The sequence below is a fragment of the Candidatus Latescibacterota bacterium genome (assembly GCA_019038625.1).
GTDB lineage: Bacteria > Krumholzibacteriota > Krumholzibacteriia > Krumholzibacteriales > Krumholzibacteriaceae > JAGLYV01.
Genome location: JAHOYU010000078.1, coordinates 1 through 57,671, shown reverse-complemented (window position 1 = coordinate 57,671; position 57,671 = coordinate 1). Strand labels below are relative to the sequence as shown.

The 57,671-nt window shown below is 51.4% G+C and carries 54 protein-coding genes (1 of these 54 running past the window's edge); 8 read left to right on the top strand and 46 right to left on the bottom strand.

Annotated features, from left to right (window positions below):
* From KOO63_06045 to pyk, 6 genes are all read right to left on the bottom strand, one after another.
* On the bottom strand, positions 1-2,063 hold the 5' portion of the coding sequence (locus KOO63_06045) for a sigma 54-interacting transcriptional regulator (protein ID MBU8921364.1). 352 nt of this gene lie to the left of the window's left edge; only the first 2,063 of its 2,415 coding nucleotides appear in the window; it begins with the start codon at positions 2,061-2,063; its stop codon lies beyond the left edge, outside the window.
* Between the two features lie 97 nt (positions 2,064-2,160).
* Complete coding sequence (locus tag KOO63_06040) at positions 2,161-2,520, bottom strand: hypothetical protein (protein ID MBU8921363.1); 360 nt, start codon at positions 2,518-2,520, stop codon at positions 2,161-2,163.
* A 124-nt stretch (positions 2,521-2,644) separates the two neighbouring features.
* The gene (locus KOO63_06035) at positions 2,645-4,624 is read right to left on the bottom strand and encodes a phosphoenolpyruvate carboxykinase (ATP) (GenBank protein MBU8921362.1); all 1,980 of its coding nucleotides are present in this window, start codon (positions 4,622-4,624) and stop codon (positions 2,645-2,647) included.
* A 68-nt stretch (positions 4,625-4,692) separates the two neighbouring features.
* Positions 4,693-6,237: a citrate lyase subunit alpha gene (gene citF, locus KOO63_06030; protein MBU8921361.1), complete on the bottom strand. Its 1,545-nt coding sequence runs from the start codon at positions 6,235-6,237 to the stop codon at positions 4,693-4,695.
* Positions 6,238-6,313: 76 nt separating this feature from the next.
* Positions 6,314-7,522: a citrate lyase acyl carrier protein gene (gene citD, locus KOO63_06025; GenBank protein ID MBU8921360.1), complete on the bottom strand. Its 1,209-nt coding sequence runs from the start codon at positions 7,520-7,522 to the stop codon at positions 6,314-6,316.
* Positions 7,523-8,087: 565 nt separating this feature from the next.
* Positions 8,088-9,491, bottom strand: a complete 1,404-nt coding sequence (gene pyk / locus KOO63_06020) for a pyruvate kinase (protein ID MBU8921359.1) — start codon at positions 9,489-9,491, stop codon at positions 8,088-8,090.
* 293 nt (positions 9,492-9,784) lie between these two features.
* Here pyk and KOO63_06015 point away from each other — a divergent pair, with 293 nt between their 5' ends.
* Positions 9,785-10,762, top strand: a complete 978-nt coding sequence (locus KOO63_06015) for an aldo/keto reductase (protein ID MBU8921358.1) — start codon at positions 9,785-9,787, stop codon at positions 10,760-10,762.
* A gap of 225 nt (positions 10,763-10,987) precedes the next feature.
* The gene (locus tag KOO63_06010) at positions 10,988-11,566 is read left to right on the top strand and encodes a hypothetical protein (GenBank protein MBU8921357.1); all 579 of its coding nucleotides are present in this window, start codon (positions 10,988-10,990) and stop codon (positions 11,564-11,566) included.
* 99 nt (positions 11,567-11,665) lie between these two features.
* On the opposite strand, the gene KOO63_06005 is transcribed toward KOO63_06010, so the two are convergent.
* Positions 11,666-12,577, bottom strand: coding sequence for a hypothetical protein (locus KOO63_06005; protein ID MBU8921356.1), 912 nt, complete (start codon positions 12,575-12,577; stop codon positions 11,666-11,668).
* Between the two features lie 163 nt (positions 12,578-12,740).
* On the opposite strand from KOO63_06005, the gene KOO63_06000 reads away from it, so the two are divergent.
* Genes KOO63_06000 through KOO63_05985 form a run of 4 tightly spaced genes read left to right on the top strand, consistent with a single transcriptional unit; the run spans position 12,741 to position 15,581 of the window.
* A complete protein-coding gene (locus tag KOO63_06000; protein MBU8921355.1) occupies positions 12,741-13,202 on the top strand; it encodes a thioredoxin in 462 nt (153 codons plus the stop codon).
* A gap of 32 nt (positions 13,203-13,234) precedes the next feature.
* Positions 13,235-13,906, top strand: a complete 672-nt coding sequence (locus KOO63_05995; protein ID MBU8921354.1) for a hypothetical protein — start codon at positions 13,235-13,237, stop codon at positions 13,904-13,906.
* Between the two features lie 32 nt (positions 13,907-13,938).
* Entirely contained in the window at positions 13,939-14,463 is a 525-nt protein-coding gene (locus tag KOO63_05990; GenBank protein ID MBU8921353.1) for a hypothetical protein, read from the top strand.
* 14 nt (positions 14,464-14,477) lie between these two features.
* Positions 14,478-15,581, top strand: coding sequence for a hypothetical protein (locus tag KOO63_05985; GenBank protein MBU8921352.1), 1,104 nt, complete (start codon positions 14,478-14,480; stop codon positions 15,579-15,581).
* A gap of 25 nt (positions 15,582-15,606) precedes the next feature.
* Here KOO63_05985 and KOO63_05980 read toward each other — a convergent pair whose 3' ends face one another.
* Entirely contained in the window at positions 15,607-16,794 is a 1,188-nt protein-coding gene (locus tag KOO63_05980) for a reductive dehalogenase (protein MBU8921351.1), read from the bottom strand.
* A gap of 196 nt (positions 16,795-16,990) precedes the next feature.
* On the opposite strand from KOO63_05980, the gene iorA reads away from it, so the two are divergent.
* Positions 16,991-18,763, top strand: coding sequence for an indolepyruvate ferredoxin oxidoreductase subunit alpha (gene iorA / locus KOO63_05975; GenBank protein MBU8921350.1), 1,773 nt, complete (start codon positions 16,991-16,993; stop codon positions 18,761-18,763).
* A 29-nt stretch (positions 18,764-18,792) separates the two neighbouring features.
* Positions 18,793-19,374 carry an indolepyruvate oxidoreductase subunit beta gene (locus tag KOO63_05970; protein MBU8921349.1) on the top strand — a complete coding sequence of 194 codons (582 nt, stop codon included), beginning with the start codon at positions 18,793-18,795 and terminating at the stop codon, positions 19,372-19,374.
* Positions 19,375-19,468: 94 nt separating this feature from the next.
* Here the strand turns inward: KOO63_05970 and KOO63_05965 are convergent, their stop codons facing one another.
* From KOO63_05965 to KOO63_05780, 38 genes are all read right to left on the bottom strand, one after another.
* Complete coding sequence (locus KOO63_05965; protein ID MBU8921348.1) at positions 19,469-19,957, bottom strand: hydrogenase maturation protease; 489 nt, start codon at positions 19,955-19,957, stop codon at positions 19,469-19,471.
* A gap of 151 nt (positions 19,958-20,108) precedes the next feature.
* Entirely contained in the window at positions 20,109-20,735 is a 627-nt protein-coding gene (locus KOO63_05960) for a 4Fe-4S dicluster domain-containing protein (GenBank protein ID MBU8921347.1), read from the bottom strand.
* A 39-nt stretch (positions 20,736-20,774) separates the two neighbouring features.
* Entirely contained in the window at positions 20,775-21,119 is a 345-nt protein-coding gene (mnhG, locus tag KOO63_05955) for a monovalent cation/H(+) antiporter subunit G (GenBank protein MBU8921346.1), read from the bottom strand.
* Complete coding sequence (locus KOO63_05950; GenBank protein MBU8921345.1) at positions 21,112-21,366, bottom strand: cation:proton antiporter; 255 nt, start codon at positions 21,364-21,366, stop codon at positions 21,112-21,114. The genes mnhG and KOO63_05950 overlap by 8 nt, the downstream gene beginning before the upstream one ends.
* Positions 21,363-21,848, bottom strand: coding sequence for a Na+/H+ antiporter subunit E (locus tag KOO63_05945; protein MBU8921344.1), 486 nt, complete (start codon positions 21,846-21,848; stop codon positions 21,363-21,365). The genes KOO63_05950 and KOO63_05945 overlap by 4 nt, the downstream gene beginning before the upstream one ends.
* A gap of 17 nt (positions 21,849-21,865) precedes the next feature.
* Positions 21,866-23,365 (bottom strand): monovalent cation/H+ antiporter subunit D family protein, encoded by a 1,500-nt coding sequence (locus tag KOO63_05940; protein ID MBU8921343.1) that lies wholly within the window; start codon positions 23,363-23,365, stop codon positions 21,866-21,868.
* Positions 23,366-23,384: 19 nt separating this feature from the next.
* Complete coding sequence (locus KOO63_05935; GenBank protein MBU8921342.1) at positions 23,385-23,735, bottom strand: sodium:proton antiporter; 351 nt, start codon at positions 23,733-23,735, stop codon at positions 23,385-23,387.
* A 6-nt stretch (positions 23,736-23,741) separates the two neighbouring features.
* On the bottom strand, positions 23,742-24,242 hold the full coding sequence (locus KOO63_05930; GenBank protein MBU8921341.1) for a hypothetical protein: 501 nt from the start codon (positions 24,240-24,242) through the stop codon (positions 23,742-23,744).
* A 10-nt stretch (positions 24,243-24,252) separates the two neighbouring features.
* Positions 24,253-24,849: a DUF4040 domain-containing protein gene (locus KOO63_05925; protein MBU8921340.1), complete on the bottom strand. Its 597-nt coding sequence runs from the start codon at positions 24,847-24,849 to the stop codon at positions 24,253-24,255.
* Positions 24,850-24,874: 25 nt separating this feature from the next.
* Complete coding sequence (locus tag KOO63_05920; GenBank protein MBU8921339.1) at positions 24,875-26,752, bottom strand: hypothetical protein; 1,878 nt, start codon at positions 26,750-26,752, stop codon at positions 24,875-24,877.
* Between the two features lie 34 nt (positions 26,753-26,786).
* Positions 26,787-27,992 carry a nickel-dependent hydrogenase large subunit gene (locus KOO63_05915; GenBank protein ID MBU8921338.1) on the bottom strand — a complete coding sequence of 402 codons (1,206 nt, stop codon included), beginning with the start codon at positions 27,990-27,992 and terminating at the stop codon, positions 26,787-26,789.
* 44 nt (positions 27,993-28,036) lie between these two features.
* A complete protein-coding gene (locus tag KOO63_05910) occupies positions 28,037-28,558 on the bottom strand; it encodes an NADH-quinone oxidoreductase subunit C (GenBank protein ID MBU8921337.1) in 522 nt (173 codons plus the stop codon).
* A gap of 40 nt (positions 28,559-28,598) precedes the next feature.
* Positions 28,599-29,012, bottom strand: coding sequence for an NADH-quinone oxidoreductase subunit B family protein (locus KOO63_05905; protein ID MBU8921336.1), 414 nt, complete (start codon positions 29,010-29,012; stop codon positions 28,599-28,601).
* Positions 29,013-29,027: 15 nt separating this feature from the next.
* Positions 29,028-29,960, bottom strand: a complete 933-nt coding sequence (locus KOO63_05900; GenBank protein MBU8921335.1) for an NADH-quinone oxidoreductase subunit H — start codon at positions 29,958-29,960, stop codon at positions 29,028-29,030.
* Between the two features lie 12 nt (positions 29,961-29,972).
* Positions 29,973-30,452, bottom strand: coding sequence for a 4Fe-4S dicluster domain-containing protein (locus tag KOO63_05895; GenBank protein MBU8921334.1), 480 nt, complete (start codon positions 30,450-30,452; stop codon positions 29,973-29,975).
* 2 nt (positions 30,453-30,454) lie between these two features.
* Positions 30,455-32,245 carry a molybdopterin-dependent oxidoreductase gene (locus KOO63_05890; protein MBU8921333.1) on the bottom strand — a complete coding sequence of 597 codons (1,791 nt, stop codon included), beginning with the start codon at positions 32,243-32,245 and terminating at the stop codon, positions 30,455-30,457.
* A gap of 54 nt (positions 32,246-32,299) precedes the next feature.
* Positions 32,300-33,118 carry an FAD/NAD(P)-binding protein gene (locus KOO63_05885; protein MBU8921332.1) on the bottom strand — a complete coding sequence of 273 codons (819 nt, stop codon included), beginning with the start codon at positions 33,116-33,118 and terminating at the stop codon, positions 32,300-32,302.
* A 13-nt stretch (positions 33,119-33,131) separates the two neighbouring features.
* On the bottom strand, positions 33,132-34,184 hold the full coding sequence (locus KOO63_05880) for a 4Fe-4S dicluster domain-containing protein (protein ID MBU8921331.1): 1,053 nt from the start codon (positions 34,182-34,184) through the stop codon (positions 33,132-33,134).
* Positions 34,185-34,495: 311 nt separating this feature from the next.
* Positions 34,496-37,768, bottom strand: coding sequence for an FAD-dependent oxidoreductase (locus tag KOO63_05875; protein MBU8921330.1), 3,273 nt, complete (start codon positions 37,766-37,768; stop codon positions 34,496-34,498).
* A 2-nt stretch (positions 37,769-37,770) separates the two neighbouring features.
* Positions 37,771-39,624, bottom strand: a complete 1,854-nt coding sequence (locus KOO63_05870) for a 4Fe-4S binding protein (GenBank protein MBU8921329.1) — start codon at positions 39,622-39,624, stop codon at positions 37,771-37,773.
* A gap of 49 nt (positions 39,625-39,673) precedes the next feature.
* Positions 39,674-40,552 carry an NAD(P)H-dependent oxidoreductase subunit E gene (locus tag KOO63_05865; protein MBU8921328.1) on the bottom strand — a complete coding sequence of 293 codons (879 nt, stop codon included), beginning with the start codon at positions 40,550-40,552 and terminating at the stop codon, positions 39,674-39,676.
* Positions 40,553-40,588: 36 nt separating this feature from the next.
* Entirely contained in the window at positions 40,589-41,713 is a 1,125-nt protein-coding gene (locus tag KOO63_05860; protein ID MBU8921327.1) for a Coenzyme F420 hydrogenase/dehydrogenase, beta subunit C-terminal domain, read from the bottom strand.
* A gap of 52 nt (positions 41,714-41,765) precedes the next feature.
* Positions 41,766-42,236, bottom strand: coding sequence for a 4Fe-4S dicluster domain-containing protein (locus KOO63_05855; protein ID MBU8921326.1), 471 nt, complete (start codon positions 42,234-42,236; stop codon positions 41,766-41,768).
* A 15-nt stretch (positions 42,237-42,251) separates the two neighbouring features.
* The gene (locus tag KOO63_05850; GenBank protein MBU8921325.1) at positions 42,252-43,085 is read right to left on the bottom strand and encodes an FAD/NAD(P)-binding protein; all 834 of its coding nucleotides are present in this window, start codon (positions 43,083-43,085) and stop codon (positions 42,252-42,254) included.
* A gap of 10 nt (positions 43,086-43,095) precedes the next feature.
* Positions 43,096-44,130 (bottom strand): 4Fe-4S dicluster domain-containing protein, encoded by a 1,035-nt coding sequence (locus tag KOO63_05845; protein ID MBU8921324.1) that lies wholly within the window; start codon positions 44,128-44,130, stop codon positions 43,096-43,098.
* Between the two features lie 5 nt (positions 44,131-44,135).
* Positions 44,136-45,098: a 4Fe-4S dicluster domain-containing protein gene (locus tag KOO63_05840; protein ID MBU8921323.1), complete on the bottom strand. Its 963-nt coding sequence runs from the start codon at positions 45,096-45,098 to the stop codon at positions 44,136-44,138.
* 2 nt (positions 45,099-45,100) lie between these two features.
* Positions 45,101-45,520, bottom strand: a complete 420-nt coding sequence (locus KOO63_05835; GenBank protein ID MBU8921322.1) for a hydrogenase iron-sulfur subunit — start codon at positions 45,518-45,520, stop codon at positions 45,101-45,103.
* Positions 45,521-48,580 carry an FAD-dependent oxidoreductase gene (locus KOO63_05830; GenBank protein MBU8921321.1) on the bottom strand — a complete coding sequence of 1,020 codons (3,060 nt, stop codon included), beginning with the start codon at positions 48,578-48,580 and terminating at the stop codon, positions 45,521-45,523.
* Between the two features lie 41 nt (positions 48,581-48,621).
* Positions 48,622-49,047 (bottom strand): hydrogenase iron-sulfur subunit, encoded by a 426-nt coding sequence (locus tag KOO63_05825; GenBank protein ID MBU8921320.1) that lies wholly within the window; start codon positions 49,045-49,047, stop codon positions 48,622-48,624.
* A 37-nt stretch (positions 49,048-49,084) separates the two neighbouring features.
* Positions 49,085-50,182: a Coenzyme F420 hydrogenase/dehydrogenase, beta subunit C-terminal domain gene (locus tag KOO63_05820; protein MBU8921319.1), complete on the bottom strand. Its 1,098-nt coding sequence runs from the start codon at positions 50,180-50,182 to the stop codon at positions 49,085-49,087.
* Positions 50,175-51,338, bottom strand: a complete 1,164-nt coding sequence (locus KOO63_05815; protein MBU8921318.1) for a hypothetical protein — start codon at positions 51,336-51,338, stop codon at positions 50,175-50,177. Before KOO63_05815 ends, KOO63_05820 begins: the two co-directional genes overlap by 8 nt.
* Complete coding sequence (locus KOO63_05810) at positions 51,335-53,020, bottom strand: FAD-dependent oxidoreductase (protein ID MBU8921317.1); 1,686 nt, start codon at positions 53,018-53,020, stop codon at positions 51,335-51,337. Before KOO63_05810 ends, KOO63_05815 begins: the two co-directional genes overlap by 4 nt.
* The gene (locus KOO63_05805; protein ID MBU8921316.1) at positions 53,017-54,315 is read right to left on the bottom strand and encodes an FAD-dependent oxidoreductase; all 1,299 of its coding nucleotides are present in this window, start codon (positions 54,313-54,315) and stop codon (positions 53,017-53,019) included. The genes KOO63_05810 and KOO63_05805 overlap by 4 nt, the downstream gene beginning before the upstream one ends.
* Before the next feature lie 16 nt (positions 54,316-54,331).
* On the bottom strand, positions 54,332-54,769 hold the full coding sequence (locus KOO63_05800) for a hydrogenase iron-sulfur subunit (protein ID MBU8921315.1): 438 nt from the start codon (positions 54,767-54,769) through the stop codon (positions 54,332-54,334).
* A gap of 102 nt (positions 54,770-54,871) precedes the next feature.
* Positions 54,872-55,096, bottom strand: a complete 225-nt coding sequence (locus KOO63_05795; protein ID MBU8921314.1) for a sulfurtransferase TusA family protein — start codon at positions 55,094-55,096, stop codon at positions 54,872-54,874.
* Positions 55,097-55,122: 26 nt separating this feature from the next.
* A complete protein-coding gene (locus KOO63_05790; protein ID MBU8921313.1) occupies positions 55,123-55,482 on the bottom strand; it encodes a DsrE/DsrF/DrsH-like family protein in 360 nt (119 codons plus the stop codon).
* 23 nt (positions 55,483-55,505) lie between these two features.
* Positions 55,506-56,369: a sulfurtransferase gene (locus tag KOO63_05785; protein ID MBU8921312.1), complete on the bottom strand. Its 864-nt coding sequence runs from the start codon at positions 56,367-56,369 to the stop codon at positions 55,506-55,508.
* 46 nt (positions 56,370-56,415) lie between these two features.
* The gene (locus tag KOO63_05780) at positions 56,416-57,465 is read right to left on the bottom strand and encodes an OprO/OprP family phosphate-selective porin (protein MBU8921311.1); all 1,050 of its coding nucleotides are present in this window, start codon (positions 57,463-57,465) and stop codon (positions 56,416-56,418) included.
* Positions 57,466-57,671 lie beyond the last annotated feature (206 nt).

The following is a 57,671-nucleotide window of genomic DNA, read 5'->3' as shown; positions in this document are numbered from 1 at the left end:
ACAAGCCCGTTCTCGACGAGGGGATCGCATCCCGACTGTCTCATGTACCAGGAGAACAACGCCTCTATATCTTCTTTCCTTCTTCTCAGCGGTTCAAGCTCTATCGACGCCGTAAGCACCCTGTAGTAAAAATCCTTCCTGAGCCCGCCGTTTTTCAACAGAGATTCGAGATTCTGGTTCGATGCCGAGACAAGCCTGATATTGACCTGTCGTTCTTTCGATTCACCTACTCTTCTTATCTTTTGCTCCTGGAAGAATCTCAGAAGCTTCGCCTGCTGTGAGACTGAAAGTTCAGAGATCTCGTCGAGAAAAAGAGTTCCTCCCGAGGCTCTCTCTATGATCCCCATCCTGTCCCTGTCGGCCCCGGTGAACGCGCCTTTTCGGTGACCGAACAGCTCGCTTTCAAATACACTCTCTGTTATAGAGGCGCAGTTGATAGCGATAAAGGGTCCGTCAGCCCTGTCGCTGCACCGGTGAAGGAGCCTGGCGATGACTTCCTTGCCAGTTCCCGTCTCTCCCGTGATCAGGACCGGGATCGTGCTGGACGCGAGCGAGACCGCCCTCGCCACGACGTGGCGCATCTGAGCCGACCTGGCGACCGCAGAGCCCTCACAAAGCCATTCGTCATCGAACTTCAACCTTGTAAAGCCCGAGAGATCCTCTTCCTGCCAGGATTCATTCAACAGCTTCCCGGTCAGCTTGTCGCATCTGGACACCTCGTCCTCCAGTCCTATCGACTGGTAGAGGTGAGCCGCCTCCATGGCATAAGTCCTCGCTTCAGAGAATAATCTTTTATTGTCAGATCCTTCGCCGTCGGCCTTCCTGGCCCATCCCGTGAGAGCCTCCGCGGCCGACACGCATGTGTTCGCCAGCTCGAACGATTCCTTGATCATGCGCAGAATCGATATACCTTCGTTAAAATACGACATTGAAAGCTCATAATGTCCCATCGCGGCTTCGAGACGACCGAATGCCCGCAGGACACAACCCAGCTCATAGTCATCATGGAGGCTTGTCGTCAGCCTCATACTCTTCTCCAGGACAGTCTTCGCTTCGTCGAAGTCTCCGCAGGCTACGTTGAGGTCTCCAAGTCTTCTGTACACTTCGGCCGCTATATCCCCGGAAGGAGCTATTTCCAGAGCAAGTCTTTCTGCTTTGACAAGAAATCTCCCTGCCCTCAGATGATCGCCTCTCTTAAGCGCCGTCTCTCCGAGGAATTCGGCGGCAAGCGCCTCACCTCTCCTGTATCCCGACTCTCTGGCCCTCCTGTATGCCCTGTCCAACAGCCGCTCGGCATCTTTGTACTTTCCGAGATACATGTTCACCCGGGCCCTGGCTATCCAGGATTCGGCTACTCCGATGGAATCTCCGAGAGTCTCGAATGACTTGCCCGACCTGATGAGAAGTTCTTCAGCCTCTCTGTATTTTCCGGTCCGGTACAAAAGGATACCCATCATATGACAGGTCGCCGCAAGCTGCTTCCCATCGCCGGTGATATTGAAACAGTCGGTCGCGTTATTATAGTATTCCTCGGCCTGTTCGAAGAAAGACCTCTGAAAGGACGTATAGCCCAGCATATACTGGACATTACCCAGCATGAACCTGTCATCGGAAGAGAGATAATACTGTCTGCAGGCCTCCAGGAGAAGATTCGCGCTGAGATAGTCCCCTTTCCAGAAACAGGCCTTGCCCAGGCAGAATCTCAGGAAAAATTCGTCTTCCCGGCTATGTTCATCATCCAGAGACGCGCGAAGCAGTCTCTCGGCTCCGGAAGGGTCTCCGGTCTTGATCAATATCTGAGACTTGAGGAAAATAAAGTCTTTTTCTGCCCGGATATCGGGATAGAGATCGAGCAGGGTGTCGAGGACCGAAGAGGCTCTGTCATGTTCATACGAGTTATAAAGTGTCCTGGCGAGAAGAAGCGACAGTTCCCTGTGCCCGGCCGAAGGGATCTCGGCAAGGTCCAGCCAGTCCGAACGGTCAAGAGTCGACAGGGCAGACCTGTAATCCTTGCTGTCCACATAAGATTCGATCCTGCGAATCAGTTTATCTACTTCAACCATATCTGGTCGGCTCTCCGGCATGGTCCTCCGCGTCAGATTCCTGGCGGATACCACCCGGTCTGGTTAATGGCACTATTTCTCACACACGGACAAGAGATCAGAACAGCTGATTGATTGTTCCGACCAGGCTCTTGCCCAGGGTCCGGATAATAGTCTCAATATCCCATTCCGAGAGAGGTGGGCCTCCCTGCCCTTCTCCGTTTTGTCCGGAGTCAGGGTCGGTAAGGGATCCCCCTTCGCGGTCTCCATTTGATCCCTGTCCCCCCGGCTGAAATCTGCTGAGGAACGGGTCGTGCCCCGGCTCCCCGAACTGCCCGGTATCATACATGGCCTGTACTTCGATCTTGATCAGGCTTTCGTCGCGGGCATGTGATCTCAGCGGAAGAAGGACGAATGAGATGGCAAGGAGTACCGGGAAGACTATGAACCGAATCGAATTTCCCCGTAAGAATCTCATTGATGCCTCCAATATCTGTAGTCCGTCGAGTATACACCAGATCTCTCATCTGTCAAGTGAGTGCTTTTGGAGAATAAAGATTCGATTCCGGCTTTGCGTCCGTAAGCTATTGGCTGGTTTCGGATTACCCGAAAATATCCCTGATCTCAGGATCGAGGTCATCGAACGAATGCAGCCACTCGATCCTTTCGGCCCTGATCCTGTCCTTCAACTCTTTGATCTCTGATTCTGTGTAGTATCTCTTTTCATCGAACCGCGAAAGATCCATACCAGGCATCGACGTGGGAACATCGTATCCCCAGTAATCTTCTTTCGCCCACTCCACCGTCCCCCTGGCGATCTCTCTGATAAAGGCTGATGAATCCTGTATCTTTACTTTCTGGCCAGCCAGTACTTCGACTCTGACCAGCTGGAAATCCTTCGCGTCGATTTCCCCGGCCTCAACCATGTCTACGACCGTCTGGATCTCCCCACGCGACCTGTACCGCCTGCCGTCCCCATCGAGTTCCAGGCGGACTCGCTCCACTTTGAATTCCTCCTCGGCCCCGTCCATCAGTTTCCGCCGGACGAGACATCCCTTTCCCTCCTGCCATTGCCCCGCAAGGTAACTTTTCAACACTTCCATCACACCTTCACCAGCGAGGTTTTCCGAGCCGGCATCCACGTTCCTTCCTCCAAACCCACCGGTATTGAAAAGATAACACCTGATATGAGGATTATTTTTAAGAATACTGTAGAAGATATTCCCTTCCTCTCCTCCCGAGCCTACGATGAACGGATTGGTCCCCACTTCGAGAACCGACTGGCCCGCCTTCGTCGGATCCGCCGCGGAGGTCAGGATAGACTCTCCGAGCATAAAGGCTGCGGCAGCCTGCTCCGTGCTGAGGCGCATGACAGGGGGAATGACCGTTTCCCTTCGCGTGATAAAAAAGATCATATCTACCCTGTCAAGATCGACCCTGTCATCTGTGAAATCGAGTTCTTTTCTTATGACTATTCCCCGGCCGTTATAGCACATTCCCCCGGGAGTCCAGGGGTGGTCGAACCTGAAGAAATCGGGTTCGAGCGTCTCTGGGTCGACATACACATTCTCCAGTATCGAGTGTGGACTCATCGCGCCCTCAAAAAGCAGCTGCTGGCTTTTCGGCTCCAGCCCTTCAGTCTTTATATAGGCATTGTCTTCGGTCCCGAAGGCCGCAGAGTCGGCGGCCAGCACAAAAAAATCGTCCTGCCTGATTATTACGGACTCGCCCTGCTCGGGATCGAGCCAGAAGTGATGGACAGAGAGCGTCGTCTTTCCAGTGCCGCTCAGTCCAAAAAAAAGTGCTCCCTTTTCCTCCAGCCTTCCGCTCGCTGAATCCTTCGCCCTGATCACTTTTCCACCGGCATGCACTCCCAGGCCACCACCGGAACCATCCCTGTATTTCAGTTTTTCACGGTACATCGCCATGCGGAGATGACCTTTCTTGATCTCGCCGAAATAATCGCTTCCGAGAGCAAAGGTCACATTATTCACTGCATCCACCAGGATAGCCACCTCCGGCAATCCGTTCAGCCTTGCGTATTCCGCCCATTCAGGGATCATGACCTGTACCTGGTCCGGCCCACCACCCAACCTCTCCTCTGGAACGTCGAATATCAGCCTGTCCCACATCACAAGCATCCTGGCAAATTCCGGGGTGATAATGGTCCTGCAATAATGTGAGTGGTCCGGATGAAGGCCCATCAGCTTGTCCAAGTAAAGAAGCTCCATACCCCCGTCGATGCGCCGCTCAATATATTCACAAGCTGCTTCCATGATCCCGGACTGTCTCTTGTCCGGGTCTCCGAAAAAGATCTCGGTCATAGCGGCGGAACGACTCGTCTTCCTGGTGATATATGAGAGGCTGCCATTTTTATTCAGGACATCCTTCGCCGATCTGGCTTCAAGTGTAACGCTGTCTTTCAGAGAAAGGGTAAGGATCCTGTAAGAGTCAGACACAAAATTGCCGGTATTTACGGCATAACCTGTCAATCGGTCTGCCAGGGTTTTTGAAATGGCCCCGCTGGAGTCAGGCACGACAACTCCCTTGTTATAGACAGAACCGCGCGTAGTTCCGCGCATTACGGATTATTTTGAAAATCGCTCGGGCTGGGGACCCGAAGCGCTGCACTGAAGTCAGATGGGCCCCTCTATGCCTTCAATTGCCGGACAGTATCAATAACCGTGCCATCCCGGTATTCTATGAGGGCGACTATCCGCTCCTCGAACTCCGGTTTTTTCGGTTCGCCGGCAAGATCCAGCGCCATCTTCCTCAGTTTTTCGATTGGTACGACAGGCAGGTCCGTATCTTTAAGACGTTCCAGGATATCGGTCCTGGCAGGATTTACGGCTATACCCCGCTCTGTGACGAGTACATCGACGGTCTCACCGGGCACTGTCACAGTCGTGACGCTGTCGACGATCGTAGCCAGCCTTCCCCTGTGCAGGGGCACCGTTATGATCGTACACCAGGCGTCGCAGACATCGGCGAACCCACCGATACCGTGAAGAAGCCATCCATCGGAATGCGTGTTTACATTCACATTGAAATCGACATCTATCTCGGTCGCGCCGAGTACGGCGGCCTTTACTCTCGTAGCGAAGTTTCCCTTCGTATGATAATTATATGAGGTGAAAGGGTCTGTTTCGATGTGGCGCGGATTCTCCCCGAGAGAGCGGACTCCGACCTGGTCGAAACACTGGCCGTCCAGGATATACTCTATCAGACCCTCCTCCAGAAGATCGACGAGGAACTTGTTCGACCCACCGCGGGCGAAAGAGGCTTTAAGCCCCTTTTCACGAAGCATGTCCCCCATATACTTCAGGAAGGCGAGCGATATGCCCCCCGCTCCTGCCTGGAAGGAAAACTCCGGTTCTTCCATCAGGCCAAGATCGCTGACCAGCCTCGCGGCATACTCCGCTATCAGCTGTCTTGTCGGGCTTTTGGTGATCCTCGTTGTCCCGGACACTATCTTTTCCGGATCACCGAGATTCTCCAGCTGGCAGATATAATCGACGTTTCCGCCGCGGATTATCCAGGGATAATTCGGAAAAGGTACCAGATTGTCGGTCAGGACTACGACCTTGTCCGCGTAGAGGGAGTCCGCAAGAGCGTAGCTCATCACTCCGCATGCGGAGGGGCCCCCGTATCCGTTGCAGTTTCCTAAAGAGTCTGCGACAGGTGCCGCGATGAAGGCGACGTCGACGTGGAGGTCACCATCCTGAATAGCCCTGTATCTGCCTCCATGCGATCGAAGGATACATGTCTTACTCATCTTTCCGAGAGAACAGGCGCGGCCGACCGGCCCGTTCATCGAGCCCTCGATATGTGATATCACGCCGTTCTCTACATGCTGCACCAGGGGCTCGTGTACTGGAAAGAGGGCGGAAGGTGCCAGAGTGAGGTTCTTCAACCCCTTTCTGGCGAGTTTGTCGACTACCATATTGACGACGTGATCGCCATTTCTAAGATGATGATGAAAAGAGACCGTCATGCCGTTCCTGATCTCGCATGCTTCGATCGCCTCGTCGAGAGAAGCCAGCATCTTGTTCTCGTAATCGACGACAGCGCGGATCGGAGGTGCTGCTTTTCTTCCGCCTCCGTGATCCTCGTGGGCACCCATGAAAGGCTTTATCTTTTTTCCATCGATCTCCTCAGGAATCATTCTCCCAACGGCATTGCGGACCATCTTCACGATCCTTACCCCCATTCTTTTTCAATAGTCGTATACTTTTCCACCTTCCGGACCGGGTACCGGCCGGAGGTGTCTATCATTTTTCGTCCTCGCCCAGAAGGCCAAGCGCTTCGGCCAGTTTCAGGATCTTCCTTGCCCGCAACTCTATGGGCGCGTCTACCATCTTGCTTCCGATCGTGGCCACCCCGCTGCCACTGGCTCTCGCTTTTTCGATCGCCGCCACGACTTTCTTCGCGTACTCTATTCTCTCGGGGGTAGGCGAAAACACCTCGTGTATCGGCTTTATCTGCGAAGGATGGATGACGCCCTTGCCCTCGAATCCGAGAGCCATCGCCTCGCGGGTCGATTCGATCAGCCCCTCGATATCATTGATGTCGGAGAAGACCGTGTCGATCGCCTGGACGCCGGAGGCTTTCGCTCCAAGCACCAGCATACATCTTGCCGTCAGGCTCTCCCCACCCTCTCTGGTCCGTGCGACTCCGATATCCGCGGTAAAGTCTTCCGCGCCGAAACAGAGCGCGACCACTCTACTGCTCGAAGATCCGATCTCCCGTGCGTTGAGAATACCATTCGCCGTCTCGATCAATGGCATCAGCAGCGTCGGGGTCTCTATGTTCTCACGTTTCTCAATCTCCTCGACTATCTTTTCCACTGCGGTCACATCGGCAGCGGTCTCGCATTTCGGGATGAGGATCGTATTTGGCCTGGCAGGGATTATCATCTTCAGATCGTCCGCTCCGAACTCTGTCGACATGGGGTTGATCCTTACGATCCTTTCGGCCTTTCCATAATCTATTGTTATCAGTGTGTTTCTTATCAGGACTCGCGCGGCGTCTTTCTCCCGGGGAGATACTGAATCTTCCAGGTCAAGGATAACGCAGTCAGCGCCGAACAACCCTCCGTTCCTCATAAGGTCGGGATTGTTCCCCGGCATGTAGAGCCTGGTCCGCCGGAGCCTGTCCCTGCGCGCCTCATCGTATTCTACTACGGTATCCGGTAGGACCCCGGGGCCCGATATCTCGAACACCCTCCTGGCGGCAGCTTCCACGCGTGCCTGGATGACGTAATCAAATGCTCCCATATCGGCTACTTTTATATCCGCATCTGCGACACCAAGCCGATCGAGGGTCTCTTCGACAGTCTTCCTGATCTGATCTCCGAACATATGTCCGACGCTGCTCTCGACCTCGATCGAGATTCCGCCTTTGTCTTTCTTTTTGAGGAGAACTGAAAGATCACCTTTTTTCTCCTCTCTGCCAACACGAGTCTCGTTCATATCACTCATGATCAACTCCGGTAAGATAAGGCCCCTATCTACGAATACTACCCGGCCAGACAGACGGCCGGACACTTTTCCTGGACAGCTCGATATATAAACGGACGAGCATGAAACAAGCTACATAATAATCCTTTAGATGTCAAAAAGGAATGGATAAAAAAACGGGACGGGTGGTCCTGCCCGTCCCTATGGTCCCGAAGGTAAAGAAGAAATCTTGCTGCTCATGGCCCCTTCGGTTTTCAGTACCCTACCTGAGCCATTCTCTTAACGTTGGGGGGGGAGGCCCCGTATTCAGAAAGAGCTTCCGCGGGCTCAATGGTACTGGTTATACGATACATCAAGTACCATGCCAGAAGGGGCCATTTACTATGAATAACGGGACAGCACAAGCCCCCCATCCCACCCTTCAGCCAGACGGTTTTTAACTCCTTTATATAAAACGGGTTGCGCCCTCGCCAGGCGGCTCTGCCCGGCAAATTCAGGGTCATAAAAGAAAAACAGGGGAATAATCCCCTGCTCCTTGATAATAAAAATATTTAACGGTCGCCCCTAGCGCGTAAAGTTTCTTTCCTTAAATGTCAATTACATGAATGGTATTGCTCGGCCTTCTCTCTTTAGTCGGGATTCCGGCAGTGACCACTACCTTTCCGCTGAACCCCACTTTCCTCACCATATCCTTGACAATAGCGAAGATAGCCTCGGTCTCTTCAATACATTCGACAGAGATGCCTCTCACTCCCCACACAAGAGCCATCTGCCTGACAACAGGCAGAAAATCTGTCAGTGCCAGTACAGGTACATTCGGCCTGCGTCTGGATATCAATCTGGCTGTATGTCCTCCATGGGTCAGGACGGCGATCGCGGTGGCATCGATATCTCTGGCCACAGCAGCCACACCCGAACATATAGCATCGGTGAATATCATATCCTTGTCTGAGGTTATCACTTCACCCTGGCTGATCTTTTCCCGCCGGCACAGACTGAACTCCTCTGCCTTTTCAATGATCCTGGACATCACTCTGACTGTCCTTACCGGAAACTTGCCCGTCGCCGTCTCGGCGGACAGCATGACGGCATCTGTACCATCTATGACAGCGTTGGCAACATCGCTCGCCTCTGCTCTCGTAGGCCTTTCAGACGAGACCATCGACTCGAGCATCTGAGTCGCGGTGATCACCGGTTTGCCTCTTTTCAAACAGGCATTGATAAGCTCCTTCTGGACGATCGGCACTTCCTCCGCCGGGATCTCCACCCCCAGGTCCCCCCTTGCGATCATTATCCCGTCGGCGACCTCTATGATCTTGTCGATACAGTCGAGTGCCTCCTGTTTCTCGATCTTCGCGATCACGCGAGCGGAAGAATCCGCGTGATTTATAATATCCTGTATTTCAAGGACTTCATCAGGGCTTCTCACAAATGACAGGGCGACATAATCCACCCCGATATCGAGGCCGAAATCCAGATCTTCCCTGTCTTTTTCTGTAAGCGCCGGGGAACTGATCTTGACGCCGGGCAGGTTGACTCCCTTTCTTGAAGTCAGCAGTCCTCCATGGACCACATCACAGGTGACTTTCCTGTCCTTGATACTTTTTACCGATAGATGGATCAATCCATCGTTCAAAAATATGCTGTTCCCTGGAACGACATCGTCTGGCAGGCTGGTATATGTCACCGGGATCATCCCGTCTTCGACAGGGTCGCCCCCCGTAGTCAGGACGATCTCGCTTCCCCTGACCAGGACTACACCCCCATCATCAAGCTCGCCCACCCTTATCTTCGGACCCTGCAGGTCCTGCATGACAGCGACCGTACCGCTGATTCCCCGTATCCTTTTTACTACTTCCAGATGGTCCGCATGACTCCCGTGAGAGAAATTGATCCTCGCCACGTTCATCCCCGCATCCACAAGCTTCTTCAGAGTGTCTTCGTCCCTCGAAGCTGGACCGATCGTACATATTATCTTTGCTCTTTTCAATATTCCTCCATCGACAGGATCATGGCCACGATGCCTCTTTCGCTGTCATTGTACAACTCTGTTCACTGTTGCTTTCCGTGTTTTCAGACCCGTTTCTCTGGGTCGATTCTATGTCGCGCCCCTGATTTAATCAAAGGTTATTCTTTATTCTTATCGGCGTTGTTGTGGAGTCATTTAAATAAATAATCCTTTTTACACCTGGCAGAAGGAAAGCTCCGTTTGTTGTGCTGGCAAATATTCGTCGATTGAGTTATTCTCCCCCCATGAAAAAACGAATTCTCGGTAAGACAGATATGAATGTATCAGTAGTCGGGTTCGGTGGGATCCCGATACAGGGCCTCTCTTTCGAAGAAGCAGAAAAAGTCCTGCTGCGGGCTTTCGATGGCGGGATCAATCTCTTTGATTCGGCCAGGGGATATACCGACAGCGAGGAAAAGATCGGCCGGGCCCTGGGGCAGCATCGCGACAAGATCTACCTGGCATCAAAAGCGATGTCCCGCGATGGCAGATCGATGATGGGCGAACTCGAGACAAGCCTGAAAAAACTCGACACGGAGATGATCGATCTCTACCAGTTGCATGCCGTCGGCTCGGAACAGCAACTGGAAAAAGTCATCGGCCCGGGAGGAGCGTATCCCGCGCTGGTCAAGGCCAGGGAAGAAGGCAAGGTCAGATTTATCGGGATCACTGGACACTCGAAGGATATTCTTCTGAAAGCCGTAGCAACAGGCCTTTTCGACACTGTCCAGTTCCCGTACAACCCTATAGAGACCGAGTGGGAAGATGCTTTGATCCCGGCGGCTGCCAAAGCCGGAATGGGAACGATAGGCATGAAACCCGTGGCAGGGGGAGCCATTCATAATGTGTCCCTTTCGATACGTTTCACACTGACCAGGGGGATGACCGTATCGATACCAGGCATGGATTCTGTCAAACAGGTCGATGAAAACGTCTCCGCTGGTGAGAATCTGGACAAACTCACTGAAAAAGAACTCTCTATTCTCGCCGAAGAAAAATCTTTCTGGGGCGAACTGTTCTGTCGGCGCTGCGGATACTGCCTGCCCTGTCCATCAGGGCTGAATATTCCATTCCTTCTTCTCCTCGAAGTCTACTTTACGCGCTACGGGCTGGAGGACTGGGCCAGAAGTCGGCTTGCCACTCTCGACACATCTTATGATGCCTGCACCGAGTGCGGCGAATGCCTGGCGAAGTGCCCCTATCACCTCCCCATCCCTGAATTACTTGAAAAAGCCGGGAAAATATTTGGATGACAGGGCACGGTACTTGTATCTGTTTGAAGTAAAATAGTCAAAAATGGGTTGACAGCCTGCTTTGCATGGAAGAGGATAGTTGGAGGAACGGGTGTTTTTTCAATCGGGGACTGGATTACTGCAAACATGCAGCCGCAGAAACACCCTGGTGGCCATGAGTGATAATCACCCGGCCAGTGAATGGAAAATTGACAGTAGCCTGTCGATTGAAAGGGAGGAACCAGAATGAAGAAATGCTTATTGATGACCCTGGCCCTGATGTTGATCTCCACAGCGGCGCTTGCGCAGTTACCTCCGCTCGGCTATATCGGCCTCTTCGTGGACTCCGAACACTCGGTCTGGTGTCCCCCGGGCACTCCCACCTATTCATTTACCATGTATATCTGGTGCCTTCCGGGGGAGAACGGGCAGATGTGCGCCGAATTCGCGATAGACTACTCAGACGACCCCGGTATCATCAAGACCGCGGTGATACTGGAAGATTACATCTCGGTCTCAATGGGTGGTCTCGACACCGGAATGAGCGTCTGCTTCCTGACCTGCCAGACAGAATGGCACGCTCCGCTCTCCCAGGTCCTCTGGGTCACTACGGTCGCGAAGAACACATTACGGATTATCGAACATCCGGGACTTTCTACGCCAGCATACCAGTTCTCTAACTGCCTGGAGGGCCAGCCGATTGAACCCTGCAAGGCATACACGAGCATCTATGTGAATTCTGTACAGGGAGTCGACGCTGAATGCTCGACGACCGGAGCCGAATCGTTCAGCTGGGGCGCGATCAAACAGCTTATGCCCAATTAAAAGACCCTCACGGACACTGGTCCGGGCAGGTAAATATTATAGAAAAAGGCCCCTCGTTGAGGGGCCTTTTCATTATTCTGTTCCAGACACCGGATCTTTTTATTTTCCGTTGATCCCGGTGACAAGCCTGCCTGCCAGACTGTCGGCAAGAGCCGGATCCTCTTCGAAACCTGTTACCACAGCCATCCACCTGCCGACCTGTACGGCGACTACCCGGCCTCTATAGGGAGCCTCACCATCCACCATCAGGCAACTGACTCCGGAAAGTTCAGCCTTTTCAACTCCGGTTCCTATCATCTCCGCGTACGAAGATATAAGCCCCGCAGCCTCATCCGCATCTGGAGATGTGAACAGATACACCTTCCCCTTCACGGAATCTCTTTCATACCGGGCAACGAATGCGGGGGGCAGCTTTGAACTGCTCATGACACCTGTTGTCATATAAGTGATGCTTTTCTTTACAAGATCTTCCTTCGGGAACAGCGCCACCTCGGAAGGTTCCCCTCCAAACCCTTTTATCGTTTTTGCGATCTCAGCGGCGAAAGTCTTCATCGCCTCTTTCATCCCCGGTCCTTCACTGTATGAATAGACCTTTACATAAAACCTGTCTTTCCAGAAATGGAGCGTATACTCGTCTCCGAACGCCTCACAACCGATCTCCAGATATTCCGCGTCAGGACTTCTCAGCATCGAATAGATACCGAATGTCATCAGGGGACTGCCATGATCATAGATCTCTACCTTGATCTCCCGTTCCGATGGATCGAGATAATGCATGGCCACGACCTGCCTGAAATCGTACATGAGAAAGCTTTCGGCAGAGCCGTTTATATACTCCCACAAGTTGTCGGGCAGGTACGATATGACATCCCCGTCCCTGGCCCATCCTTCGAGCTGCCCGGATGCGGGCAGAAGGCCCTCGGCCGCCTGTTCTTCTGCCGGACAGAGCCCACTCCACGTGACCACGAGTATCACCATGGCAGCGATCTTCAATAAAATTCGTTTCTTCATCGGTCTACCGCCTTTTTAGTCCCCAATGATTTTCTGCTTCTATATATTATAAAGCTGCGTCGGTCGATTTGCTCCATTTTTTTACGAGATTCTTTGAACATCTCTTTTTATGGAGAATACACCTCCGAAATGTTATATTGGACCGGTACAGAAAGGGGATCCGATGGGATTTATTAAAAGACTTCTCGGACTTGAGACCAAACCGGGAGAACCCGCCCCGTTGACCGATGAACGGTTCGACGAGGAAATAGCGGAAAGTGGACTGCCCTGTTTTGTCTATTGCTTCAGTCTTTGGTGTTCATCCTGCCAGGTAATGGGAGGTCTACTCAACGAAGTCGGCCCCGACTACGCTGATCAGGCAAGGTTCTTCAAGCTCGACGTCACAAAGAACCCGGCAACCGCTTCGAGACTCGGTATAAAGGGCGTCCCGGCGATCTTCTTCTTCCGTGATGGAAAACCGGTCGAGAGCCACACGGGCCTGATCCCTCTCGATCCCCTGAAGGAATGGATCGAAATGAATATATCAGGAAAAGAACGCCCAGCACTTCAGGAAAATCCGACATTACCGAACGATGAACCGGGTGCGGCGGACGATATCATCCCCGGCAGTGGCCCTCTGCTGTAAGTTCATCCGGCCTGAGCCCGCAGGAGGCACATGTGAAAGCGCTTAGTCTGTTTATCATCACGACTCTGATAGCGGTGATCCCGTCCATTTCGGCCGCGGGGGAAAATCGTTTTTACCTCAAGGCTTCGGGAGGCGGCAGCCACCCTATCCTTCCCTCGCTTTCCAGCGAGCTTTCGCTTCAGGGCAACGAAGACCTCTCCGTCGGCTACGGCCTTGCGGTATCCCTGGGAAAGACTTTTCAGAACGGAAGCTGGGCAGGCGAGGCCTGGGTCGCTGTATCGCGATATCCGGCGATACATTATCAGAACGATTTTGAGAACTTCGACGCGGACCTCACGAAATACAGTTATGCTTTCGTTTTCAAGAGATGTCTCCGCCCGGACAGCAAGTCGTTCGTTCCCTGGGTCGGCATCGGCCTCGGCTATGGTTCGGCCAACCTCATCAACGGCACCGGCAAACTTGACGGGTTCGAGGGCCTGGCGGTCCTTCAACTTGAGCACCGGGTCAAGGATAATATCAGCCTTCTTGTCGAGGGCATATATTTGATATCCTTTTCTGAAAAACGTTTCAGTTCGCCCTTTCTGGAAACCAGCCATCATGACGCGATCCGGGACAGTGCGGAGAAGCCGCTCAACGACAGGTTTTCATCTTTCGATCTTAGGATCGGCGTAAATATCTGGTTGAAACCCCCAAGGCCTTACTGAGCACGCGGGAGATCCTTTCAGGGAGAGAGACCATGATGAGAAGAATGACTATGCCGGCCTGCCTGTTTTCATTCGTTATGATCCTCGCCCTTACCTGCTGCAGCGGAGCTTCTTCACAGAAGAAGAAAGAAGCTGGAACAGAAAAAATGGTAGGAGGATGCTCTATCGATACGATCTGTATCGGGATCGCTATTCCGATTGTCCACGGATCGACCGGAACAGGCCGGATCGAACTGAGATCGATCGAGGACCGCGGAAAAAAACTCTTTCGGGATGTCGCGATCGAGCTTACAGCGCTGATCGATTCTGTCGGTATCGACGTCACGGGCAGGTCCGAACTGATTCAAATTGCCAGCGGCCCATGCTGGCCGGCATTCAGGGTCACGATAAGGGCTGACCTTGAATCCCCGGTCTTTTCCAAAAGATTAAAAGAACTTCTTCTCTCGACTCCGATGGCAGGATTTACACCATATCCTGAACGCGGCACGGATTATGGCCCATTCTTCATCACGGCAATAAGAGGATCCAGCGACCTGTGGACTGTATGGTACCGCTGACGAGACCCGGAACTATGGATAAAAGAATACCTTTATTGATCCTTGTCACTCTCGCCGCCATTTTCTTCTACGGCCGGATCGACTACGCTTCCAGTCCATTCGTCGATATGGACCTCAAATATTATCGGCTGATAGCTGACGCGTCTCCCTCGGTCGATATGGAAGTGCCCCGGCCTTTCTCATACAGACTCCTTGGCCCGTACCTTTCAGGTCTCGCGGGAGACGGCAGGATAGCAGGTTTCCAACTGCTCACCATATTTTCCTCTCTCGCTATGGTCATCTGCCTCTATTTTTTGTTTATCTCGATGGGGATCTCCCGCTCATCGGCCTTCCTCGCTCTCGTCATGCTCGTACTCAACAAGCATCTGTTCGGTTCAGGCAACTGGAACATATTTCAGGTAAAAGACACATTATCCATGGCCCTTGTGGCCGTAATGTTTCTTGCGCTGCGTAATGACAGAAGAATAGTATTCAGCGTGGCTCTTGCCGTGGGAGCCGCCTCAGGAGAACTGGCCCTTCTCATGATACCGGTTCTGTTCCTGTATGACTTTATTAAGGGACGACTCCCGGGGAACTGGAAAAACCCGATCCTCGTCGTTCTGCCGGCTTTGATAGTCTTCGTAGTCATCCGCCTCGTGATCCCGCCTGTCGGAGGAATGTCTCTATTCGAAGCTGCCGTCCACTACGGTGGTAAATTGAAATACCCCATGACATGGTTCGGGCTCCTTCTGAACCCGTTTATCCCCCTGACATTTCTTCCCCTTATATTTTTCAGGGAAACGGGGCGTTTTGTCAGGGAAAATACCGACATCTCCCTGTTTTTCATCCTGGTCCTGGTAAGCGCGTTCTTCGGTTCAAACAACGAAAGGCTGATGGCTCCAGCTGCGATCTCCTTCTTCGCCCTGATCGCGGGGATACTGGACAGGCCTGACATGGGTGGTAAGATGATCCGGGGGCTTATCCTTGCGGCAGGGCTTTTTTCGTCCCTTCACCATTCCATGGCGAGATTCCCGTTACCGGAGAGAAAATTCACCATCATACTTTCGGCTGGGTCACTTCTTTTCGTCTCGATCATTCTGGCCATTCGCGCAATCCACTTCCGCAGACGCGCTGTCTGACAGATCAGGCACAGTCGGGGAAAACTCAGGACTTCTGTTCATCCTCGAGCCATCGTGGTACAGGCAGAGGGCTGAATCCGGCCCCGTAGACAATATCGTCTCCCTTGACGAGAGCCCGCCTGATCCATGGAAGATTGACCGCCGCGCTCGCGATAGTACGGTGAAATATGTTCTTAGGCTTCGTCCATGGACACACCGCCTGGCATATCCCGCAGGTATATCCGGTGTGGCCCCAGTACTGGAGACATGCTTCGGGGTTGAGCTTCCATCTCCAGCTACCGTTCACCAGGGTCTTTTCGAGAGGAATCGCGCCCGAAGGACAGGTAACAGCGCATTTTTTGCATTTATCGCAGAAATCCTGCATCCCTATGTCGACCGGGTCGTCAAACTCAAGAGGCAGATCGGTGGTCACCGCAGCCAGCCGGAAATTCGCGCCGGACTGTCGGCTGACAAGATATCCACACCTCCCGAGTTCGCCGATACCTGAATCGACGGCAACAGGGACCAGCATGATCAAATAATTTCTAAGGTGGTGAGCCCTGGCAGGATAGCCCAATGCCCTGATGAATCTGGCAAGCTGAACCGAAACAAGCACGCTCTTCGCGTAGACCCTGCCGACCTCGAAATCCACAGCCCTCGTCGAACCGGTACCGACCAGTTCCTTTTTCTGATCAAAAGCCATCGATATGGCGCCGGAATGCTTCAGTTCTATCGGGCCACCATACTTTGCCCCCTGGTATCCTTCCGGTATACCACTGAAATACGGGGCGTTCGTATATCCGCCCTCAAAGAATGGCCTCGATCCCCTGTGGCTGTATACCCATTCCTGTTTCAACGGGCCGATCCTCACATCATCTGCTCCGATGGCCCGCGCAAAGGCCTTAACCTTTGCCGCCGCCTCGGCAGGTGACCAGTCTGCCTTCTCAAGCGCCGGTTCACCGTCTACCATGTCCGGAAGGGCAAGTGCCGCGGAACTCTTGAAATGAGCCTCATATATGGCATCGGCAAGTAGATCGTCACTGCCGCCCGGCTCCATTTTCAGGGTAATGAATCTGGCAAGTTTTCTGTCGATTTCGATATTCTCGGGGTGCAGGGAATGATATGCGACCTCGTTGGGAGAACCCTCGACAAGAGCTTCTCTGGAAAAGACTGTATCGCGCTCGTCGAATGGCTTTATTTCACCATCTGTGACATAGGTGGGGCCTGCACTCATCTGATTATCCTCCTGCTCATTAACTCCTTTGATAATAACGGATTCCGGAGAGCTTGGCTAATCATTTTTTATATACCGAAATAAACTGGTCTATTGAGTATTTTTTACTTTTCCTTTATGGTGGAGGGGCTATCTTTAGCTGATAATGAAAGAAAGTAAGTCGGCTATCAATAAATGAAACAGGAGGACTAAGAATATGGCAATGCTGCTTTCCGGCAACCAGGCGCTTGCCCGCGGTATGTACGAATACGGCGGCGAATTCGCCTCGGCCTATCCGGGCACTCCGAGCACGGAGATACTTCAGGTCATAGCGAAGTTTTTCAAGGACGACGTTTACGCCGAGTGGGCGGTAAACGAGAAAGTGGCTCTGGAAGTAGCAGTAGGCGCCAGCTACGGCGGAGCCAGGACACTGGCCGCGATGAAACATGTCGGGCTCAATGTCGCTGCCGATGCGTTCATGACCCTTTCATATACTGGAGTAGGGGCTGGCCTGATCATTGTCAGCGCAGACGATCCGAGCCTCCACTCATCCCAGAATGAACAGGACAACCGGTATTACGGAAAAATGGCTTCTGTCCCGGTGCTTGAACCATCGACAAGCCAGGAAGCGAAGGATTTCGTCAAGATCGGATTCGAGATAAGCGAGCAGTTCGATACTCCTGTAATTCTCAGGCTTACTACCAGGATCTGCCACGCCAAGGGCCTGGTCGAGATAGGCGAACGCAAGACCGTAGAAAACAAGGGGTTCGAGAGAAATATAGAAAAGTACGTAATGGTCCCTGCTTATGCCGCTAAAAGACACAAACTGGTGATTGAGCGCCTTGAAAAGCTCAAGGAATACGCCGAGACTTCGGAGATCAACTATATAGAATGGAACGACAAAAAGATCGGTATTATCACCGGGGCGATCGCTTACCAGCACGCCCGCGAGGCGATGCCCGATGCGAGTATCCTCAAGCTCGGCATGGGGTACCCTCTACCGATAAAAAAGATCCGCGAATTTGCTTCAAAAGTCGACAGACTTTTTGTAGTAGAAGAACTCGAAGGATTCTACGAGGAGATCATAGCCGCCGAGGGGATCAAGGTCGAGGGCAAGAAGTTCTTCTCCAATCACATGGAACTCAATGTAGACCGCGTCCGGAAAGGCTTCATCGAGGCGGGAGTACTCGATTCATCTGTCATGCCTGAATCGGTTGAGACAGAATCAGTCCTTCCTCGTCCTCCGGTCCTTTGCTCAGGGTGCCCTCACAGGGGCATCATGGTGGCTCTGAAAAAGGCTGGAGTCTATACAAACGGAGATATCGGTTGTTACACTCTGGGCGCGCTTCCACCACTGAACCAGATAGATTCCTGCCTCTGCATGGGCGCCTCGATCGGCAACGCGTTCGGCATTGAAAGGGCCGGCAAGACCGAAAAGAAGGCAGTCGCCCTGATCGGGGACAGCACCTTCCTTCACAGCGGCATCACAGCCCTGGCCAGCGTAGTGTACAACGGAGGCACTACGACGAATATCATCGTCGACAACAGGATCACCGCGATGACTGGAGGGCAGGACAACCCCTCGACATCGAAGACTCTTATGGGAGACGCCGTTGAGCCTGTCAATCTCGCTGAGATCTGCAGGGCCGTCGGTGTGAAGCATGTCCGCGAAGTCGATCCATATGACGTTGATGAGTCATACAAGGTCCTTAAAGAAGAACTGGACAGGGAAGCCGTCTCGGTGATAATCACCAACAGGCCCTGCATGCTCTTTCCTAAAAAGATCAAGGACGAACCCTACACGGTAGAAGCCGACAACTGTATCGCCTGTGGTGCCTGTTTCAATGTAGGCTGCCCGTCTATATCGATCTCGGAAGAGACTAACGAAAAGGGCAGACCTAAAGCAGTAATAGACGAGTACACCTGTACCGGCTGCACCATATGTGCACAGGTCTGTCCCGTCGATGCCATAGTAAAGATCGAATCCTGATCAGGACTGAAATAGAAAGGACCCGAGATATGAAAAACGGCACTACAAATGTTCTGATCGTCGGAGTCGGAGGGCAGGGGGTACTTCTGGCCAGCGAGATCCTCACCGAAGTAGCAAAAGAAAGCGGGCTGGACGCGAAAAAGAGTGAAGTGCATGGGATGTCCCAGAGGGGTGGGATAGTGACAAGCCACATCAGATTCGGCGAAGAGGTGATGTCTCCACTTATCCCCTCACGGGAGGCCAACGTTATCCTGGCTTTCGAGCTGGCCGAAGCTCTTCGCTGGGTTGGCGATCTTCATCCTGATGGCAATATCATCATCAACGAGCAGAAGATCATCCCGACGATCACAACGACCGGCAAGTTCTTCTATCCCGAAAAGGTCGTCGATAAGATAAAAACTCTCGTTCCAGGAGCTATCGTAGTTGATGCATATCAGATCGCTATGGACCTCGGCAATTCGCGCCTGGTCAACACGATCCTTCTGGGTGTTCTTTCTCTCTCTCTTGAGATAGAGGAGGAGACCTGGCTGAAGGTCATCGAGCGTATGGCTCCCAAGGGGACCGGTGAATTGAACAAGAAGGCATTCATGGCGGGCAGGGAAGTAAAATAGAGTCGGCCTTCAAAACCAGGGACCCAGGAAAAAAGAAACCCGCGGAGACTGTTCTCCACGGGTTTTTCCAGAAATTGCGAGCCTGTTCAGTTTTTTATCTATCCTGCTTGTCAGTCAGAGCTGCCTCGATCAGAATATCGGTCAATTTCTTCACCCCGGCGCTCACCTCATCACTGAGCCCGTCTCCGATCCTCATCTCTTTCGGCTGGATCCCGATCATGATCGGATCGCCCTTCCACTCATCTCTCAGATAGATGATCATATAATGCAGAGACAGGGTATGCGTACTGCTCGCTGTCACCATCATCTTTTCCAGAGGAATTATCCTCACTTCCCCCGGTTCTCCTCCGAAATCAACAGCATCGATGTATATAGCACTGTCAAGATCCTGCCTCTCTACCCATCCCCCGTAATTTTCAGGGACCTCGGCGCAATCGACGATCGGGAGGTCTATCTTCCCCTGAAGACCCTCTACGACTACACAGCCGGCGCCATCATCTCCCTTGATCACATTGCCTATACCGACTACGCCGAAACGCTTGCCTTCAAGGCGTGCCAGCAATTTTTCCCTCAACTTCTCCATATATCCAAGCACCTCCCGGGTACGATTCCCCTGGCAGGGAACTCTCATCACCTGCCGTCCTGATTAATGAAGTGCCATTCCCTCTCATTTACAAGATCAAAAAAAAAGGCCCCCGAAGAGGGAGGCCTGAATTCGCAAGATCCCATCCGGGTCAGCTTGTCCCCCACTCATCCGAAAGGATATAAGCGGCACGGCAGTTCGGGCAGAGGACCCTGATGAAATTATCTCTTTCGAGATTTTTCCGAGGATTGTCCCCGGTTCCCTCTTCCACCAATTTTAATTCTCCATATTTGTATACTGTAAGGGTCGGGTTCGCGAACGAAAGCTCTCCAAGCTTTTTGCCGATCCACTTAATATGGTCTTTTGCCGTGATAGGGGTACTGCAATGCTCGCAGAAGAGCAGTTCCTTGTCATGCGTGTTGATCGCATCAGCCATATCAAAGCATGATTTCTCGAAATCAGGGTCGAGCTCGATTCCCTTGTTTGTGATGCAGTACTCATAGCACTGGCTGCAGAATATGCAGTTGCCCCAATTTCTCTCGATCCTGCGTACCATCTTCCCTTCATCTTCCCTGTATTCATCAACGATCTCTATGGCCCCGGCCGGGCATACCTGGGCGCACGAACCGCAACCGACACATTCGTCAGGCACATAGGTCGGTGTACCACGGAAATGTTCAGGAACCGTCGCGGGTACCTTGGGGAACTTCGATGTGTACGGCCCCTTGATCAGGGCTGTGATAGCTTCCTTGAGTTCTCTCAGTTTTGGATAACGCATTATATCTACCAACCCCCGCTACAGTTAAAGCCTCCCGTGTCAGGAGGAGCTGTCGGCACCTTCATTGTCCTCAGCATATTTATCCATTACGCTGCCCTTCCATAACCGGACACCTGACTTGTGAGCAGCTCTCGCTATGGCATGAGCTCCCGTTGGAGAAGTTATCAGGACGAACCAGATACAGAGCAGGGCTTTTACACCGATCGAGTTTATGCCGGTATAAAAGACTACCGCCAGTAATATCATGCTCGTTCCCAGAGTGACGCATTTAGTGGCCGCCTGGAGGCGGTTATATACATCGGGTAGCCTTACCAGGCCGATACAACCGATTACGTCAAAAGTGATACCGATGATAAGAAATATCAGGCCTATCGTCTCATTCATCGAAACCCCTCCCCTCAAGGTATTTTGACAGGGCAAGCGTTCCGATGAAACTCAGAAGAGCCCAGGATATTCCGATATTCATATACAGGTCTTTCTTGGTGATGATCGAGTATATCGCGCAGAAACCGACTACGAGGGTTCCAAGAATATCAATCGCCACCGTCCTGTCGGGTGCTGTAGGCCCCTTCCCTACCCTGTACAGGCAGAGGAAAATGCAGAGAATCAACAGCGCGATAAAGACACTCACTCAAATATCCTTTCTAACAGATTTTCGAAACGGGATACGATGATCTCCGTTTCCTTCTCCGGATCGTCGGAAGTAATGTTTATCCAGTGAACGTACAGGTTTTCACCGACACAATCCACCGTCAGCGTTCCGGGTGTCAGCGTGATAGAATTCGCAAGGAACGTCCTCGCCATATCACTCTTCAACCTCATCTTGACCTTGACGATCCCGGGGCGGATCGGCATGTAGAGATTCAGGACCCGGTAGGCAACATCGAAGTTCGCCCGTATGACATAACCTAAAAATACGACAGCATAGACTATCATCCAGTAGAGCCTGATCGGGTTGAAGAGCTTGATCGCTCCTATTGGAAAGATATCTCCAAGCAGCAGTTCCGCTATAAGCGCGACAACGACACCGACCAGAACTTCCTGCCAGGCGACGGACCACGTCAAAAGCATCCAGATGCCCAGTAGAATCAGAAAATGTAAGAATCGTTTCATCGATTACCCTTTTTCATTTACCTGCCCAGAAAACTTATATATTGCGCCTTGTCCAGTAACGCGTCTTTCGCAGCTTCGATCAGGTTCTGATCGACCAACGGATAGAAGATACCTAGCGCAAGGCACAGAATTGCCAGAATGACCAATGGTAGTACCATCGCGAAGGGAGCTTCTTTGATTTTCTCGAACTTCTCCGGAAGCTTTCCGAAAATAACATTCATTTGTAATCTGATGAAAGAGATCATCGTCATAAAGGCGACCAGGATCGCCAGAATACCATATATCGTATATCCGGCTTTCATGAACGCAACGATGATGATCAGCTTGCTCCAGAATCCGTTAAATGGCGGCACACCTGAAATCGATAACGAGGCTATCGAGCAGGTAGCAGATGTGAAAGGCATACGCCTGATAAGCCCACCCATTTCTGTTTTGTCTTTCGTCCCCGTCCGGTATTCGAAAGAACCGGCACAGAGAAAGAGGCAGGACTTGAAAACAGCGTGGTTGACCATATGAAAGAGCCCGCCGAATAACGCCAGCGCCGCGAGCGCCGGGGGTACGTTCGGATTGAGACCAAGACCGAGCCCCATCATCACATATCCCATCTGGCTTATCGAGTGATACGCCAGCATTCTTTTAAAATCATGCTGTCCGACAGCGAGGAAGACGCCGACAAGCATCGAAAGCGCTCCCAGGAACATGAGTATCGAAGAGACCATAGTGTCTGAACCGAATATGTTGAACATGATCCTTGCGATCGAATAGATGCCAAGAGCCTTGATAAGTACGCCTGAGAGCATGGCGGATATGGGAGCTGGCGCGCTCGGATGCGCGTCTGGCAACCAGGCATGGAACGGAACAGACGACGCCTTGAGCCCGAATCCCATGATGAACAGAGCCATTACGAATCCCATCGCGTGGTTGTGTCCGATCTCTGGAATCTTGACCGCGAGATCCGGCATGTTGAGAGTTCCAGTCATCGAATAGAGGAAGGCTATTCCAAAGAGTACAACCGTGCTGGCCACTCCACCCAGGATCAGGTACTTGAACGAGGCCTCGAGTTCATTTTTCTCGCAGCCAAATCCTACGAGAGCGTACGAGGCGATCGACGCGATCTCAAGGAAGACATACAAGTTGAACATGTCTCCAGTTATGACTACGCCGTTCATCCCTGCGATCATCAGAAGGAACAGTGTGTAGAACTTCGGCTTGGCCGTATATGTGGTCATGTACTTCATCGAGTAGATCATGGACAGCAGGCCAATAACATTGATGATGACCAGCATCACCGAGCTGAGGCCATCCGATACCAGCAGGATACCGATGGGTGGCGCCCACCCGCCCAACTGATAAGAGAAAGGAGACTCGAAAAGCATCATGATAGCCATTGAGGCCAGGCTGATCATCGCCAGGAATGCAAGAAAATCAGTTACCTTCTTGTTGACCTTTGTGACCAGCAGATTGATGAAGGCCATGGCCAGTGGAATCGCTGTAAATAATGGAAAATATGCCTGCATTTGTACTCCTGCTTGTACGCTATCCTCGAAGCCTGTTAATCTCGGACATATCGAATGTCTTGTATTTTTCGTAAAGTCTCAGGCAGATCGACACCATCAGAGCCAGTACACCGAGCCCGATCACGATCGAAGTCAGTACCAGCGCCTGGGGTAATGGATCTACGCCTTTCTCCACGATCTCACTCTTCTGCATACCCTTAAGAAGGATCGGAGCTATCCCGCCTTTACGCCAGCCGACAAGCACCAGGAAAAGGTTGATGGAATACTCGGTGATGACGATCCCGATGATCTTCTTTATGATATTCTTTTTCGCCACGAGACAGTAAAGTCCCATCACGAAAAGCACCAGCGTCAGAAAGTACAGGATCATCAGGCCTTACTCCTTTTCAGTATCATCTTCATAATCATCAACAAGTTTTGAAATAAACCGTCCGAAGATCGAAAGCGTAAGAAATACCGCGAATACGGACGCTGTGACCTTCAATCCGATAGCTATATTGCAAAGGGGTATGGTTCCCGCGCTGAAAAGAGCAAACTCCTTGCCCTTTCCAAGTACGTTCGTAAAAAAGTAACCCCCGGAAAAACCTATAAAACCGATCGTGAGAAATAACAGGGCAGCGGAATTATCAAGAATGGACGCCCAGGTATCGCTCAGCTTCGAAAGTCCGAGCCCCTTACCGAAAGCGAGAGTAAGGATTATGAATCCACAGGCAAGTATCACTCCGCCAGCGAAGCCTCCGCCCGGGGTGAGATGGCCGTAAAGAACGACATAGGCGCCGAAGATAAAGATGATACCCATGACAAAACGCACTACCGTCTTGACTATAGGAGTCATCCCGCTCTTGCTGTCCTTTATGTATTTATCCATCTTATCCATAGCGCTCCCTCTAGAATCCCTCGAAGTTCTTTTTGATATCCTCATCTTCGAGGATCCCGACCTTTTCAGTATCTTCTTCCTTCCGATGTTTTCTCCCGCGTCTTCTCAGGATGACAAATGAACCTACGATAGAAGCAAAAAGTACGGTCGCTTCCCCCATGGTATCATAGGCCCTGTAATCGAGAAGCACGGCTGTAACAATATTCATAGCGCCCGTCTCTTCTGCGCCATTTTCGAGATAGTGAGCTGCCGCTTCTCTGGGAAGAGGATCTCCGAACTGCGGAAGTTCCTGAACCGCAAAATAGGCGAAGATCAGGAACAGCCCGAAAAAGATCAGGCTGACAACGACAGGAAAGGTGTCCTTGTGCTTTTCGATAGCAGTATTGTCAGTTGTGATCGTCGCTCTGATCAGGATAACGAGTATCAGTATCTCTACTACGACCTGTGTGATCGCAATATCGGGAGCCCCCAGCATAAGAAAAATGATCCCGAGACTGAAGCCGACTATACCGACAGAGATCACCGACGAAAGAAGGTTCTTTGATTCTATCGCCACGATCGATCCAACAATCATGAATATCGTCAATACGAGGAGAAAAATCTCCATTCTTCTGCCTTTCCCTTACCCGCTCTTACCAACGGAACATTAGTATGAATGCAAGTACACCGAGACCTATCACGGCCCACGAAAGATAGGTGGACAGGATCCCGTCATGCATGGACCTCAGGAACTGAACAACGAGATCTCCAAGGCGGCCAAAGATATTGTACAGATCATAGGCGCCTTTCTCTCCATCGTTGAATGCTCCGGTCGCAACCGGGTTCAGTTCATCTGTCACTGTTTTATAGAAATGTGTGCCGGGGATCCTTATCTCTTCATTCTCGAGGATGTTTCCCCCTGTCCACGTATTATCGTCATATCTCAGGTTCTTTTTGATGCGTCCGAAGGCAAAGATTATCAGTCCTACTACCAGCCCTACCACCATAAGGATCGTAGCGCTCGTCGGGCTCCAGAATCCATTCGTGTTCTCAGTGATCACTTCAAAACCGGACATCGAGATCCCGCTCGCATCGCTTACTACAGGAAGAATGAAATTCTGCAGCGGATAGCTGGCGAATATTCCAAACCCGATACAGAGAATTGCTATGAAAATCATCGGAAGCTGCATGGAGAAGTCGACTTCACGAACATTATCGAATTTCTCGGGCCTGCGGCCGAGGAAGATAGCGTGGAAAACTCCTATGAACGAAGCCATCGTCAGGGCGCTGCCGAAGATCGCCACTATGAGGAAAATCATGTATTTTCCTTCGAGCATCCCCTGGTAAAGGAGCCATTTGGAAACGAACCCGCTGAATGGCGGAACGCCAGACATAGTGAGTCCCGCTATTAACATCGTAATGAACGTCACTGGCATCAACCTCGCCAGTCCTCCGAGATCTTCGAGCTCAGTCGTTCCAGTCATTTTCTCCACAGCACCGGCACCGAGAAAGAGTCCGCTCTTGTATATCGCGTGGTTGACCATATGAAAGAGTCCACCCGCGATGGCGACGGGGATTCCGCTTCCTACTCCGAGCACCATGTATCCAACCTGGCTGATGGCGTTAAAGGAAAGAAGTTTTTTGACGTTTTTCTGAATGAGTGCCATCAGAACGGCAAAGACTATCGTAACCGCGCCGACTATCATCATCATCATCGAAAGAGGCCCGCCTGGTTCGATGGCAAATATCCTCAGAGTCAGCAATCCCAGCAGATATATGCCAAGAAGCTTGTCAAGCGATGCTGGAAGGAAGGCGATGACCGAAGCGTGGGTCGGCTTGGCGATAGCAGGTATCCAGCTGTGAAAAGGCATCCCGCCGGCCTTGGCGATAGCGCCGATAAACAGACATATGAAAGCGATTATTGTGACCGGGGACGAAGGTACTATCGGATTCGCCGCCAGTTCGGAGATCGATATCGTTCCGAAGGTCGTCCATATGAGTATGATTCCGAGAAGCATCGTAGCATCGGTGAATCCAAGTATCGTGAAAGTCTTCGCCGCAGCCTTCTCGTGTCCTTCTCCACCCATGTTTATCAGGAAGAAAAGGATCGCCGTCAGAATCTCCCAGAATACGAGAAGAATAAGCAGGTTGTCTGCCATGACCACTCCTGCCGCGGCAGCAAGGGTCCACATAAGATACGAATAATAGATCGAAGCCTGACCCTTGCCTCTCATATACCCGAGAGAATACAGGATGATAAGCACTCCGAAGAGGCTGATAAACAACAGGACGAATGAACTGAACCCTGTCAGCCTCAGCGCGAACTCGAACGGTATCTCTCCTCCAAGGTTGAACAGAGGGACACTCCATGCGATCTCACCGGCGTTGAAAAGCTGCATCGAACGGATAAAGATCCAGACGGCTGCTATCAGGCTTGTTATCCCGGCGACGATGCTGCCCTTCCTTGGGACCAGGAGAGGAATAATGCCAGCTACTGCCGCAACGATAATAATATACAGAAGATCATTCATGTTTTTTTCTCCGGAACCGTCCTGTTATTCGGCCTCAGTTACCTTCCAGTTCTTTTCTTATCTGTTCTGTCTTCTCCTGAGAAAGCCTGATAAGGTCTCCCTCGCTCATCATATAACGGTCACCAGTGCCTACATCCACCCTGCCGACTCTCTCTGTGCATGAATAGCACGGATCGACAGCCGCGGTTATCAGGCCTGCGTCCGCAACGGAATTTCCAATCACACTGTGTTCGTTCGTCAGAATATTGTTGAAGCTCGGGGCTCTCACCTTGTGCCTCATAGGCATATTCTTTCCATTCGAACGTATATAGTGAAAAACCTCTCCTCTCGGCGCTTCGTATGTGCCGATACCTTCTCCCGGAGGAATCTCGCCTATCTCAAGGCAGAGATCCTCTTCCGTACCCGGCCCCAGATCCTCGAGCCTGTCGAGACACTGGCGGATGATCTTTATCGATTCGAAGTTCTCGAGCTGTCTTACGACAGCCTTGTCGAACACATCACCGTTCTTGCAGACGATCACGTCGAAATCGAGTTCTCCATAGGCGTCGATCGGGTGGTCCCGTCTCGCGTCGACATCATAACCACCCGCCCTTGCCGTTGGTCCAAGAGCTCCATACAGTCTGCAATGCTTCTTATCCAGGATCCCGACATTCTTGGTCCGCGCGTGTATTACCGGATCATCGAGAATCGCGTTCGTCAGCATGTTGTTCTTTTCCCAGACATAATCGAGAAGCTTTCGGATATTTCCGTACTCCTCCATGGGGATATCCCGTCTTACGCCTCCGATACGCATCATCGCGTAATGGTTCCTGTTTCCTGTTACGGCCTCGAGGATGTCGAGAACAGGTTCCCTGTATTTCCAGCACCACATGAAAACAGTGTTATAGCCGATGAAATGGCCGGCAAGGCCTGTCCACAGCAGATGGCTGTGAAGCCTTTCCAACTCTGCTATTATCACCCGTACATACTGAGCGCGTTTCGGCACTTCCACCTGTAAAAGGTCCTCTACAGCCTTCACGTATGCATATGGATGGGAGCAGGAACAGATACCGCAGATCCTCTCCACCAGAAACGGGACCTGATCCCATGTCTTGTGCTCCGACAGGATCTCGATCCCACGGTGGCTCCAGCCTATCGTCATGTCAATATCGACTACTTTTTCACCATCGACATGCAGCTCGAAAAACTCGGGTTCTTCAAGAATCGGATGAAACGGGCCGATTGGGATCTTTTTTACCATTCGTTCACCTCATTATCAAAACGGCACTGAATGCCGGAACTGGCTCAGGGATTCTTGCCCTTGTAGGGCTTCCCCCAGATTTCGTTGAATCTATCGTCTCCGTCGTTCTTCCTTCTTGCCGTCTCGTGGTCATCCTTATTTTCCCTCTTATGGGGATAGAAGTCCTTGGGACGCGTATCGCACCTGAGAACGGGCCTGAGATCCGGATGATTGAGGAAATTCACTTCAAACATCTCGAAGATCTCTCTCTCTATCCACTTTGCACCCGGTATGATATTCGAGATCGACTCAATTGCCGGATGAGGTTTTTTAAGGAAAGTCTTGATCGTCACAAAGTAATGTTCGCTGTCGACAGGGAAGAAAAACATTATTTCGACTCCATCCCGGTCATCGAGTCCAACCCCCGTATCAAAACGGATGTCCATATCGTTGAACAGGAAATCGGCCAGGTCTACCCAGATATCGTTCTCTACGTAGATGTATACACGTTTCTCCGAACGTTCATCTATTGTGACCTTTTCTCCGAACTTTTCGGCTATTTTCTTTTTCAGTTCTTCTTTCTGCATTCTGCGCTCTCTCTGGCGATGGGCCGCCCTGTTATCCTGTCTACAGCGTACTGAGTACTTTCACCACTCCCGCAATCAGCGTTTCAGGCTTCGGCGGACATCCCGGCACATACGCATCCACGGGGATGTGCTTGTCGACCGGGCCGATAATGTTGTACCCGTCCTTAAAGATCCCACACGTGCAACCACATGCCCCTACGACGATCACCTTGATCGGTTTAGGCGCCGCGTCATAAAGACGCTTCAATCTCGGAAGAATATTTCTCGAGACCGGGCCGCTGATCAAAAGAACATCAGCATGCCTTATGCTTCCGACAAGTACGATGCCGAATCTTTCCACATCGAACCTTGGAGTCAGAGCATCTAGAATTTCAATGTCACAGTTGTTGCATGCACCCGTATTGACATGAAACACCCACGGTGATTTCTTTAATGCTTTCAAAGTCAGCGACATACTTGCCTCCGCGACCTAGTAACCCAGCACCGCCAGGATCAGGGCTATTATCGATAATACCAGCATGGGTCCCCAGAAAAACCTCACTGCCTGGTCTATCCGGACTCTTGGATTTGTATTCTTTATAAGGACCATGATAACGATTATTGCGACATATTTGAGGATGGATGTGAGAATCTTCCACCCGACGAAGGTGAATCCTCCCCAGAACATCGTTACGATGAATACCGGCACGATGAAAAACATGATCGCCATATTCAGTCTGACTACCGCGTATGGAGCGCCGGAATACTCTATATGAGCTCCCCCGGCAAGTTCGGTCTCGGCCTCTGCTATGTCGAAAGGCAGGATCGAACATTTTGCCTGCGCGCAGAAAATAGCTACTATGAAAGCCAGGGTCCCCGAAAAACTGCCGAGAAACTGTCCCGAAGCAGCCTGCATACCAAGGATGTTTTCAAAGGAGAATGATCCAGCCTTGTACACGGTGGTCAGCATAGCTATTACAAGTGGGAGTTCGTAGGCGAAAAGCAGTTTCATCTCCCTGGCCCCACCGAGAATGGCGAGCGGGTTGCCTGAAGCGCTTGCCCCGAGGATCATCGCGATAGCCGGAATCGTCATGATATAGAGGACCACTATCGAATCGCCGATGAAAGAACTCCCAGGATCGAGATTAGCTTTCCAGAGGATGGTAGAGGCCAGCGTCGCCGCCGCCAGGCCAACGACCGGCATTAGAAGAAATCCCGTCTTTCTCGCTCCGGCGGGAACGATGACTTCCTTGCCCAGAAGTTTTACCGTGTCAGCGAAGGGCTGGTACCAGGGAGGTCCGACCCTCCAATGGACCCTCGCTGTGACCTTGCGGTCGACCCAGGTGGTAAGAAGACCTACTACCGCGGTAAACAAAAACCCCGGGAATATCAGATAATCAATCAGATACCGTGCTGCGTCCATTTGTCCTCTCCACTATCGAGTCAACATCCAACGGGTGAAATATCGCCCGCCCTCGGTAACATTCCTGTTAGTCTTTTCCAGTTCAGTCAGTTCTTCGAAAACCAGCGCGCCGGATGTGCATGTCGATACGCATCTCGGCTCCTTATCATCTTCGAGCCTGTCATGGCATAGATCGCACTTCGGTGATACGTGCCAGGTAGAATGCACGAACATAACGCCGAACGGGCACGCCATGATACATGACTTACACCCGACACACAACTGGCTCATCCTTACTATCGTCCCGTTCTCGTCCTTTTTGATCGCATCCTGCGGACAGACCTCAAGACAGAGGGGCTTGTCACAATGACGGCAGTGAAGAGGCATCAACGCAGTTTCCTCGACCGGCCCATGCTTGAGAAGGCCCTGTTCGAGATGCCCGTTAGCACAGGCCGCTGCGCAGGCTCGACACCCGCTGCAAAGATTCATGTTTATGTATATTCTTTTTTCCATGATCAGCTCTTCTCACTCTGACTGTCAAGGTTGACCGGGACCGGCGCGAGCAGCACCTCTCCACGGCGATCATCCAGCTTCCATGGGAAAAGCTTTCTTACCGAGGGGAAATGAATCGTCGCGGCTACCGTTCCGCCCTGCAGTTTTTCGGTCGCCTCGACCGGCAGCACAGCCTCTCCACCCTCGGAAGAGACCTTGACCAGATCGTTTTCGGCAAGGTTAAGCTCATCCATCGTCTCTTTCGATACATACAGCCTTGGTTCCGGACATGTCACTTCTGACCAGTGAAGGTTCCTGCTGGTCGAACCATCCGCGACATGAACAGCTTCGCTCCAGGGTATCAACACCATTCCTGACGCGTCCAACTCCCTGATGGTGTTCGAAAAGGCGGTCCAGTCCGCTACAACGCCTTCGCCCGAACTGCCTCTGGAAATCTTTCTCACTACATCGACAGGACCCGAAAGATCAGAACCCATCTCCTTTGCAAGCGCGACCAGGAACTCACCATCGGTCAGCACTCCTCCAGGAGGATCGATAACGTCTTCTCTGACAAGGTCTTCACCGAACGATGGAGAAACAGTCCCCTTCTTTTCCATCAGGCATGCCGCAGGAATAACGACATTCGCCCTCGAAGCGGTCTGACCGAAAAACATCTGCGAAGCGACTGTAAATTTCTTTTCACGCAGCGCGTTTTCAATTGGGCCCGCGGGATACGCCGAGAAGATATCCAGCCCCAGAATCACCAGAGCCTCCACCTCTTCACCTTCGAGATTTGAGAGAAACGGAGTTGTCTCGCCCGCTGCAAGCACCGAATATATACCCCAGGAATTCTGCTGCACGAACTGGGCATCGAATTTCGAATCCCCCGGGCATATCGCCGTAAGCGCCTCTGCAAGGATCGACACGAGCCCTGGCATCGCGAACCGGCCAAAGATATTGGATACGTAAGTCTCTATTCCTACAGCACCGAGGACCGAAGCCGCGGCGCCTTCGATAGCGTCCTGCTTCACGCCCCCGAGTCTTTCAATATCATTCCACTCGACCCCGTCCATCAGTTTTTTCAATTCAGGCACAAGACCGTTTGCCGTCGTCTCAGCAACCGACTTAAGCATGCCGGCTACCACAGCAGCTTCTCCTCCCGGCCTGCACCGCAGGTGCCTGCCCGCGAACCATGCCGTATGACTGATCTCGGGACTGATCACGATTATTTCGTTGCCCCTCCCCGAATACCTGGCAGCGAGGACCGGCTTTGCCGTACATGGATGTTCAGAGAAAGAATCACCGATTATGAGAAAGGTTTTCTTCGTGCCGGCCGGTTTTTCTGCCGTCGACGCGAGGGCTGAAAGGTCACACCCCAGCCATGAACGGAATAATGGTGTATCATCTGGAGCGAACAGCTCGACCTTCGAAGTCCCCAGGACTTCTTTCGCGAACTTCAGAGCCAGAGCTGCCTCTTCGTTTGTAAGATTCTCTCCTATCAGGACACCGATCTTCTCGCCACCTGATTCATCCTTAATGGCAGAAAGATTTTTCGCAGTCTCCTTGACAGCCGCTTCTATCCTTGTCCTCTCACCGATAACGAATGGATAATTGATTCTTTTCGGATGGGATACGAATTCGATTGCGGCATTTCCACGAGCACAGAGACTACCGCCGTATTTGGATTCTTCGCTGGTGTCCCAGTCAATCGTCAGAAGCGAATCCTTCGAAAAAATGGGTCCTCTTTTTCCGCCCCTGAAAATAACAGGGCAGGCCAGCGAACAAAGGGAGCAATAGTTTTTTATCTCACTCATAGACGATTTTTCTTCCCGGCCCCGGCTCAGGTCCGAAGCCCAAACAGGATGATCCTAACCGAATACATTTGGAACGTGCTTTATTTTGTCGTAACACATGTCGGGGCCATCTACGCAGAGATAGTAATGCCCGACATTGCATCGCCCACACTTACCCATTCCGCAGGACATCTTCCTGTTCATCGAAAGGTATATCTGGGGCGGCTTGTATCCAACCTCGAGAAGCTTCAGCGTAACAAACTTCAGCATGATCTCGGGACCACAGGAAAGCGCGTAGCTTTCCGCTATGTTTATATCCAGATCGTCCAGCAGTGTCGTCACCAGGCCGACCTTTCCATCCCATTCGGGATGAGGAATGTCGATCGTAGTTGTAAGGTCGATGTTCGGCGATAGATTGACCCATTCGTTGTACTGGCGCTTGAAACAGAGTTCGGCAGGTTCACGAGCGCCGAACTTTATGGATATCCGTTTGTATTTTGAAGGATCATCGAAAAGTCCGTAGAGTAAAGATCTCATCGGAGCCAGGCCTACTCCACCACCTACAACGACCACTTCCTTGCCTTCAAGTTTTTCCAGCGGGTACCCTTTGCCGAAGGGACCCCGGAGCCCTACTTTCGCCCCCGGCTTGAGTTCGTGAAGAGCGTCTGTTACCTTACCCGTCTTGAGGATGGTGATCTCCATCTTCTCCGTGATGTTCGGATCGGAACTGGGAGTGAAGGGGGCTTCACCAACACCGGGAACGGTCAACTGCATGAACTGCCCAGATTTGAATTTGACCGGACGCACTGGCTTGAGACAGAAGGTCTTAATCGTAGGTGTCTCTGTTATTACATCTTCCAGGACCGTATCTATGGGATAATACGGGTTGTTCATACCCTTCTCTCCCTTACTTGGCTGCCTTGGTTACCCTGCCAAAAACTTCTCTCATGTCAATGCTCGCGGAACAGGCATCGATGCATCTTCCGCAACCTGTACAGAATATTTCACCGTGACTGAGCACGAGATAATCGTACTTATGGTACAGGCGGTGCTTCACGCGATCGGAGAGTCGAGGCCTTGGATTCCCCATTCCGGCCATTCTGGCATACCCCGTTACCTGGCAGGAATCCCAGGACATTATTCTCTTGTACCCTTCACCGCTCTCATCCTTCTGGTCGAAGAGCAGGAAGCAGTAGCATGTGGGACATATATTCGTGCAGGCTCCGCATTCCAGGCAGCGGGCCGCTTCATCGTGCCATAGTGGATCGGACAGGGCTTCTCTGAGTGGTTCTGTTACTTTATCACCGGAAGGGTAATCCCTGTTCGTGGCCTTGAGTCCGGCAAGGACTGTCATCCTGATCTCGTCCCTGCTCTTCTCCTGGCCCTCTCGAGGATCGGTAAACAGGTCCTTGTTCTCTTCCTCGATCGCCTTTCCGCGGTCACTGCCAGTCTCGAGCAGATAGCCGCCGTTGACCTTCGAGATCGAAAGATCGAAACCGCTTTCAGGCCATGGATTGCTGCCCAGCAGATTGCAGAAACAGGTTTCACCCGCTTCAGTACAATCCGACGCGATAATGATCATCTTGTCCCTGCGAGCCTTGTAGAAAGGATCCGTAAATTCACCCTCGACCTGTACCTTATCCACGAGCTGCATGGCGCGGACATCGCAGGCCTTGGCCCCGACTATGACGAAAGTGGGAAGTAACTCCGCCACATCCATCTCGTCCATGCCTTCGGTCGGATACCTCGCCACCATCGAACGAACAAGCTGAGCAAAACCCTTTAGAGTCTCGACGGCCCTGAAACCTTCGAAGTTCGTTCCTTCGGGAAGAGGGAAGGCCTCTACTCGCTCAAAGTGATTCTTTTGTGAATCCTCATCAAGTACAGGCACGAAAAGCTCACCTTCGCCGGAGAGCTTCTTCAGTAGTCTTTCAAAATTCGTTGAGTCGATGAATCGCATATAATTCTTTTCCTGAAAGAATGTTACGGCCACTTCAGCGGCCCCTTATTTGATTTATCAACCGATGCGTAACGCCTAGTCCAATATAACAGACGGCAGTCTGTCATAAACGTCAGATAGATGTCAAGATAATTTATTTAAGTAATTAAGCAAGCAGAATCCGACGCTGGCATTAATAAATGCGGGAAATCCTATAGCGCTGGGCCAAAAGACAGAAAAAATCTCAGACCATAGTAGTAAAATTTTGTTGCTTCGCCGGGCTCATTCCTGCTTCCGCGCCCGGCACGGGATATCTCTCTTACCCCTAATTCCTATAACAACCCAAGTGACTGGTTCACCATCTCGAGAGTCTGGATCTCCTTGAATCCGAGCTGCTGCATCGCTCCCGACGGACAGACCGCCCCACAGCTGCCGCAACCCTTGCAGAGAGCTGTGTTGATCTGACAGACCTGTCTGCCTCCGAGCCAGACAAGCCCGGGAGCCCCATAAGGACAGGCAGCCACGCACATCCCACAGGCCGCGCAGGTATCCACGTCGACCTCGGCAATATTCGCAACAGAGACATACTCGTCAGAGCTTATTATTATACATGCTCTTTCGGCCGCCGCTTTTGCCTGGGATACCGTCTCGTCCATCTGCTTGGGAGAGTGGGCGAGTCCGGCGAGGTAAATACCCTCGGCAGAAAAATCGACCGGCCTGAGCTTTACGTGCGCTTCCATGAAAAAGCTGTCTTCGTTCAGGGGTATCTTCAGCATCTGAGATATCGTCGACGCGTCGTCCTGGGGAATCATCGCCGGCGCCAGTATGACCCTGTCCGGCCTGATCTCCACCTCGCCCCCGAGAACGATATCCATAACGCTGACCGAGATCTGTTTCTTCTCGTCATCCACGTACTCCACGACAGGCTTCGCGTCTTCCTCATACCTTATAAAAGTCACCCCGAGCGCCCTTGCTTCCTGATAATATATCTCGTTGAACCCGTAAGTACGAACGTCGCGATAGAGGACGTAGACGTTCATCTTCGGATTGAGTTTCTTTAACCGGATCGAGTTCTTGACCGCCTGGGTGCAACAGACTCTCGAACAATAGGGGTGTTCTTCATCACGCGAACCGACGCACTGTATCATCACTACATTTTTCAGTTTTGAGAGAGTCTTTTCATCTTCCTCAAATACATCTTCGAGATCGAGCTGAGATATCACCCTGTCATCTTCGAAAAGATATTCCTTTGGCTCAGTCTCTTTCGCGCCGGTTGTTATGACAATGACCCCATGTTCATAATCATCGACATTTTCCGATTTACTATTGCGTATCGAGGTCACATAATTGCCGACATATCCATCTATGGCCAATATTTCCGAATCAAGGAAGACCCTTACCTTCGGGTTGTCTGCGATCCTCTGCCTGTAATCCTCAAGACAGTCTATGACCTTCTCGCCATTCGGCCTTCTCTTCAACCTGTTCAGGTTGCCACCCAATCTGTAGTCTCTCTCGATGAGAGCCACCTCGAACCCCTGATCCGCTATTGAAAGGGCGGCAACCATCCCGGCCAGCCCTCCCCCGACGACCAGACCCTTCTGAGTGACGTCGAGCGCTATCGTATGAAGCGGCTCGAGCAGTCTCGCCTTGCCGATCGCGATCCGGGTGAGGATCTTGGCCTTATCGGTCGCTTTCGCGTGGTCGGCCCTGTGTACCCAACTGCACTGGTTACGTATATTTGCCATATCGAAGAGATAGGGATTCAGTGCCGACTCCCTGAGGGTCTCCTGGAAAAGCGGCTCATGAGTACTGGGCGAGCATGATGAGACGACTACCCTGTTGAGCTTATGTTCCTCAATGATCTCTTTCATCTTTTCCTGTGTATCCTGTGAACAGGTAAAGAGATTCTCTTCAGCATAGACTACATCAGGCAATGATTTAACATACTCGACCACAGAGGGAACATCGACGATGCTGCCAATATTGGTGCCGCAATGACAGACAAAGACACCGATCCTCGGCCTCTGCCCCCGCACTTCTTTTTCAGCAGGGTATTCTTTTACGGTTATCTCTGTGCCCCTCACATCCGAAAGCAGTTCCGCGGCGCCGGCGACAGCCGCCGAAGCCTGCATCACCGTTTCGGGAATATCTTTGGGCTGAACAGCGGGGCCACAGACAAAAATGCCCGGCTTCGTAGTCTCGATAGGCGAATTTCCGATATGTTCGATAAAATTAAATTCGTTCAGCCGTATCCCCAGCCTGTCGGAAAGTTCTCCGGCATTTTTTCTTGGAGTAAGACCGATAGACAGAACGACCAGATCGAATTCTTCCTGTTTTACTTCACCCTTCTCGCTCGTGTAGTAGAGTACCAGGTTGCCCGTATCGGGGATCTCCCTGATCTTTCCGATTCTGCCTCTGACAAATTCCACTCCGGTATTTTTAGCCTGATCGTAATATTTATCAAAATCTTTCCCATGCGCCCTCATGTCCATAAAGAAGATCTTCGGTTCCACTGTGGGGACATGTTCTTTCGCGATTATGGCTTCTTTCATGGCATACATGCAACAGACCGAAGAACAATAAGGCATACTCGAGTCCTCTGTCCTGGACCCAACACACTGCAGCCATGCTATCTTGACCGGGACCTTCCCGTCCGAAGGTCTCTGAAGATGCCCCTCGAACGGACCCGATGCGGCAAGAATCCGCTCAAACTGAATACTTGTCAGAACATTGCTGTATCTGCCATAACCAAGCTCATGCATTCCGGTCGGATCGAATGTGTCGGCTCCTGTCGTGATGATGATCGAGCCGACATCGAGATCGACCAGCTCTTCTTTCTGATTGAAATCGATCGCTTCCGCTTCGCAGAATTCCGTACATATCTGACATTCGCCCGTGGTCAGATGTACGCACAGTTCCGGATCGATATTCGCGTAATTCGGCACCGCCTGCGCATATGGGATATAAACGGCAGGCCTGCCGACCAGCCCGGCGTCGAAATCGGAACTTATAAACTTGGGTTTGTTTTCAGATATCTCGTCAAGCTTGATGCCTTTTTCTACGGGACAGATATAGTAACAGGCCCCGCAGGTCTGACACTCTTCCGATTGTTCGTTAAAGGCGGGCGACACGATTCTTTCGCTGCCCCTGTTGGAAAACCCGAGGACTCCCTTGCCCATCCGTTCCCTGCACATACGGACGCACAGACCACACAGGATGCAATCCTCGTGCTTCAGGTCCATTCTATTTCCTGTCACACCAAGCGCCGCGGCCACACTCTGGATCTTTTTGGAATCGGGACACCTCGCAAGGAGAAGTTCCGCCATTATTTTCCGGTTTCGAATGATCCTCTCTGTGTCCGTCCTGACCTTGATACCTTCCGAGACCGGATAGTTACATGAAGTGCGTATCGAAGTCCTGCCGTTCTCTTCTATCTCTACCAGGCACAGGCGACATGCCCCGTAGGAAGAAAGCGCTTTATGATAACAAAGCGTGGGGATCTTGATGTCGAGCTTGCCACAAGCCTCGAGGATTGTGGCGCCTTCCGCCATTTCAACAGGTCTATCATCAATAGTCAGACTGATCATTTCTGTTTTTGCTCCCATATTTACTCCACAATGACCGCATTGAATTTGCAGACTTCCCTGCACACACCACATTTTGTGCATTCATCAGGATCGATTAAATGTGCTTCTTTGATCTTGCCGGTGATTGCTCCGACAGAACAGTTCTTAAGACAGACTCCACACCCGATACACGCTTCAGGATCTATGCTGTAATTGACAAGTTCCTTACAGACATGCGCGGGGCATCTCTTGTCCACAATATGAGCATTATACTCATCCCTGAAATACCTTATCGTAGAGAGCACAGGATTTGACAGGGTCTGTCCAAGCCCGCACTGAGAGGCATCCTTGATCGCTTCACCAAGCTCAAGAAGCAGATCGATATCCTCAGGTTTGCCCTGTCCTTCCGATATCCGCGTGAGGATATTCAGCATCATCCTGCTGCCATCCCTGCAGGAAGTACACTTGCCACACGATTCGTCATTCGTGAAAGAAAGGAAATACTTCGCGATATCGACGACACATGTATCTTCGTCCATTACGACCATACCGCCAGAGCCCATTATCGATCCTACTTCAGCAAGCTTTTCGTAATCGACAGGAATGTCCATCAATGCGGCGGGGATACACCCTCCAGAGGGGCCCCCGGTCTGGACCGCCTTAAAAGCCTTTCCGTCAGGTATGCCGCCCCCGATACCATTGATGATCTCTCCCATCGATATCCCCATGGGCACCTCTACCAGTCCCGAATTATTGATTTTCCCTACAAGAGAAAATATCTTGGTCCCCTTGCTGTTCTCCGTTCCAATGCTGGAAAAGAATTTGCTTCCCTCGTTTATAATCAGAGGAACGACAGCCCAGGTCTCCACATTGTTGATGTTCGTAGGATTTCCCCAAAGCCCCGATTCAGTCGGAAACGGAGGCCTCTGGCTTGGTTCCGGAGATAATCCCTCGATCGAATGCATCAGAGAGGTCTCTTCGCCACATACAAAGGCCCCGGAACCTTCCCTTATCTCTATATCGAATGAAAACTTTGTGCCGAGAATGTTTTTCCCGATGAACCCGAGCGCCTTTGCCTGCTTGATAGCCTGTTTCAGTCGCTGTATCGCAAGTGGATACTCTGTGCGGACATATATATATCCTGTGGATGCGGTAATAGCAAAGCCGCCTATGAGCATCCCCTCGATGACAGAATGAGGATTGCCCTCCAGGATAGACCTGTCCATGTATGCCCCGGGGTCCCCTTCGTCTGCATTACAGACTATATTCTTGGTCTTTCCTTTGGCATTTTTGCAAAGCTTCCATTTCACGCCTGTCGGAAAGCCTCCACCACCGCGGCCTTTCAGTCCGGATTCAATGATCGTCTCGATCACCTTATCAGAAGTCATCGAATCCAGGGCTGTGGCTAAAGCCTTGTAACCACCCACGCGGATATAATCTGTGATGACCATCGGATCGATCAATCCATTGTTCCCGAGAACAAGTCGCTTCTGCTTTTTATAAAATGGAACATCATGTTCAAAAACAATCTTCTCGTCAGTCATCGGATCCGTGTATAGAAGAGATTCGATCGGCTTTCCCTCAATGACCGATTCTGTGACGATGTCCGGCACATTCTCTTTTTTTACCAGGGGATAGAATATGCCTTCCGGACGGATAACGACTAAAGGCCCTTTCTCGCAGAACCCGTGACATCCGGTGACCAGGATATCGACTTCATCGTCTATTCCATGCTTTTTAAGTTCTTTTTCAAACAAGTCGATCAACCCGAGGCTTCCGGTAGCGATACAGGCAGATCCTCCACAGACACAGATGGATTTTCTGTTGAGATCTATTCCCTCTTCAAGTTTCTTTTTCAACTTTTCAAAGGCTTTAATATTTGAAATTTTAGCCATTATTTTCCTTCTGCTGATTCAATGTATTCATGATACGGTCAAATTATTCTCATTTATACTTTTCAAGGATTTTCATTATACTGCTTACTTTTACTTTTCCGTATACCTCATCATCGACCATAATTGCCGGCGCGAGACCGCAGCAACCAAGACACGCGACAGACTCTATGGTAAATCTCATATCCTTCGTTGTTTCCCCATTTTCGATTCCGTACTCGTCTCTCACCTTATTGAACAGTCTTTCTCCACCCTTAACGTAGCAGGTAGTTCCCATACATATTTTTATGATGTGTCGCCCGCGCGGCGTGAGACTGAAAGAATTATAAAATGAAGCGATATTATAGATCTCCGACAATCTTATATCCAGTTCTATGGAAATATAGCTCAACACATCGGGCGGCAGATAATTGAATGTATGATTTATCTGCTGCAGGATCGGCATGAGGTTGCCTTTTTTACCATGATATTCATCCAGGATAGGCCTGACTTTTCGCATGACTTCAATACTCAGTTTTACATACGGTTTCTCAACAGGGTATATTACGTTGATCACCGGACAATTCAGCGTGCAGGCTCCACAGCCCGTACATTTATCCGCGTCGATATACCTTGGTTTCTTTTTGATCTTTACCTTGAAATTTCCAGCCTCACCACTCACACCCATTATTTCCGAGTTTGTAGTAAGCTCAATATTCAAATGGCGCCCGGCCCCGACAAGTTTCGGTGAAATGACACACATGGCACAATCATTCGTGGGAAATGTCTTGTCCAGCTGCGCCATCGTTCCACCGATCGCCGGCGTTTCTTCAAGGAGATGCACCTTGAATCCAGACTCCGCGAGATCAAGCGACGACTGGATACCCGCGATACCTCCACCAACTACCAGAACGGATCCCGATTTCGTTTTTTTCGTTTTTTTGATCATCACACCGTTTTCCTGTCCGATCTTTTTTCGAGTTGTCCTTCAACTCCTGTTTTTCATTCTATATTCCAGCCCCCGTGATTTTTTCAATCCTGTGAATTCCTTCACGAGGGAAATAGTACGCTTTTTCTCGATCTCGTTGTCTTCAGGATATTTCCTGACCTTCCGCTCTATTGCTCCACCATAAATGGCATCGGCCATCATTTCCTTGCCCTTCACCGTACGGACCATCACCGTGGTATATCCGTCCGTCGAACCAAGGCCGCCAACCGAAATGTCGGCATAATCGTTAGAGAAAAGTTCGCAGGAGAGACAGGCGGGCCTGACGATCTCCTCGATCTCTTTCAGCGGTATATGCACAGTCACTCCAGACTTCATGGTAAGCATGAAATCTTCCTTGATATTCACCCTGGCTATATCGTCGGCCGTTATCCCGTACTGCCGGATGAAGTCCTTGTCCAGGAGATGTTCCATCTCGAAGCACTGCATGCAGAACAGGCCGACGGCAAAGGTCACGATGTCAGCCGGCACTACATTGAGAATCTGCATTTTTCGGATTGCGCCTATCTGACAAGGGGTCCCCACAACTGCGACCCTGACAGTCTTTACAGCCCCAAGTTCCTGTATGTATTTCACGACTGGCACAAAAGTCGAATATCCTTCGCCCATCTCTTCCAGATGAGGCAACTCTGAAAAATGTGACCCGGCGGCCTCTATAAGTTCTTCTCTTGTCGTCGCTACTTTTACTTCTCTTTTCAACAGGGACTTCCCGAGAGATACGACAGCCCCATCGATATGTCCCTTGTCCAGCATATTTGCCAGAAGCGCGGTAACTACGCCTCCGTCTGTAGCAACTTTCCGTATCCCCAAGTCTGTGCTCCTGGCCGAAAAGACATCCATGAAGTGCCCGATCGGCTCTTTCCAGTTGTACGCTTCGTCGACTTCTTCCTTCATCGGATGAGTCTGGGGACAGACCATGTAGCACATCCCGCACTGGAGGCAGAGATCCTTGTCCTTGTAATCCGGGTATCCTTTATCATCCATCACGAGCGCCCCGATCCTGTTCGCGGAGCAGAACGACACGCATCCTCCACACTTTCCACAAAGATCTGCCAGGACTACTTCTTCCCTGAGATCGTCAAATGACCATATTTTTTCAGGTTTCATGAGCTCTCCTCTTACAGGGTCTCCCTGAAGACGTCCGCAGCCAGACGGACCATTACCACTTGTTATTCAGCTCTTCATCTACCATCAACTTAATCTCTTCTACATTTTTCTTATCAGGATGCAGCTTATTGTCGATCACTCTGCATCGTATCGTCTGAATCATCCTGTCCAGATCCCTGGCCTGTTCCAGCCTTTCCTTGGACGCGTATCCCTGCTTGACCGCCATATCTCTCAAAATGCTGATCACATCGGTGAACTTGACATTCTGGGGGCAAAGAGCCGCGCAGGTGTAACATCTCGAACACATCCAGAGGATATCAGACGAGAGTACCTCTTCGCGCATCCCCAAGACGGCCATCCTGATGATCCGTCTCGGATCATATTCGTCGTGTACTTCGGCTACGGGACAGGATGCTGTGCATGTGCCACATGTGAAGCAGCGCATGAAACTCTCAGCTCCCGGCTGGGACGCGATCTCGTTCTTGAAGTTGGGATCCTTCTCGCTGAGTATGATCTTTTCCATCCGGTCATTCTCCTTTTAAAACGCTTCTGGTATTTTCTTCAGTTCGGCCAGCGAAAAAACCGGGCCGTCGATACATATATATTTCGAGCCGATATTGCATCTTCCGCATTTACCGATCCCGCATTTCATTCTTCTCTCGAGCGATGTATAGATCCGGTCGTCAGCAAACTTCAGCTCGCTGAGGACAGGCAGGGTAAACTTGATCATGATCGGGGGGCCACAGACGACGACCCAGGTGTTCTCCGTCGAGGGAGCGATCTCTTTTGTCACCGCGGGAACAAAGCCGGTCCTGCCATCCCATCCATCCGCCGGATTGTCTATCGTGAGCTGAATATCGATGTCATCGCGTTTCTGCCACTCTGAGATCTCATCTTTGTAAATGAAAAGCTCCGGTGCCCTCGCTCCGTAGATCACCGTTATATCCCCATAGTCTTCACGATGTTCAAGCATGTAGACTATCAGGGACCTGAGGGTAGTAAATGCGAAGCCTCCACCGATGATGACTACATTCCCACCTTTAAATTTCTCAACCGGATACCAGTTCCCCATCGGGCCACGGATACCTATAGTGTCGCCTTCCCGCAGGTAATGAATCTCGTTCGTCACAGAACCCGTCCTGCTCACGGTAAACCGCAGAAAATCGGTCTCAGTCGGTGACGACGCTATTCCGAACGGCGATTCGCCCAGTCCGAGCAGCGACCATTCACAAAACTGCCCCGGCATATATTCGAAATTCTTTTTATCTTCCTCATTCACAAAAACGAGGTCAAACGTACGCAATGCCTTGTCGGGATCTTCGATCTCTATCCGCTCCACTTTCATCTGGATGGGGATATATGTATTGCTCATCTGGACTTCCTTACGCTTCTGAGGTCATGACTGCTCTCACGACATCCCTGATATCGAGGTTGACTGGACAGACCGACACACATCTCCCGCAACCAGTGCAGAGATGCTCATCATAATTGCTTATAAAATAACTGAACTTGTGCATGAACCTCTGCCTGAGGCGATCCTTCGACATATCTCTCGGATTATGTCCGGACGCCTCCTTTGTAAAGAGGGGGAACATGCATGTGTCCCAGATCCGTATCCTTTTTCCTTTTTTACCCTTCTTCCCCTCATCCTGCACATCGAAACAATGACAGGTGGAGCAGATAAAGGCACAGGCGCCGCAATTGACGCATTTCGCTCCAATATCGTCCCAGACAGGTTTGAAGAAAAGATCCGCCATCTTTTCCGCTATGCCTTCCATGCCAAAGGCCTCTCCCATCAAACCCTCCGCCTTTTCTCTGACTGCCTTTATCGTAGCAAGATCTTTTTTGGTCGCTTCCGCCCATCCTTTGAGGGACCCGATAAACTTCTTTCCCTTTTCACTCACCGGATCGAGGATAAAAGCTTCTTCCGTATCTACGACCTTCACATCCATGCCCGCATCGTCGTGAGGCCCGGACCCAAACCAGTTGCAGAAACATGTTGAGCGGGGTTCGTTACAGGCAGTGCCAAAGATGATGGCATCGTCGTATTTTTCCTTCCAGTAGGGATCCTCGAACATGTCATTGCCCGGCTTCTGCCACGCGCTGCCGAAGACCTTGTCGAGAAGTCTCAGGCTCCTCGCGTCACAACCCCTCAGCCCCCAAACCACTATCGGCCTGACATCTCTTTCAACTTTCTTTATCTCTTCACCTTCATATTCAAAGAGCACTTCCGAATGCGGGAAGAATATCTCCTTCGGCGATTTGTCCGTATTGAAGATGTTGTGATCGATTCCTGCCGGATCCTCTACAGGCGCGAACATGGTGTTCTTTCCATCCAGGGCAGGAGCATACACAGCCCGGGTCTCCATGAGAGTCCGGATGAATTCATCGATCCTTTCCTTTTCTATTCTGATCATTCTCCCTACCCCATTATGAAATCCTGGTTCTCATCTTCCTTGAAATCGGCCATGGCCGGTTTGTTTTCTAATCCTGTTCCCGTAACGCTACCGAATCTGTCCCTGACTTCCTTGGCCACCTTCCTGTTAAGAAGAAGCAGTTTTATGTCCATCGGACAGGCTCTTTCACAGGCTCCACATTCCACACACCTGCCGGCTACGTGAAGATTCCTGATAATGTGAAATATCATCGTATCGGTTATCTCGGGCGATTTGCCTATCCACTGAGGGTCGTTCTGGTCGACAAAGCAGACGTTGCAATAACAGGACGGGCAGACGTTTCTACACGCGTAGCAACGTATACAGGCCGAATATTCCTGCTCCATCCGTGCCCATCTCTCCCCTGAATCCAGCTTCTCGAACTCCTCCACCTCAACGTAGGCATTCTCGTCGCTCCCGGGTTCGCGGGCTTCGCCAATGAAAAGGTCGTGTTCCACGGCATCACGACGCACACAGGTTACACATGAATCACTGATGACTTCGTCCAGCGGAAATGTCTGCTCGAATTCCCGTCCCTTCACCGTCACCCTTTCGCCATCGTCCGTGAATTCGAGGATCTCTTTTCCGTCCACCTTGCCGGTGACCTTCTTCATGTCGAGCACACCGTTGCATGGAACGCCGATTATGGTCACCTTTTCCCGATCGATCTGTTTTTCAGTTATATTCAGAACGAGGGACCTGGAATCACAACCTTTTACTACGACACCTATCTTCTTGTCGTCCTTCGCCAGCTCTCTCCTGTCTTTTGTGAAATAGACGGAGAGGTTGTTCCTGCAGGTCGAGTCGAAGATCAGGCTGTCTGCCTTCTCTGCGGTATCGATGAATACGGGAGTCGATGCCCCGGGCATCGTGCCTTTTTCCCATCCTATCACCAGATCGACTTTTCCCTCGGTCAGAAGGCTTTTTACAGTCTCCCTCAATTCTTTCACTGTCATGCTCCCTTGACCAGTCTCTTCGCGGGACCGATCTTCTTTATATCCTCTGTGACCTTGCTGACTACTTCCGCGAAACGCTCTCCCTCACCGGCAGATATCCAGGAGAACTGGACCCTGTCCGGCTCTATTCCGACGAACTCGAGAAGAGGCTTGAGAACCGCGAAACGTCTTCGCGCGACATAGTTGCCCGAAATATAATGACAATCTCCAGGATGACATCCCGAAACCAGGACCCCATCGTACCCGCTCTGCAGACCCTTGAGGATAAAGAGAGGATCGACCCTGCCCGAACAGGGCACTCTCACTACACGGATGTTCGGCGGATATTGCATCCTCGAAACACCCGCGAGATCAGCCCCGGCGTATGAACACCAGTTACACAGGACTGCAAGAATCTTTGGCTCCCATTCACTCATTTAATCTCCAATTTGTTCTGTTATTGCCATATCCAGTGAATCAAAAACAGAATACAGCTGCTCGTTCGTAAACCCTCTCAAATCCAGTGCCCCGCAACGGCATGAAGCTGCGCATGCTCCACAACCCTTGCAGAGAGCCTCGTTGACAATGGCGATCTGCTTTTCCGGGTCGACCTCGATCGCGGAATAGGCGCATATAGATTCACAATAGGCACACCCCGAGCATCGGGATTCCTGGACCTGGCATATCGTGCCCTCGGCCAGGATCTCCTTCCTGTTAAGGAAGGTCAGCGCCCTGCTCGCCGCTGCCCTTGCCTGGGCGAGGGATTCGTCCATATCTTTCGGCCCGTGAGCCAGACCACATACGAAAACGCCTTCCGTAGCAAAATCAACAGGCCGCAGCTTCACGTGGGCCTCGAGGAACATCCCTTCCCCGTTCAGGGGGACCTTCAGCATCTTCGCCAACTCTTCGTTCTCTTTCGGCGCGTCGATCGCCTTGGCCAGGACAAGTAGATCTGCTTCGATAACGACTTCCTTTTCGAGGATCGGATCGACGACAGTGACTATAGCCCTGCTATCGGGTTCTTCCGGATCGATCAGCTTTACGACCGGTTTCTGTTCAAGTGAATATCGGAGAAATACTGCCCCTTCATCCCGGAGGTCAGTGTAATATTTCTCTCTGAACCCATAAGTCCTCATATCTCTGTACGCGAAGTAGATGTCTGCCTTCGCCTTGAGTTTTTTCAATTCGAGTGCGTTCTTGACCGCCTTGGTACAACAGACCCTGCTGCAGTACATCCGGCCTTCCTCTCTAGAACCTACGCACTGGATCATCACGACTTTATTCAGCCTGCCGACAGGAAAGTCGTTTTCCTTGAGCATGCGCTCGAACTCGACCTGGCTGACTATCCTCGTGCTTTTCCCCGACATGTATTCTTCGGTCTCGTGTTCTTCTCCGCCTGTCGCTACGATAACGACTCCATGATCAACCGTGCTGGAGCCCCCTCCATTACTTCCGTTCACCGTGGTCTTGAAATTGCCTATGTATCCAGCAATATTATCTATCCTACTTCCAGTAAAGACGTCTATCTTCTTGTGCCGCTTGACCTGCTTGATCAATTTCTTTAAGAAGACCTGGGGGTCGTCGCCGAAATTGAAAAAGATATTTCTCATATTCCCGCCGAGCTCGGCTTCCTTCTCGACCAGATATACCTGCTGCCCGGCATCGGCAAGCGACAGAGCCGCCGTCATGCCTGCAAGACCACCACCAACGACAAGGGCTTTCGGATCTATCCCTATCGGCAGCCTCTTCAACGGTGTAAGCCCTCTTGCTTTCGCGACACCCATCTCAACGAGGTCGCGGGATTTTGTCGTGGCCAGTTCTGGCTGATCCATATGGGGCCATGAACATTGATCGCGTATATTGGCCATCTCAAAGAGATAGGGGTTGAGCCCCTTCTCGTTGATCGTCTCCCTGAACAGAGGCTCATGAGTCCTGGGCGTACAAGCCGCGACCACTACCCGATTGAGTCCCTGCTCCTCGATCCTTTTCTTTATCGTTTCCAGGCCATCAGGTGAACAGGCATATATGACATCTTCGGAATGCTCGACATTTTCCAGGGTCGAGGCATATTCGGCCACGTTCTTCACGTCGACCACACCCGCGATATTAATCCCGCAGTGGCAGACAAACACGCCGACTCGCGGCCGGTCGCCTGAAACATCTTTTTCCTGTATGGCATCTTCGCCAGAGGGAAGTTCCTGTCTCTCAAGCTTGAGGAACCTCACCGCGTTGGCCACGGCTCCCGATGCCGATACGACCGACTCGGGGATATCCTTCGGCCCGTTCATCGCGCCGCAGACAAAGATCCCCTCGCGAGTCGTCTGAAGCGGTTTGAACCTGTCCGAACGGCAGAAACCAAATTCGTTGAGTTTGAAGTCCAGATCTTTCGACAGAACCTTGTTCGCTTCCCGGGCCTGAAGGCCGATCGAGAGTACGACCATGTCGAACTCCTCGTAGTGGATCTCGCCGTTCTCCAGCGTATGCCTCAGCCTCAGCGTGCCATCATCGTTTTCGAGGATGTCCGCGACCTTCGACCTTGTGAATTTCACGTTGTACTGATTCTCGGCCTTATCATAGTACTTGTCGAAATCCTTGCCGAACGCCCTTATATCCATGTAGAAGATCGTGGCATCGAGATCTTTTATATGTTCCCTGGCAATTATCGACTGTTTGATCGCGAACATACAACACGCCGATGAACAGTAATTTTTCTTTATCCCCTCGTCCCTCGACCCTACGCACTGGATGAACGCGAGCCTTTTTGGTTCTTTCCCGTCAGAGGCCCTGACCACGTGTCCTCCCAGCGGACCGGAAGCCGACAGCATCCTCTCAAACTCCAGGGAGGTGACTACATTGTCGTACCTTTTATATCCGAAATGACCGAATCCGATCGGGTCGAAGGGATCTATACCAGCAGCCATGATGACGGCGCCGACTTTGAGTTCGATCGCCTTGTCGGTATCGTCGTATTTTATCGCGCCGGCGGTACAGACCTTTTCGCAAAGTCTGCATACACCTTTTGTCAGGTAAAGGCACTTCTCCGCGTCGATCGTATATTCGGCCGGGATGGACTGGAGAAAATACCTCGAGATAGCCTTGCGGTTTCTCAGGCCTGTGTCGAAATCATCAGATATCTTGACAGGACACTTTTCCTCGCAGAGTCCGCAGGCCACGCATTTGACCGGATCGACATACTTCGCCCTCTCGGTGATAGTGCATGTAAAATTACCGGGGACTCCCGATATCGAATCAAGAGAAGAAAGGATATGAATAGTAATATTCGGATGCCTTGAACACTCACTCATCTTGGGCGAAAGGATGCACATGGAACAGTCGTTTGTAGGAAATGTCTTATCGAGCTGCGGCATGCGTCCGCCGATAGTCGGTGTATCCTCAATGAGATGTACTTTCACTCCCATATCCGCAAGATCAAGAGCTGCCTGAATCCCCGCTATTCCAGCGCCTACAACAAGTGCTGATTTCCTTTTGGTACCCATCGGTCCTTCCTTGAGCCTTCGCTGTGACTCGCCATGTTTGGCTATAGAAATATCTTTTTCTTTGCTTCGTTCTCACCCATCTCAATGATCTTTTCTGTGAATTCGTTCGCCACCCTGGCAAACTTCGGGCCTTCAGAGGCCGATATCCATGACAGCCGGAGCCTTTCCGATTCCAGGCCGAGCAATTCAAATACCTTTTTCACAATCGCGAATCTTCTGCGTGTATGGTAGTTTCCCACTTCGTAATGACAATCGCCTGGATGGCAGCCACCGAGAAACACTCCGTCGGAACCTTTCAGATACGCCTTGAGGATAAAAACAGGATCCACGCGGCTTGAGCACATCACCTTGATCGGTATGATCGCTGTCGGGTACTGCATCCTCCCCGTTCCGGCCAGATCCGCACCGGTATACGAACACCATGTGCAGAGAAAACTCGTTATTCTTGGTACGAATTTCTTTTCCATCTCCCGCTCCCCGGCCGGCTTCTATCCGCGCCTTCTATCAGTCAATAAATTCTGTAAACTCTTCTTCCTTGAACACCATCACAGGTATCGATTCCTCGATGTCCCTGCCGGGCACATATTCGAATATCGCCGCGGTCTGTTCGCCGACCTTCTTGAACACTGACGCCACCGGGATATCAGCCGGACAGACATCGGAACACTGGCCGCAACCTACACATGAAAAACTCATGTGGATCATCCTGCCTATATGAAAGAACATCGTATCCGGAGGAAGCCTCAGCGCCCCTTTCTGCTCCAGTTCTTTTTCGAAATACGGCATGTCGTTATCGAAATTTCTCGATTCGAAATCACAGATCATGCAATAACATATCGGACAGACCCTGCTGCAACCGTGACATCCCAGACATTTTCCGAACGTATCGATAACGGCATCCAGCCCACCCTTGCCCGACATCACCGCGCCGTAAAGCCTCTCTTTTTCAGCCGCCCTTTTTGATGCCAGCCCCTCGGTAATCGAGCTATCGAAATCTTCTTCGGCAGGGTCCGGGCCGAACCCCTTCGCCATTTCCCTGGCCAGATCGGTGTTCAGATATATATGGCACCTGGTCCCGGCATCTTCCTGGCCTGCCATAGAAACGGTTATGTCGGCATTCATGGGAACAAAATATTCACATGCCTTGCAGGTATCACGAGTCTCGGGATGTATATCTCCAGCAAAACAATGATTTTCATAATCGCCGACCTTGTCACTGTCGAATCCGCTGACGACCCTGTCCCGCGTCAGGACTCCACCGCAGGTCATGGATATTGTCAGGATATTCTCCAGGCTGCCCTGCTCCCTCTTTGCTCTTTCGATAAAGGCTCTGAGTTCGCATGGCTTCAGGACCACGGCTATCGGTTCTGCCGGTGGAGCGAAGGAGGAAAGAACCTGTCCCGCGTTCGCTATCATGACCGGCGCCAGCGGTTCCGCTGTTTCCATCCCGGCCTCTTCAGTGATCAGGCCGAGGTCATAAGAGCCGGTTTTCGAATCCTTTCTCAAGGAAAATACAGCTGAGACTCTCCCGCTCTCGAGCAGATAGGCGATTAGCTCTTTCAATCCTTTAGAGGAAGCTTTCTGTACATCTATCCTACTCATGAGCAGCCTCCTCTCCCTCGGCTTCTTTCACTATCTCGTGTACCTGGGGCACTTCTTTCTCCTCATATTTTCTCAGTGGCAGGGGAACTCCGTCGTTGCGGCCGGCAGTATATTCGAACGCCGGCTGCGTGATGTCGGCCATGTAACTGAAAATTTCCGCGACAGGTATATCGACCGGGCATGCGTCGGTGCACATTCCGCAGGATACGCAGGAGAGACTCATGTGAGTCATCCTGCCCGTATGGAACATCACTCTGTCAGACGGAAATGCGAATCCACCACGTTTTTTTGCGGTCTCAAGAATAAAATCGGAAGTCTTCTTTGCGACTTCCGAATCAAAATAACATTGTCTGCAATAACAGATGGGACATACGGCCATGCAATTGTGACATCCGATACATTCACTGAACGTGCCCATGAGACCATCCAGCCCCTGAACCTTTTTGCCTGTTTCGGCGAGAGTAGTGGTCCGTGTCCCTGTCTTCTTTTCCTTCAGCCCCGCGACCGTCTTCTTCCAGTCGGAAATATCATCGGAACATTCCATCCCCATTGATTCCAGTACTTCCCCACCCTTATTACTGAACGGAAGGACGATAACCGAATCTTCAGACTCTCCGAACCATCCGAAATGAATGTCGGAGTCTACCTGTGAAAACTCGTCGCAGATGATACAGGCCGGTTTGACATTTTCCTCTGCGGGCGTACCTGCCGACATGACTGCCTGAAAATTCTTTTCGCCAACCCCCGGATCTTTCACATAATCGCGGAAAGGAATGGCGCCCGGGCAATCGTAACTGACCAGGATCACTTTCTCGAGGTTCACCTGATTGAGCTTGAGGAGCTCAAACGTCCCCCGTATCTCGCAGGGCCTCATCACGGCCATCACAGTCAGCTCGCCGTGCCCTTTCCTTGTCAGGCTCTTCAGAGCTTTCGCTCCCTGGACCGGCATTACGGGCGCTATCGGCGAGGCCTCATCAAGGATCGACATGTCTGTCGCCAGTATCCATGCGTAAGAATTCCCTGCCGGGACTTTTACCGGGACAAGAACCGCGTCGGCGACCTTCTTTTCCACCGCCATCCTGAGAAAAGCTCTTATCGCCTCTCCCGGACCGTCAGCCGCCTTCGTCTTCGCTCCCAGTGCTGCAGAATCGTTCATCGTATAGCCTCTCTCATTTCTTCGTATAGCTGGGTATTGGTAAAATGTTTCGTGCGGAGCGCGCCCGACGGGCAGCTTCCGAAACAGTTTCCGCAACCTCTGCACACCGCTTCGTTGACAACGGATATGCCTCTACCCTCATCGTAATAAATCGCCCCGTAAACACAGACATCGAGACAATTTCCACATCCCGTGCAATACGCTTCGAGGATCTCGGAGACCTTGATCTCGGGTGTGATCTTTCCTCCTGGAATCAGCTGACTGAGTATCTTTCCCGCCGAGGCCTGCGCGAACAGCATCGAATCCGTTATACCCTTGGGGCTGTGCGCTGCTCCAACTACAAATACACCCTCGATCGATGTAGCGACCGGGTTGGTAGTCTGGTGGATCTCCTGATAATACCCCGACTCGCTCAATGGAACGCCCAGAAGCTCGGCCATACCTTCCGTTCCCTCGGACGGTTCTAGAGCAGGAGCCAGGATGACCAGGTCGAAATCGAGGGCCTCGGACTTGCCGTCCATCCCTTCAGCGTTGACTTTTGTTCCTGCTATTGTCAATTCCCGTACTCTCTTGAACTCAACCCCGCGTCCTTCGGTCTCTTTCTGGAATCCCTGGTCAGCCTTGTCCGGCAGACAGAGCCCCCGGTGAAACTCTATGACCCTCATATCCGCCGACTGATCCTTCAGATAGCCAGCGATCTTCATCATATAGTTGCAACAGATCCTCGAACAGTATCCCTTTTCCTCTCTGCCTACGCAGTGGATCAGGGCAACCGATTTTGGTTCCCCACCCGATTTCAACGAGATCTTCCCATCTTTCGCGAACATCCGCTCTGCGTCCATGGATGTGATGACTTCATCTGCTTCCGAATACTTCAGGCCATCGAGAGCGGATGGATCAGACATCCCGCTGCCCGTTGCGACTATTATCGCTCCGACCTTGAGCTCTCTTTCCTCTCCGCCTTCCCCACCGGCTACCATTACTTCGAAATTGCCGAGGAACCCGATAACGTTTTTAAGTTCCGATTCGAGGTATACCTTTATCCTGTCATTGCCGAGCACACTCTCTATCTTTTCTCTGATCTTTGCTGATCCTCCACCCTGCCTGGGAAGAAGTCCGCCGAACAAAACAGCCTTACCGCCGAGATGGTCATCCTTTTCGACCAGATAGACCATTCTATCTTTTGCCGCGAGAGAAAGAGATGCTTCGATCCCCGCTATCCCGCCGCCGACTATGATGACATCCGGATTGATATCGAGTTTCTTCTCCATGAGAGCCGACTGAAACAGCACCCTGTTGATACCAGCCCTCATGTATGTGATCGCCTTATCAGTAGCCTGGTCCTTATCCGGAATGATCCACGCACAGTGCTCACGGATATTGATTATCTTGTAAAGGAACGGATTGAGGCTGGTCTTCTTGCAGACCGCGATGAAGGTCTTGTCATGGTCGCGGGGCGAACAGGCGCCCAGAACAAGATGAGTAAGTCCATTATTGTTAATCTCATCTTCAAGAAATGTTTTTCCATCTCCTGAACAGAGCAGGCCGAATCTCTTCACGACAAGCTCGATATCCCTGTACTCCTCGAGTCCGGGCAGAGCCTCCAGTATCCTGTCGATATCTATCTTCTCGGAGATGTTCGGGCCGCATTCACATACATATACTCCGACTTTTGCTTTCATCCGGTCACCTTCCCAAGATATGACATCACTCTGCCGACTACTGCTTCCGCCTGGATGACAGCCGTCTGAACGTCTTTTGGTCCTTCCGCAGTTCCGGCGACGAACAGGCCCTCTCTTGATGTTTCAACTGAACCAGCGACATCGTCCTTCACCGCCATAAAGCCATGCTGATCCAGCTCGAGGCCCACCATCTCCGCCAGCGTCCCGGCTTCGGGATCGGGTACGACAGCAGTAGCCAATATCACCATGTCCGCGTCCAGCGATTCATCGGACCCGTCTCCACTGCTATAGGAAACCTTCATTCCCGAACCGTTCCCCGACACTTTCACGCTGTCTATCGCGGGAGAAAAGATCATCTTCGTATCGGCTCCCTCTACTTTTCTAAAGAATTTCTGATAGTTTTTGTCTGGCACGCAGACATCTGAATAGATATTGAATATCTCCGCGTCGGGCAGTTTCTTTTTTATGAAATGAGCAAATTTCATCGAATACATGCAACAGACGCTGGAACAATAGCCCACTTCCTCGCGCCCGACACAATGTACGATGACTACTTTTTCAGGATTCTTTTCAGAGTCACGGAGGGTCAATTCTCCCAGGGTCGGGCCGTTCGACGCGAAAAGCCTCTCAAATTCGAAAGGCGTATATACTCCGGGAAGTTTTCCGTATCCGAGCTGAGGCAGGGTAGTGGCATCATAGTTCCCGGCTCCGGTCGCGACGACGATCGCTCCCACGTCAAGCTCCACAATCTCATCTGTATCATCAAGCTTTATCGCTCCGAACATGCATGAATCGGCGCAGGCACTGCACTCTTCTTTCCCCGTGAGCTTGAGGCAGATCTGAGCATCTATGACCGGCACATTGGGAAGCGCACCCGCGCAGGGAACGTAAATAGCTTTTATATCACCGAGATTTTCTTCCCATTCGTTCTTCTGCGTTACGGGACAAGGCTCGTAACACATCCCGCACCCTATACAATCGGTCATACTGACATAACGGGCGTTCTTCTTTATTGTGACGTGGAAAGTACCTGCTTCGCCCTCTATTTTTTCCACATTACTAAAAGTCATGGTCACGATATTAGGATTCTGCAGCACGTCCTGCTGCACGGGCGCCACCATACAGGTGGAACATTCGAGATTGGGAAAACTCTCCTCGTCCTTGATGACCTTGCCCCCGATCAGGGGCAGCCGTTCGACAATGTGGACCTTCTTGCCGGCATGTGCCAGTTCAAGGGCCGCTGTCATCCCGGCCAGGCCGGCTCCGATTATCAGAACGTTTTCTGAATGACTCATATTTGCTTAACCTTTACTATAAGCCTGACATCTTATTGATCGGGTTGGGTCCCAATTGCCTGATCTTATCTGAAAAACCGTTTACGACTTCAGCGTAGCGGTTGCCCTCGGCGGCGGAGATCCATGACAATTTCAGCCTTTCGGATTCGAGGCCAAGAGACTCCATCACTTTTTTCAGAAGAGCGTACCGGCGCCTCGCGTAATAGTTGCCAGCTCCATAGTGGCAATCGCCCGGATGACATCCTGCGATCAACACGCCGTCTGCGCCGCTGAAAAAAGTCGTCAAAACGAGATTATGGTCGACCCTGCTCGAACACATCACCCTGATTACGGTGAGTGCCGGATCGATCTCCATCTTCGACGAACCCGCGAGATCAGCTGCCGCGTATGTGCACCAGTTGCACAGAAATCCGACTATTTTTGGTTTAAATTGATCCAGTTCCTGATTTTCCATGATCTCCTGCATCTTCCCTGTCCAGAACCGATGATAAGGAAGGGGCGTCCAAATAACGAAGCCACAGGCTCCTCTTTTCGGAGCGCCCCTGATCCGATCTCTCTAAAGCTGTATCTGAGCCGTATGCTTGCCAGTACCGTCGCTCGAACACATGAGAAGGGGCTTGCCTGTCTTCTCGGCCCATGCCTTGATATCCGTAGGAAACGAAGGGCAATCCGCTGTTACTTCAAGGATCTCGCCTCCGGTCAGCGTCGGGATCAAAGCCATTACCTTGAGTATCGGCTGGGGGCACTTCAACCCCATCGCGTCCAGCTGTACTACAGCCATAATTTTCTCCTCTCTGTCAATCGTGTCTAGAACGAGAATGTAAGTCCGGCGCCATCTGCCGCTCCGACAAATGTAGTTGCGCCGACTACTTCTACTTCCTCCATAAGATCTTCTTCTTTGATGCCGTTTGCCTCCAACGCCAGCTCACACATCAGAAGTCGCGCGCCCAGCATTTTCAGCCCTTCCATCATCTCCATGAGATCCGGCATGTTCGCCGTCTCTTCGTTCAGCTTTTCCATCGCGCCTTTGACAAGGATCGGGGCTCCGCCGGGGGTGAAGTAGATGATCACTTCGTCGCCGGTAGCTGCCGCGGACACCGCCAGCGTTATCGCCGGGAAAATGTTGTCAGCTTTCGCGCCGTTTATGGTCATTGCCATCTTGCTCATAAGAACTCCTTTCAGAACCGGTCTTAACCCTTATCGAGAGGATTTGCCGGGTCGGCTGCCCATTCAGACATGGCGCCGTCATATACCCTCACATTCGGATATTCCAGAATAGCGTTAAGGACCATGTAGATCATTCCTGCTCTTATGCTTGTGTCACAGTAGAGGATGTTCTGATTGCCAGATACGATTCCAGCCGCCGTAAACAGCGCCGCAAGCTCGTCCTTGCTCTTTACCGTTCCATCAGCATTGAGGATACTGTTGAAATCGAACCGGACCGCTCCGGGAAGATGACCCTTCCGCTCGGTAATGCCCTTCTCGCCGGCATATTCTTCGGGATCCCTGACATCTACGAGCATTACGCCCTCTTTGCCCAGGGAAGTCTTTACCTCGGCCATGGGAATACAGATCGACATGTCTGCTGTTCCATTGAATTCGACCGCAGCGATCTCGGTAGCCTGCTTCGTCACTTTCTTGCGACCCTTCCTCCACATCTTCATATGTCCGTCAAGGATCCTGACGTCCTTACAGCCGGCACATTTCAGGATCCAGTAGAGTCTTCCCGCAAATCTGCTCTTGCCGCTGTCATAGATGACGACCGTCTTGTCGGCACTTATTCCCCTGGCACCGAGATATGCGGCTATCTCATCAGAATTCTTGCAGATAGCCTTGATTTCTCCATCCTGATAGAGGTCCTGGTGCCAGATATTGATCGCGCCAGGCAGGTGGACTTTCGCGTAGTCCGTTGCTTTTCTCGCAGAGACTATGACTAGATCTCCACCGTCCATCAGGTCGGCCAGCTCTTTTACAGATATGACCTGCGCGTTGATCCCCTGGGAAAACAGTATCGCCAGGACTACCGCCGCTATGATCGTCAGGTTCCTTTTCATGTCGCCTCCTTCATTGGCGGCCTTTGTCATCAGACAAGGGCACCATTTACATGAACTTCACCTGCATCTGGATAAAGAGGGCGTCGTTATCGTCAGCGGGTACCTTCTCCTCGATAGCACGCTGATAATTGACCTGGATCCTCGTCCATTCGTTGATGAAGTAGTTAAAACCGATTGTGTGGATATGCATTATATCCTCTTCGAATTCCTTGTCCGGATCGTAGAGCTCATACTTGATAACGGGCTGCAAGTTCCACTTGGTGTTGTACATGGCAGTAAGGTGAAAACCCTGTTTCTCGAACGATCCGAGTACGGTCGTGGCAACCTCCCCACATCCTCCTCCGGTCGTGGAGGAGCCTTCATCCTTACCATAGATATATTCGCCCTGGAGCATAAAGTCCTTGTACTCAGCGGTGAAGTCCAGGCCGAAACGGGTAAACTTGTCGTCGTCAGGATCCACAGCATCCTTATCGTTTGACTCGGCGTTACCGAATTTGAATCCGGTTCCGACTGTGACCCTGCTGCATGGCGAATAGGTCGCGCGCCCTACAAAATCCTTACCCTTGTTCCCGTCTTCTTGATTCAGCCCGACACCGTTCATCACTGCAACGCTATAGTTGAACTTGCCACCCAGCGTACCAAGAAGCATTACACCCATATCTCTGTCCATCGCGAGGTTATCGGTAACCATCGATCTTTCAACGGTGTTCAGCGCGGAGCAGGATGTGTTTCTCTCCAGACCGAACGGCTGCTTGAACTGACCGAAGGAGATCTTTGCCTTTTCTCCGAAACGCGTATATGTGATAAACGCGTCCAGAAGATAGGGAGATTCCTCCTTCATAGGACCAAATTCCATCATGAAATAATAACTGATGTCGTAAGGAACGTTTCCGACAGCGCCGATCCTGGCCCTGTTGAAACTGAAGGTCAGTTCTCTGTCATCCGCATCGGGGCGCGGAGAGAAATTGATCTGAGGCTGGATGAATCCTACGATATTTACGCCCTCTTCCGATCCGCCCGAAAGGCATCCCTGCGCCTGCAGGGACATAGGAAGAGCCAGCATGACTACCAGCAACATGAACATCAGATTACGCATCGTTTCTCCTTTTTTCGGTGGGAAACCAGAGTCTCATGCCCCGCTTCCCTTTTTCGATCTATCTTTTTAAAATAGTCCGAGAGTCAATCACTCCCAGACTAACCAGAACAATTTGTCAGCTACCTGATACGATCGGGTAATTCGGATTTGCGTCGACCCACTTGTGGCCTGAAAGCGCATCATAGATCATGGCGTTCACGCCGAAC

Excerpts from the sequence above, each read along its gene's own strand:
- KOO63_06040 (MBU8921363.1), bottom strand. The coding sequence starts at position 2,520 with ATGAGATTCTTACGGGGAAATTCGATTCGGTTCATAGTCTTCCCGGTA.
- KOO63_06035 (MBU8921362.1), bottom strand. The coding sequence starts at position 4,624 with ATGCGCGGAACTACGCGCGGTTCTGTCTATAACAAGGGAGTTGTCGTG.
- citD (MBU8921360.1), bottom strand. The coding sequence starts at position 7,522 with ATGAGTGATATGAACGAGACTCGTGTTGGCAGAGAGGAGAAAAAAGGT.
- KOO63_06015 (MBU8921358.1), top strand. The coding sequence starts at position 9,785 with ATGAATGTATCAGTAGTCGGGTTCGGTGGGATCCCGATACAGGGCCTC.
- KOO63_06010 (MBU8921357.1), top strand. The coding sequence starts at position 10,988 with ATGAAGAAATGCTTATTGATGACCCTGGCCCTGATGTTGATCTCCACA.
- KOO63_06005 (MBU8921356.1), bottom strand. The coding sequence starts at position 12,577 with ATGAAGAAACGAATTTTATTGAAGATCGCTGCCATGGTGATACTCGTG.
- KOO63_06000 (MBU8921355.1), top strand. The coding sequence starts at position 12,741 with ATGGGATTTATTAAAAGACTTCTCGGACTTGAGACCAAACCGGGAGAA.
- KOO63_05990 (MBU8921353.1), top strand. The coding sequence starts at position 13,939 with ATGATGAGAAGAATGACTATGCCGGCCTGCCTGTTTTCATTCGTTATG.
- KOO63_05985 (MBU8921352.1), top strand. The coding sequence starts at position 14,478 with ATGGATAAAAGAATACCTTTATTGATCCTTGTCACTCTCGCCGCCATT.
- KOO63_05980 (MBU8921351.1), bottom strand. The coding sequence starts at position 16,794 with ATGAGTGCAGGCCCCACCTATGTCACAGATGGTGAAATAAAGCCATTC.
- iorA (MBU8921350.1), top strand. The coding sequence starts at position 16,991 with ATGGCAATGCTGCTTTCCGGCAACCAGGCGCTTGCCCGCGGTATGTAC.
- KOO63_05970 (MBU8921349.1), top strand. The coding sequence starts at position 18,793 with ATGAAAAACGGCACTACAAATGTTCTGATCGTCGGAGTCGGAGGGCAG.
- KOO63_05965 (MBU8921348.1), bottom strand. The coding sequence starts at position 19,957 with ATGGAGAAGTTGAGGGAAAAATTGCTGGCACGCCTTGAAGGCAAGCGT.
- KOO63_05960 (MBU8921347.1), bottom strand. The coding sequence starts at position 20,735 with ATGCGTTATCCAAAACTGAGAGAACTCAAGGAAGCTATCACAGCCCTG.
- mnhG (MBU8921346.1), bottom strand. The coding sequence starts at position 21,119 with ATGAATGAGACGATAGGCCTGATATTTCTTATCATCGGTATCACTTTT.
- KOO63_05945 (MBU8921344.1), bottom strand. The coding sequence starts at position 21,848 with ATGAAACGATTCTTACATTTTCTGATTCTACTGGGCATCTGGATGCTT.
- KOO63_05940 (MBU8921343.1), bottom strand. The coding sequence starts at position 23,365 with ATGCAGGCATATTTTCCATTATTTACAGCGATTCCACTGGCCATGGCC.
- KOO63_05935 (MBU8921342.1), bottom strand. The coding sequence starts at position 23,735 with ATGATCCTGTACTTTCTGACGCTGGTGCTTTTCGTGATGGGACTTTAC.
- KOO63_05930 (MBU8921341.1), bottom strand. The coding sequence starts at position 24,242 with ATGGATAAGATGGATAAATACATAAAGGACAGCAAGAGCGGGATGACT.
- KOO63_05925 (MBU8921340.1), bottom strand. The coding sequence starts at position 24,849 with ATGGAGATTTTTCTCCTCGTATTGACGATATTCATGATTGTTGGATCG.
- KOO63_05920 (MBU8921339.1), bottom strand. The coding sequence starts at position 26,752 with ATGAATGATCTTCTGTATATTATTATCGTTGCGGCAGTAGCTGGCATT.
- KOO63_05915 (MBU8921338.1), bottom strand. The coding sequence starts at position 27,992 with ATGGTAAAAAAGATCCCAATCGGCCCGTTTCATCCGATTCTTGAAGAA.
- KOO63_05910 (MBU8921337.1), bottom strand. The coding sequence starts at position 28,558 with ATGCAGAAAGAAGAACTGAAAAAGAAAATAGCCGAAAAGTTCGGAGAA.
- KOO63_05905 (MBU8921336.1), bottom strand. The coding sequence starts at position 29,012 with ATGTCGCTGACTTTGAAAGCATTAAAGAAATCACCGTGGGTGTTTCAT.
- KOO63_05900 (MBU8921335.1), bottom strand. The coding sequence starts at position 29,960 with ATGGACGCAGCACGGTATCTGATTGATTATCTGATATTCCCGGGGTTT.
- KOO63_05895 (MBU8921334.1), bottom strand. The coding sequence starts at position 30,452 with ATGGAAAAAAGAATATACATAAACATGAATCTTTGCAGCGGGTGTCGA.
- KOO63_05890 (MBU8921333.1), bottom strand. The coding sequence starts at position 32,245 with ATGAGTGAGATAAAAAACTATTGCTCCCTTTGTTCGCTGGCCTGCCCT.
- KOO63_05885 (MBU8921332.1), bottom strand. The coding sequence starts at position 33,118 with ATGAACAACCCGTATTATCCCATAGATACGGTCCTGGAAGATGTAATA.
- KOO63_05880 (MBU8921331.1), bottom strand. The coding sequence starts at position 34,184 with ATGCGATTCATCGACTCAACGAATTTTGAAAGACTACTGAAGAAGCTC.
- KOO63_05875 (MBU8921330.1), bottom strand. The coding sequence starts at position 37,768 with ATGGGAGCAAAAACAGAAATGATCAGTCTGACTATTGATGATAGACCT.
- KOO63_05870 (MBU8921329.1), bottom strand. The coding sequence starts at position 39,624 with ATGGCTAAAATTTCAAATATTAAAGCCTTTGAAAAGTTGAAAAAGAAA.
- KOO63_05860 (MBU8921327.1), bottom strand. The coding sequence starts at position 41,713 with ATGAAACCTGAAAAAATATGGTCATTTGACGATCTCAGGGAAGAAGTA.
- KOO63_05855 (MBU8921326.1), bottom strand. The coding sequence starts at position 42,236 with ATGGAAAAGATCATACTCAGCGAGAAGGATCCCAACTTCAAGAACGAG.
- KOO63_05850 (MBU8921325.1), bottom strand. The coding sequence starts at position 43,085 with ATGAGCAATACATATATCCCCATCCAGATGAAAGTGGAGCGGATAGAG.
- KOO63_05845 (MBU8921324.1), bottom strand. The coding sequence starts at position 44,130 with ATGATCAGAATAGAAAAGGAAAGGATCGATGAATTCATCCGGACTCTC.
- KOO63_05835 (MBU8921322.1), bottom strand. The coding sequence starts at position 45,520 with ATGAGTGAATGGGAGCCAAAGATTCTTGCAGTCCTGTGTAACTGGTGT.
- KOO63_05830 (MBU8921321.1), bottom strand. The coding sequence starts at position 48,580 with ATGGGTACCAAAAGGAAATCAGCACTTGTTGTAGGCGCTGGAATAGCG.
- KOO63_05825 (MBU8921320.1), bottom strand. The coding sequence starts at position 49,047 with ATGGAAAAGAAATTCGTACCAAGAATAACGAGTTTTCTCTGCACATGG.
- KOO63_05820 (MBU8921319.1), bottom strand. The coding sequence starts at position 50,182 with ATGAGTAGGATAGATGTACAGAAAGCTTCCTCTAAAGGATTGAAAGAG.
- KOO63_05815 (MBU8921318.1), bottom strand. The coding sequence starts at position 51,338 with ATGAACGATTCTGCAGCACTGGGAGCGAAGACGAAGGCGGCTGACGGT.
- KOO63_05810 (MBU8921317.1), bottom strand. The coding sequence starts at position 53,020 with ATGAAAGCAAAAGTCGGAGTATATGTATGTGAATGCGGCCCGAACATC.
- KOO63_05805 (MBU8921316.1), bottom strand. The coding sequence starts at position 54,315 with ATGAGTCATTCAGAAAACGTTCTGATAATCGGAGCCGGCCTGGCCGGG.
- KOO63_05800 (MBU8921315.1), bottom strand. The coding sequence starts at position 54,769 with ATGGAAAATCAGGAACTGGATCAATTTAAACCAAAAATAGTCGGATTT.
- KOO63_05795 (MBU8921314.1), bottom strand. The coding sequence starts at position 55,096 with ATGGCTGTAGTACAGCTGGACGCGATGGGGTTGAAGTGCCCCCAGCCG.
- KOO63_05790 (MBU8921313.1), bottom strand. The coding sequence starts at position 55,482 with ATGAGCAAGATGGCAATGACCATAAACGGCGCGAAAGCTGACAACATT.
- KOO63_05785 (MBU8921312.1), bottom strand. The coding sequence starts at position 56,369 with ATGAAAAGGAACCTGACGATCATAGCGGCGGTAGTCCTGGCGATACTG.
- KOO63_05780 (MBU8921311.1), bottom strand. The coding sequence starts at position 57,465 with ATGCGTAATCTGATGTTCATGTTGCTGGTAGTCATGCTGGCTCTTCCT.